Below are 56,025 nucleotides of genomic sequence, written 5' to 3' on the forward strand. Positions count from 1 at the left end.
AATCGATGATGGTTTCGTGCTGACTTGCCAGTGTCATCCGGTGAGCGAGCGGGTGGTGGTGAGTTTCGACGAGCGCTAGATCACAGCCGGCCGTCACTCGATTCGCGTAAACTAGGACCGCTCACCCGAGCGGTCCTTTCGTCTTTCCGGCATCCCGACACCGATGAACATGATTCACGTCACGAATGGCGATTGCGCGGCCCAATCGCTCACGGACGCGCTGCGGCGCGCGGAACGCGACGAGCGCGTCATCGTGCTGCGCGACGATCTCGCCGTCGGTCCGATCAGGGACATCGACGAATCGCCGCTCGTGCGCGCCACGTTCTGGCGTCAGGTCATGAACAGCGCCGTCGACTTCGAAGGCGAACTCGAAGAACAGCAAGCATTGTTCGGCCGCCTCGCGCGCGGCGACGATCAAATCGTCGTATGGCACGGCCAGAGCGCCAGCGATCAGCTCACCCTGCGACGCGTCGCCTATCACCTGCGCAATGCGCCGCAGCGTCTGAACGAAGCAAAGCTCACGCACGACGATCTGACGATTGCCGCCGACGAAAGCGATCCCGAACGCGTCGGCCGCGCCGACCGTGCGACGGCCGTCGGCATGTTTTCGCCGAAGCAACTGCTCGCGAAGCTGCCGACCGCCGCGCCGATTTCCGTGCTGCGTATCAGCCGGCTCGCGCTCGAATGGCAGGAAGCGAAATACGCGAACGCGGAAACGCGCCGCCTGCGCGACAACATGCTCGTTTCGGGAACGTGGATCGACATCGACGAAGCCTTGCTCGACCTCGCCGGTCCCGAATGGAAACCGGCGCGCGAGATCGCCGGCGCGGCGATGGCGCAGCGCTTCGATTTCATGCTTTCCGATGCGGTCGCATTCTGGCGCTGCCGCGAACTCGTCACATCGGGACGGCTTAAAATCCGCGGCACGCCGTCCGAAATCAGTCAGGCCGAACTGCGCCGCTGAATCCATAGCTAAAAGAACGCACTTTCGAACACATGGCCCGTACCAAAGCGCCCGATCACGAGACGCAACGCGAACAGATCCTCGAACTCGCCGCCGCGAAATTCGCCCAGACGAGCTATCCCAGCACCTCGATGGCCGATCTCGCCGCCGCGAGCGGCACGTCGAAGGCCCGCCTCTATCACTATTACGTGAGCAAGGAAGCGATCCTCTTCGACCTGCTCGACCGATACACCAAGCGGCTGATGCTGATCATCGCGGAAGTGGAAGGCGCCAGCCAGCGGCGCGGGTTAGGCGAGCGCGAGGCTTTCGCCGATCTCGTGCGCGCGTTTCTCGCAGAATACGAGACGTCGCACAGCCGGCACGTCGCGCTGCTGAACGACGTGAAGTATCTGGAAGAGGCGCAGCGCGAAATCGTCCTCGATCGTCAGCGCGACATCGTGGCGGCGTTCGCGCGCCAGCTCGCGCGCGCTTACCCGAAACGCGCGACCAAGGACAACCAGACCGCGCTCACCATGATGGTGTTCGGCATGATCAACTGGACGTTCACGTGGCTCAAGCCGGGCGGCAAGCTGGGATACGGCGAGTTCGCGGAACAGGTCGTCGATATGATCGAAAACGGCCTCAATGGCGACTAGACCGATGCTGCAGCACAACAAACCGACCGGTCGGTGAAACGTTGTGTTTCGGCATCATCTGTAAATACATGATTTTGCTGAAAATTCGCCATTTTCAGTAGATATTTAGAACGCTCTACCTACGGCTTTTTAAGGGTTTTCCCGTACTCGTTTCTCCGCAATCGGCTAAAATTCGTTTTGCTTTGCAGCACGCTGCATCACGAATGAAGGAGAAACGACCATGGAACTGACCATCAACCGCACTGCCGAGCCGATCGTCGCGCACGATCAGCCGCTCAAAGACGCGCGTATGCCGGTTCTCGTTCGCGAGCTGTCGTCGGCGGATCGCGAACGTCTCCTCACGCACTTTCTCGCACTCGACGAAGACGACCGGCTTCTGCGCTTCGGGCAGATCGTGCCGGATCACGTCATCGAGAACTATGTGCGCAACATCAACTTTTCGAACGACAAGGTGTTCGGCGTGTTCGGCGGCGCTCTGGAATTGATCGGCGTCGGCCATCTGGCCTATCTGCCCGCCGAGGGCGACAAGCGAACCGCCGAGTTCGGCGTGTCGGTGCTCGAAAGCGCGCGTGGCCGCGGCATCGGCTCGAAACTGTTCGAGCGCGCGGCCATGCGCAGCCGCAACACGCACGTTTCGGTGCTCTATATGCACTGTTTGTCGCGCAACTCGACGATGATGCACATCGCGAAAAAGTCGGGCATGAAGATCGAATACGCCTATGGCGAAGCGGATGCCTATCTCTCGCTCGCGCCTGCCGACCAGACCAGCATCGTGGCCGAAATGCTTCAGGAGCAGGCCGCCGTGTTCGACTACGCGATCAAGCGTCAGGCGCATCGCGCGTCGCAAGTTTTTCAGGCGTTCATTCCGGCAGCGGACGCCGCGTAATCTTCATCAGGAACAGCGCGGGGATTGCGCTGCGAGCGAGACCAACAAGGGCGGCATTGACCGCCCTTCGTCGTTTTAGCGCAGCGGCAAAACCGTCGTTTCCTTGATGCGCTCGAGCGAAAAGCTCGAGCGCACATCGATCACGGACGGATGGTGCAGCAATTCGTCCTGCACGAAGCGCGAGAAGTCATCCATATCGCGGACCTGAACGCGCAATAGAAAGTCCATCTCACCGGTCATCGCGTCGCAGGCGACGACTTCCGGCCATGAACGCACCGCTTCGCGAAACAGATCGCCGTGCGTCGGCGCTTTCGGCGTGCCCGCCGCGGCCTGCGTGCCGCCGCGCTTTTCCAGACGCACATTGATGTAGGCGAGCAGGCCGAGCCCGAGCTTCTTCGCGTCGAGCAAGGCGACATAACCGCGAATCACGCCGATCTCTTCCAGCCGCCGAATCCGCCGCAGACACGGACTCGGCGACAGATTGACGCGATCCGCGATTTCCTGATTCGAAAGCCGCCCATTCTCCTGAAGGATGGCGAGGATTCGCCGGTCGATCGTGTCCAGTTCGGGTTCAGCCATTTCGTAGCTCCCTGCCGATGGAAATTGGCAGCATCGTGCGCAATCTTATGAATCGCCGATTTGTTTCGCAAGTTTTTGCCAGCGTTGCCTGACTAAACTGTCTCCACATCGCGCCGCATCCAAATCTGGAGACATGCATGACTGCAACGACCTGGGAAAATCCCGTCGGCACCGACGGCTTCGAATTCATCGAATACACCGCGCCGGACCCCGTCGCGCTCGGCAAGCTGTTCGAGCAAATGGGCTTCACCGCGATCGCGAAACATCGTCATAAGGACGTGACGCTGTATCGCCAGGGCGAAATCAACTTCATCGTCAACGCCGAGCCGGATTCCTTCGCGCAACGCTTCGCGCGTCTGCACGGTCCGTCGATCTGCGCGATCGCCTTCCGCGTCGCCGATGCCGCCAAGGCGTACAAGCGCGCGCTCGATCTCGGCGCGTGGGGCTTCGACAACAAGACCGGCCCGATGGAACTGAACATTCCGGCGATCAAGGGCATCGGCGATTCGCTGATTTACTTCGTCGATCGCTGGCGCGGCAAGAACGGCGCGCAGCCGGGCAGCATCGGCGATATCAGCATCTACGACGTCGATTTCGAGCCGATTGCCGGCGCCGAGCAGAATCCGGTCGGCCACGGACTCACCTATATCGATCATCTGACGCACAACGTGCACCGCGGCCGCATGGTCGAGTGGGCGGAGTTCTACGAGCGGCTCTTCAACTTCCGCGAAGCGCGGTATTTCGATATCGAAGGCAAGGTCACGGCGGTCAAGTCGAAGGCGATGACGTCACCGTGCGGCAAGATCCGCATTCCGATCAACGAGGAAGGCTCCGAGAACGCGGGCCAGATTCAGGAATATCTGGACGCGTATCACGGTGAAGGCATTCAGCACATCGCGCTCGGCGCGGGCGATATCTACAGCACCGTCGACGGTCTGCGCGGCGCGAACATCGCGCTGCTCGACACCATCGACACGTATTACGAACTGGTGGATCGCCGCGTGCCGGGCCACTGCGAAACGGTCGCGGAGCTGAAAAAGCGCAAGATTCTGATCGACGGAACCAAGGACGAAATCCTGCTGCAGATTTTCACGGAGAATCAGATCGGGCCGATCTTCTTCGAGATCATTCAGCGCAAGGGCAATCAGGGCTTCGGCGAAGGCAACTTCAAGGCGCTGTTCGAATCGATCGAACTGGACCAGATGCGTCGCGGCGTTCTGAAGGACACCACGGCGAACTGACAAAAACGGCAGGCGTAAAAAAGGGACATGCATGGCATGTCCCTTTTGCATTTCAGCGGCCGATGCACCCCGCACCGACCGCGATGAGCGGGTCAGCCCGCCGTCTCGTCGTCGCTGCTTTCCGATTCGCGGCGCTTTTGAGCGCCCGCCTGAACCGACTGAACGCGCACCTGCGCGACCTGTGCAACCGACGACGCCCCGTACGGCGAGCCATTATTCGCACGCGCGCCGCCCACCGGCGCGCTGATGGCGAAAAAGGCCGCCGAAACCATCAAGAAATTCTGGATGTGGCGTTGTTTCATCGTTATCTCCTTCTAACTACACGTGTACGACCTGCTTCCGAAATTCAAACGTGCACAAAAAACCGGCACGGGATTTCCGGAAGCGACATTTTAGACAGAGATGAGCGGCAGGGTTCCGCGAATCGGTCGGATTTACACGCTGTAACACAACTCTCTCCGCGACGGTCAAATCGTCAAGGAATTGACGCAAAGCATCGGTAAGCGAGGAATTTTTAACGGGGTTTGTCCCACTGTCTCGAAAACCCTTAGAACGGCACACTGGAATCCCGGCTCGACCGTTCACAAGACGCGACGGCCCGAAACATGCTTTGGTGATCCCAAACCTCGGGTGGAGGAAGGCAAATAATGAACGCCCCGCTAGACGCAGAACAAAGAGCTTCGCTAGAAGCCGCGTTGAAGTCCGTCACGCTAGACGACAAATACACGCTCGAACGCGGCCGCGCGTACATGAGCGGCATCCAGGCCCTGGTGCGCCTGCCGATGCTGCAACAGGAGCGCGACAAGGCCGCCGGCCTCAACACCGCCGGATTCATCTCCGGCTATCGCGGTTCTCCCCTCGGTGGTCTCGACCAGTCGCTCTGGAAGGCGAAGAAGCATCTCGCCGGGCATCAGGTCGTGTTTCAGCCGGGCGTGAACGAAGACCTCGCCGCCACCGCCGTGTGGGGCTCGCAGCAAGTGAACCTGTACCCGAGCGCCAAATACGACGGCGTGTTCTCGATGTGGTACGGCAAAGGCCCGGGCGTCGACCGTTCGGGCGATGTCTTCAAGCACGGCAACTCCGCCGGATCGGCGAAGCACGGCGGCGTTCTAGTGCTCGCCGGCGACGATCACGCCGCGAAATCATCGACGCTCGCGCATCAGTCCGAGCACGTTTTCAAGGCGTGCGGCTTGCCGGTGCTGTTTCCGTCGAACGTGCAGGAATATCTCGATTTCGGCCTGCACGGCTGGGCGATGTCGCGCTATTCCGGCCTGTGGGTCGCGATGAAATGCGTGACGGATGTGGTCGAGTCGTCGGCTTCGGTGGATATCGATCCGCATCGCACGAAGATCGTGCTCCCGACCGATTTCGCGATGCCCGACGGCGGCCTGAACATCCGCTGGCCGGATCCGCCGCTCGTGCAGGAAGCGCGTCTGCTCGACTACAAGTGGTACGCCGCGCTCGCCTACGTGCGCGCGAACAAGCTGGACCGCGTGGAAATCGATTCGCCGCATGCGCGCTTCGGCATCATGACCGGCGGCAAAGCGTATCTCGACGTGCGTCAGGCGCTGACCGATCTCGGTCTCGACGACGCGACGTGCTCGCAAATCGGCATCCGCCTGTACAAGGTCGGCTGCGTCTGGCCGCTCGAAGCGCAAGGCGCGCACGAATTCGCGCGCGGGCTGGAAGAGATTCTGGTCGTCGAGGAAAAGCGGCAGATTCTCGAATACGCGATCAAGGAAGAACTGTACAACTGGCCGGATGCGCAACGTCCGCGCGTTTACGGCAAGTTCGACGAAAAAGACGGCGCCGGCGGCGAATGGTCCGTGCCGATGGGCAACTGGCTTCTGCCCGCGCACTACGAACTCTCGCCCGCGATCATCGCGAAGGCTATCGCCACGCGGCTCGAAAAGTTCGACCTGCCCGCTGACGTGCGCGCCCGCATCGCGACGCGCATCGCCGTGATCGAGGCGAAGGAGCGGTCGCTCGCGCGGCCGCGTGTCGAAGCGGAGCGCAAGCCGTGGTTCTGCTCGGGCTGTCCGCACAATACGTCGACGAACGTGCCGGAAGGATCGCGCGCGATGGCGGGCATCGGCTGTCACTACATGACGGTCTGGATGGACCGCAACACGAGCACGTTCAGCCAGATGGGCGGCGAAGGCGTGGCGTGGGTCGGCCAGTCGCCGTTCTCGAACGACAAGCACGTCTTCGCGAACCTCGGCGACGGCACGTATTTCCACTCGGGCCTGCTCGCGATCCGCGCGGCGATCGCGGCGAAGGTGAACATCACCTACAAGATTCTCTATAACGATGCCGTCGCGATGACCGGCGGACAGCCCGTCGATGGCGTGCTGACCGTGCCGCAGATCACGCATCAGCTCGCGGCGGAAGGCGCGGCGAAGATCGTCATCGTCACGGATCAGCCGGAAAAGTACACGCCGAGCGTCGGGCTTGCGCCGGGCATCGACGTGCATCATCGCGACGAACTGGACGATATCCAGCGTCAGTTGCGCGAGATTCCGGGCACGTCGATCCTGATCTACGACCAGACCTGCGCGACGGAAAAGCGTCGTCGTCGCAAGCGCGGCGCGTTTCCCGATCCGGCGAAGCGCGTGGTCATCAACGAAGCGGTGTGCGAAGGTTGCGGCGATTGCTCGGTGAAGTCCAACTGTTTGTCGGTGGAGCCGCTCGAAACCGAATACGGCACGAAGCGGCAGATCAACCAGTCGACGTGCAACAAGGACTACTCCTGCCTGAACGGCTTCTGCCCGAGCTTCGTGACGGTCGAAGGCGGTCAGTTGAAGAAGCCGAAGGCGACGAGCGTCGCGGCCGATGCCATGCCCGCCGTGCCCACGCCCGAGCTTCCGGAGATCGCGCGGCCGTATGGCGTGCTGGTCACGGGCGTCGGCGGAACGGGCGTCGTGACGATTGGCGCGCTGCTCGGCATGGCGGCGCATCTGGAGCAAAAAGGCGTCACCGTGCTCGATGTCACCGGGCTCGCGCAGAAGGGCGGCGCCGTGATGAGCCATGTGCAGATCGCCAACCGTCCGGCCGACATCCACGCGACGCGTATCGCGATGGGCGAAGCGGATCTCGTCATCGGTTGCGATGCGATCGTCACCGCGAGCAACGAATGCGGCTCGCGGATGCAGCCGGATCACACGAAGGTCGTCGTGAACAGCGCGCAGACGCCGACTGCCGAGTTCATCAAGAATCCGAACTGGAGTTTCCCGGGCGCGAGCGCGGAGGCGGATATTCGCGCGGCGGCGGGCGAGCACGTTTCGCTCGTCGATGCGAACCGCTTCGCCGTGGCGCTGATGGGCGATGCGATCTATACGAATCCGTTCGTGCTCGGCTTCGCGTGGCAGAAGGGTTGGGTGCCGCTGCGGCATGAATCGCTGGTGCGGGCGATCGAGCTGAATGCGGTGCAGGTCGAAAAGAATCTCGCGGCGTTCGAATGGGGCCGGCGCGCGGCGCACGATCCTTCCGCTTTGACGCGTCTCGCGCCCGGGACGCAGGATGCGGCGCCGAGCAAGGTCATCGCGCTTCACACGCCGAAGTCACTCGACGCGCTGATCGACAAGCGGCTCGACTATCTCGCGCGTTATCAGAACGCGGCTTATGCGGCGCGTTATGGGCGGCTGGTGGCGTCGGTTCGTGCGGCGGAGGCCGAGCTTGGAGGCGGCGACTATTCGCTGACCGAAGCCGTCGCGAAGAATCTGCACAAGTTGATGGCTTATAAGGACGAGTACGAAGTCGCGCGCCTGTATGCCGATCCGGTGTTCATCGAGAAGATTCGCGCGAGTTTCGAAGGCGACTGGAAGATCAAGATGCATCTCGCGCCGCCGTCTTTGTCGAAGAAGGATGCGCACGGACATCTGGTCAAGAAGCAGTACGGCCCGTGGATGATGTCGGCGATGCGCGTGCTCGCTCGATTGAAGTTTCTGCGCGGAACGGCGCTGGATCCGTTTGGACGCACGGAAGAGCGAAAGATGGAACGCGCGCTGATCGGCGAGTACGAGGCGCTGGTGAAGGAGTTGATCGGCGGGCTCACGGCGCAGAAGCTGCCGCTCGCTGTCGAACTCGCGACGCTTCCCGACTCGATGCGCGGATATGGCCACGTCAAGGAAAACAACGTGAAGGCGGCGAAGGTGAAGTGGGAAAAGTTGCTGGCGCGTTGGCGGAGTAATGAAGGCGGGGAAAAGCGGCACGTGGCTTGACCGTTCGCCGTTGAAGAAAAAAGAGCGATTCGCGGAAGCGGATCGCTCTTTTGCTTTGCGTCTAGCAGGATTTGGGGTAACGCTTCTACCGAGCGCTCGGCCTCAAGCGGATGACAAATTCCGCCGGCGCAACGCCTCCGACGTCCAATGGCATTGGATCCGAACGCTGGACTGCCCTCAACGCAGCTTCGTCCCAAGCATCATCGCCGCTTTTGCGAGTGATAGTTACCGAGAGCAGCATGCCACTGGGTGCGCAGCGTACGGCCACTTCCGTCTCCAAACCCTCAGTTGGCCCCTTCCAAGCGATGTTTGGAGCGACGCGTCGCTGCACCTTGAGCGGGTAACTTTGGGCCGACACATCGGACCACCTTTCCGCCGAAGCGTTGGTCCGATCGACCGTCATCGAACTCCGCGTCGCCTGATACGTCTGTTCTTTCGTTGAATCGTCGGCGAAAACGGAAGGCGGGCTGACGAGCACATATGCGGCAATCGTCGAAAGCGCGCCGATGCGAGCATATCGCTTAGATAAGCTAAACTTTTTTACGAAGTTCATCTTGTTGCGTTGTTGTGAGATGAGCCTGGGCGGCGACCCAGCGTCCTCAAGCGGAGCGACATTGTAGGGAAAGGGTTTGATCTTTGTCGGCAAACTTTGATTCTTCAGCGTTCGTTTGCCGCCGTCGATAAAAAACGGCGATCCAGTCACCCGGATCGCCGTTCCTCTTCCCAATGAACGCGACTACGCGTTACCTCGCTACCCGCGCGTTCGCGCTCGCCACCGCCGTCATGTTGATGATCCGCCGCACGGTCGCGGCCGGCGTCAGGATATGCACAGGCTTCGCCGCACCCAACAGGAACGGCCCGACCGTCACGCCCTCGCCGCTCACCATCTTGAGCAGGTTGTACGTGATGTTCGCCGCTTCCACGTTCGGCATGATCAGCAGATTCGCTTCGCCATGCAACGTCGTTCCCGGAAACGCGGCCTTGCGCACGGTTTCGGAAAGCGCAGCATCGCCGTGCATCTCACCGTCGATTTCGAGCTCCGGCGCACGCTCCGCGATCAGCTTGCGCGCTTCCGCCATCCGCTTGCTCGACGCGGTCTGCACGCTGCCGAAATTCGAATTCGACACCAGCGCGACCTTCGGCTGAATCCCGAAACGCTCGATCTCGCGCGCCGCCAGAATCGTCATGTCGGCGAGTTGTTCGGGCGTCGGCGTTTCGTTGACGTACGTGTCGCTGATGAAGAGATTGCGCCCTTGCAGCATCAGCAGATTCATCGCCGCGAAGTTCTCCGCGCCTTCCGCCTTGCCGAGCACTTGCTCGATGAACTTCAGGTGATCCTGATACGTGTCGATGAGACCGCAGATCATCCCGTCCGCATCGCCGGTGTGAACGAGGATCGCGCCGATCAGCGTGTTGAACTTGCGCAGCGCGGCCTTCGCGCTTTCGGGCGTCACGCCCTGGCGCGCGGCGATCGCGTGATACGCCTGCCAGCTCTTCTGATAACGCGGATCGTCTTCCGGATTCACGATCTCGAAATCGACGCCCGGCTTCAGCTTCGAGCCCATCTTCTGCAGACGCATTTCGACGACCGCCGGACGACCGATGATGATCGGCTTCGCGATCTTCTCCAGCAGCACGAACTGCGCGGCGCGCAGCACGCGCTCGTCCTCGCCTTCCGCGAACGCGATGCGCGCCGGGGCCGCCTTCGCCGCCGCGAACACCGGACGCATCACCATGCCCGTGCGATACACCGTCGCGCCGAGCGTCTCGCGATACGCGTCCATGTCCTTGATCGGACGCGTCGCGACGCCCGAATCCATCGCGGCTTGCGCCACCGCCGGCGCAATCTTGATGATGAGGCGCGGATCGAAAGGCTTCGGAATCAGATATTCGGGACCGAATTCCAGCGAATGGCCTTCGTAGGCCTTCGCGACTTCATCGCCCTGATCGGTTTCTTCGGCGAGTTCGGCGATCGCGCGCACGCACGCGAGCTTCATTTCCTCGGTGATGGTCGTCGCGCCCACATCGAGCGCGCCGCGGAAGATGAACGGGAAGCACAGCACGTTGTTGACCTGATTCGGATAATCCGAACGGCCCGTCGCCACGATGCAGTCCGGACGCACGCGCTTCGCCTCTTCCGGACGAATTTCCGGCTCGGGATTCGCCAGCGCGAGAATCAGCGGCTTGTCGGCCATCGTCTCGACCATTTCCGCCTTCAGCACGCCCGCGCTCGAGCAGCCGAGGAAGACGTCGCAGCCGTGCATCGCATCGGCGAGCGTGCGCGCGTCGGTCGTCGCCTGATAGCGTTCCTTCGATGCGTCCAGATTGCCGCGGCCTTCGTAGATCACGCCCTTCGAATCGATCACGAGCGTGTTCGACTTCTTCAAACCCAGGTGGACGAGCAGGTCCAGACACGCGATTGCCGCCGCGCCCGCGCCGGAGCACACGAGCTTCACTTCGTCCAGCTTCTTGCCGACCACTTTCAGGCCGTTCAGAATCGCCGCCGACGCGATGATCGCCGTACCGTGTTGATCGTCATGGAAAACGGGAATCTTCATGCGCTCGCGCAGCTTCTTCTCGATGTAGAAGCATTCCGGCGCCTTGATGTCTTCGAGGTTGATGCCGCCGAGCGTGGGCTCGAGCATCGCGATCGCATCGACGAGCTTGTCCGGATCGGTTTCCGCCAGCTCGATATCGAACACGTCGATGCCCGCGAACTTCTTGAAGAGACAGCCCTTGCCTTCCATCACCGGCTTGGCCGCGAGCGGGCCGATGTTGCCGAGACCGAGCACCGCCGTGCCGTTCGTCACGACGCCGACGAGATTCGCACGCGACGTGTACTTCTGCGCGTCGAGCGGTTCATCGTAGATCGCCATGCACGCCGCCGCGACGCCGGGCGAGTACGCGAGCGAAAGGTCGAGCTGATTGGAAAGCGGCTTGGTCGGAGTAACCGAAATCTTGCCGGGGCGGGGATTCTGGTGATACGCGAGGGCACTTTGCTTCAGTTGTTCGTCCATGATTTGACCTGAGACGTTTGGGAATTATTTGAACAGGGTTCACACGACCGTCGACCGTGCTGCAATGAATGCGGGAATGTGAATCGATGGACCAAGTTTCATGGGCTCGGCGCGCCGGATAGACGCGGCGTGCCGCTCGCCGGGATCGAACGAGCGGACGGAGCCTTTGGTTTTTTTTGGGATGTCCAGTGTACACCGCACGCCTGAAATGACGCGATGCAACGTTTCAGCGCAATGCCGTCCGATGAGGCCGCGCTCAGTCGAGCGCCGCCCCGCGTTTTTCCGGAATCAGAAAGAGCGTCGCGACGACGTCGAGCAGATAGATCGACGCGAGGAACGCCAGCGCCACCGCGAACGAATAGCGCGCCGTCAGCGCGCCGACCACGACCGGCCCGAGTCCGCCGACCGCCCGCCCGATGTTGAACAGCACGTTTTGAGCGGTCGCGCGGGCTTCGGTCGGATAGATTTCGGAGATCAGCGCGCCGTAGCCGCCGAGCATGCCGTTCACGAACACGCCCATCGCCGCGCCGCCGATCAGTAGCGCCGCCGGGCTCGTCAGATTCGAATAGACGAACACCATGACGACCGCGCCGATCTGATAGACGAGAAACGCCGGTTTGCGTCCGAAGCGGTCCGCCGCCAGACCGAACAACCCGATGCCGAACGCCATGCCGAGCACGGTGGCCGCGGTCCAGAGGCCGGATTTCGTCAGCGAGTAGCCGAATGTCTTCGACAGATAGCTCGGCAGCCAGATCATCAATCCGTAGTAGCCGAAGTTCTGCACCGAGCACAGAACGATGACGCCGAGGCTCGCGCGCGCGGTACGGGCGTCGTCGAAAAGACGGCTGAGCGGCAGCTTGCGGACGGCGGCGGCTTTGGCGGCCGCGCGGCGTTCGGTGAAGAGCGCGGGCTCGTCCACGTGTCGCCGCACGAAGAACGACGCGACCGCCGGCAGCAGCCCGACCGCGAACATGCCGCGCCAGCCGATCACGGGCAGGAGCATCGGCGTGATGAGCGCGGCGGCGAGCACGCCCAATTGCCAGCCGATCCCCACATACGACGACACGCGCGCCCGCAGCCGCGCGGGCCACGCCTCGGCGACGAGCGCCATGCCGATGCCGAACTCGCCGCCCAGCCCGATCCCCGCGATGGTGCGATAGATCAGCAAGTCGCCGTAGCCCTGCGCGAGCGCGCACAAGCCGGTGAAGACGGCGAATACGAGAATCGTCCAGGTCAGCATGCGCACGCGCCCGAAGTAGTCGGACAGCATGCCGAACACGACGCCGCCCGCGACCGCGCCGGCGAGCGTCCACGTGACGAGCGCCCCGGATTGCGCGGGCGTGAGATGCAGGTCGGCGGCGATCGCGGGCAGCATGAAGCCGAGGATCAGCAGATCGAAGCCGTCCATTGCGTAGCCGAGCACGGACGCGACGAGCGCCTGCATCGCGTGGCGGGAAAGCGGTTCGGACGAAGCGGAAGAGGAAGCGGGCGTCATCGGAGCGTTCGGCGAAAAGTGCCGCGAGTGTACGCGCGAGCGCGCGAATCGTTCAATCGATCGAAAAAAGCCTGCTCGCCCGCATCCTTCCGCTCGGGTAAAATGGCCGGCTACGCGCGCAGTGAATGCGAAAACGTCGTCCAAAACGGCCCGTTTTGCTTCGATTCATGCGCCAAAGGCCCTCGCGGCCGCCTCCCCGCTTTTGCAAGCGCCACACAAGTCCAAGGATTCGCCCATGACAGGCTTCGATCGCCAGACGATCTCCGACACCACCGCCAAGATGCTGCTCGAAGTGCAGGCGGTGCATTTCAACGCGGAAAAACCGTACATCTTCACGTCCGGCTGGGCGAGCCCGGTGTATATCGACTGCCGCAAGCTGATCTCGTATCCGCGCGTCCGTCGCGGCCTGATGGAAATGGCCGAAGCGACCATTCTGCGCGACGTCGGCTACGAGCAGATCGACGCCGTCGCGGGCGGCGAGACCGCGGGCATCCCGTTCGCCGCGTGGATCGCCGACCGCCTGATGGTGCCGATGCAATATGTCCGCAAGAAGCCGAAGGGTTTCGGCCGCAACGCGCAGATCGAAGGTCTGCTGACCGAAGGCCAGCGCGTGCTGCTGGTCGAAGACTTGACCACGGACAGCCGCAGCAAGATCAACTTCATCAACGCGCTGCGAACCGCGGGCGCGAAGGTGAGCGACTGCTTCGTGCTCTTCCACTACAACATCTTCAAGGAAAGCGTGTCGGTGCTGAAAGACATCGACGTGGATCTGCATGCGCTCGCCACCTGGTGGGACGTGCTGCGCGTGGCGAAAGAGCAAGGCTATTTCGAATCGAAGACGCTCGATGAAGTCGAGAAATTTCTCCACGCGCCGGCGGAATGGTCGGCTGCGCATGGCGGTGTGACCGCTGCCCCGCAATAAGTATTAACGTTCGCGAATCAATTGATGAAAAAAAGCCGTTGACTGAAATCAACGGCTTTTTTATTTGGCAAACGAAATCGCTTAAAGCGAATTCGGATTCGGTAGTGAATCGTCGAGCGAGCCGTCGCCGGAATAGGCCGAGAGATTCATTAATCCGTTGCTTTGCGCATACTGAAACAATTCGGAGTCGCGCTCGATGCCGAGTTTTCGCATTGCGGTGTTCTTTTGCGTGCTGATGGTTTTGATACTGCGACGCAATTGTCCCGCGATTTCCGTGATCGTCATGCCCGAAACGAAAAGGCGCACCACTTCGAGTTCGCGCTTGGACAGGATCACGCTGCGCTGCTGCCCGCTCGAACCGAGCCCCATGCTGTCGAGCGCCGCCTTCACGGACGGGCCCAGATACTCCTGCCCGCGCATGACGTGCTGGATCGCCCAGCCGATGTGGTTCATGTCGTCGGCCTTGTTGATGATCGACATCACGCCCACTTCGCGCAATCGTTTGAGCAAGGCCGGATTTTCGAGCATGGTCAGCACGACGAGTTTCACCCGCGGGAACTGCCGGCCGATATAACCGAGCAAGGGCATGCCGTCGCCGTACGAACCGCCGGGCATGGCGAGATCGGTGACGAGGACGTCGCACGGCTCCTTCTGCAGGAACTGGATGAGTTCGGTCGACTGGCGCGCCTGACCGATGACGTCCACCTCCGGAAACTTGTTGAGCGCCTGCGTCGCGCCAAACAGAATGACCGGATGGTCGTCTGCAATGATGACTTTTATTCGCTGGCTCATTTAACTTCTCCTGTATTGCGATCGTTTAGTTGCCGCGCGAATCTGCGTCGAATTACTCATTTCTACGTTCAATAGAGTCAGAAGTCACCGCCGTCAAGGCGCTGCGCGCTACGTCCAAACCGGTTGGCGCAAAGCGTGCCATCGGTAAGTCCCAAGGATTTAAGACTTTTTATGCTTTGTTGCAATGTTAAACTGCAAGCTGGTACGAAGCGCATCACTGAGACAAAAAACATCGTTGCAGCCAGCGAAACGCTGCTATAACGCGCGACGATACTGACAGGAGTTCAGCCCATGCGCCTCACCGGCCGACGCGTGAGTTCGACTGGCCATGTCGCATCAGCACTCTTCCTCGCTTTCGCGGCCGTTTTCGGGAAGCCGCACGAGGCCTCGGCCGACCCCGCGTTCACCGTATCCAGTACGGATCTCGCGCCGGGCAAGACCATCGGGCGCGATCTGCTCTTCGATCAATCCGAATGCAAAGGCGGCAACCGCTCGCCGCAGATTTCCTGGCACGGCGCACCCGCGAACACGCGCAGCTTCGCCGTGACGATCTTCGATCCCGACGCGCCCGGGCGCGGCTGGTGGCACTGGGCGGTCGCCGGCATCCCGACGGGCACGGATCGTCTGCCGAACAACGCGAGCGCATCGGGCGCGCTGCGCAAGCTGGGCGCCGTCGAGGCACGCAACGACTGGGACACGGACGGATACGCCGGCCCGTGCCCGCCGCCCGGCAAGCCGCATCGCTACATCGTGACCGTCTACGCGCTCGACAGCGCCGATCTGCGCCTGCGCCAGGGCACGCCCGCGCTCATGTTCGAGCACGAAATCCGCACGATGACGATCGCCAGCGCACAGCTCACGTTCACATACGGCCGTTAACCTGAAGTCAGCGGCCGTGCGCTCGCTCCGCTCGGTGAAAAATTGTCTTTGCTAGACTGGCCCGGCCCGTCCGCAAGACACGCGGCGCGACGCAGGGAACGACTCGGGAAAACCATGCCGAACATCATCATCGTTTATCACAGCGGCTACGGCCACACGAGGAAAGTCGCGGAAGCCGTGCTCGGCGGCGCAACCGACGCCGGCGCGAACGTGAAACTGATCGCCGTCGGTGATCTCGACGACGCCGCCTGGGCCGAACTGGACGCCGCCGACGCCATCGTTTTCGGCGCGCCGACCTACATGGGCGGGCCGTCCGCCGACTTCAAGAAGTTCGCCGACGCGAGTTCGAAGCCCTGGTTCGCGCAGAAATGGAAGGACAAGATCGCGGCCGGATTCACCAATTCGGCGCACATGAACGGCGACAAATTCCTGACCATCTCCTATTTCGTCACGCTGGCGATGCAGCACGGCATGGTCTGGATCGGCACGGGCATGATGCCGTCGAACACGAAGGCGGCGACGCGCAACGATTTGAACTTCGTCGGCGGCTTTACCGGTCTGCTGACGCAGTCGCCCGCGGACGCCTCGCCGGACGAAGCGCCGCCGCCCGGCGATCTCGAAACGGCGAAGGCTTTCGGCGCGCGCGTCGCCGAGGTGACGGCGCGCTGGATCGGCGGTCGGGCGTGCGTCGAAGACGGCGGACATCAACCCGCCTCGGAATCGCACTAGAATATTGGTTTTGCGGCGAGCGCCCGCACGAACCAGCGAGATCGAGATGACCACGAAAGTATTTGTCGACGGACAGGAAGGCACCACCGGCCTGAAAATTTTCGAATATCTGTCGCAGCGCCGTGACATCGAAGTGCTGCGTATCGAGGAAGCGAAGCGCAAGGACATCGAGGAGCGCCGCCGGCTCATCAACGCGTCGGACGTGACGTTCCTGTGCCTGCCGGATGTCGCGTCGCGCGAATCCGTTTCGCTCGTCGACAAAGACAACGCGCGCACCGTGATGATCGACGCGAGCACGGCTTTCCGCACGCAGGACGACTGGGCGTACGGCCTGCCCGAACTCACGCGCGCGCAGCGCGAGCGTCTGCGCACGTCGAAGCGCATCGCGGTGCCGGGCTGCCACGCGTCGGCGTTCGTGCTGTCGGTGCAGCCGCTCGTCGCGGGCGGTCTCGTTCCCGCCGATTTCGACGCGCACGCCTATTCCATCACCGGCTACAGCGGCGGCGGCAAGAAAATGATCGCGGAGTTCGAAGCGGGCGGCAACGAGCGGCTCATGAGTCCGCGTCCGTACGCGCTGAGCCTCACGCACAAGCATCTGCCGGAAATGTCGGTGCGCACGGGTCTCGCGCGCGCGCCGGTCTTTACGCCGATCGTCGGCCCGTTCCTGAAGGGCCTCGCGGTGACGACGTATTTCTCGCCGGACCAGCTTTCGCGCCCGGCGAAGCCGCAAGACGTGCGCGACATGCTCGCCGAGTACTACAACAACGAGCCGTTCGTGCGCGTGATGTCATTCGATGCCGAAAGCAACCTCGACGCCGGCTTCTTCGACGTGCAAGCCTGCAACGACACGAACCGCGTCGATATCTTCGTGTTCGGCAACGACGAGCGCTTCGTGACGGTCGCGCGTCTGGACAATCTCGGGAAGGGCGCATCGGGCGCGGCGATCCAGTGCATGAATCTGGCGATCGGCGCGGATGAGGAGACGGGTCTCGCCCGCTGATTACGTTTCGCAGAAATACTGAAGGCCGATTCGCTTCACTGCGAGTCGGCCTTTTTTTGCGTCTCTCGATGCAACGCAGCATCGAATGCTATGGACGAAAAAAAGCCCGCCAAGCTGGCGGGCTGAATCCATATCAGTGGAGACATGGAGGAGACAGGAGCAATGGTAACAAGTATATTGGTGCATCGCAACATTGCGTGTTGCGACGAACCGACACATCCGATCGATGCGAGTTACGGCTGCATCATCGACAGAATGAACTGGAGTTGATCCGCCGAAATCGGCTTGACGAGATGGACGTCGAAACCGGCGTCGAGCGTCATTTCCCGATGCTGCGGCTGTCCCCAACCCGTCAGCGCGACGAGCATCATCGCGTGGCCGTTCGGCGTTTCACGCAGCGCGCGCGCCGCAGCGAGGCCATCGACGAGCGGCATGCCGAGATCGAGAATCACGACTTCCGGATCGAACTGCGCGGCCACTTCGACGGCTTGCGCGCCGTTCGCCGCGAGCGCGACTTCGTGGCCCATGCCGGTCAGCAGGTTCGCAAGGCCGGATAGCGCGTCGTCGTCGTCATCGGCTATCAGGATGCGCTTGCTCACGATGGCCTCACCGGGAACCGTAGATTTCGAGTTTCAACTTGTTCGATCCCGCCTGCGCCGCCGCGATCTCCGTGCGCGCGCCGCGAGCGCCCAGATAAAAATGCTGGCGCGCGGGCGAATTCTGATCGTGCGTCGCGTCGGGCAGGCACGATGCGATGTCCGCCGCGACACCCTGCAACGCGTCGGCGCTGGAGCCGCCGTGCGGCGTCCACGTGCATCGATAGTTCGTCTGCGATGCCGCGCACTTCGCGTCGTCGCCGTAAGGCAGCGCGACGGCGCGTCCATCGATCGCGGAAAGCGATGAAAAATTCGGCGCGGCAGCGACGATGCGCTTGAGCGCGTCGCACGGGCTCGGGGTGTCGTCGGCGCGCGCGGAAGTCGTCGCCAGTACGCCGAAACAAAGCGGCAAAAGCGCGGCGCACGCGGCGCGTCGGCCAATCGGATGCATGAGGCGCCTCCTTTTTTGCTGTTCTTTTTGGTTCGCCGTGAACCGGGACGAGCGCGACTATGCGCCGGCCGGCCGCGCCTGTCTGTTCGACAGCGAATGAATCACATCAAGCGCCACGCAAATCATGCGCCCGTTCGTGCAGACGTTTGGCGCGTCAGTGGCGCACGAGCGCCATCATCGCGCCGAAGCCGACGAACACGCCGCCCGTCAAGCGATTGAACGCCCGCGCGACGTTCGCGCTTTTCAGCTTGTCGCCGATGCGCGCGCCGAGACCCGCGTACACGGCGTACCAGCTCACTTCGATCACGGCGAACGTCGACACGAGCACCGCGAATTGCGGCAGGACCGGCCGGCTCGCGTCGATGAACTGCGGCAGCAGCGCCGCCGCGAAGAGGATCGCTTTCGGATTGCTGCTCGCGACCAGAAAACCATTGCGAAAAAGCGTGAAGCGCCGGGCGGAATGCGCGGCGCCGGTGTTATCGCGGATATCGGCGGCGTTCGCCTTCGCGCGCCAACTCTTCACGCCGAGCCAGACGAGATACGCCGCGCCGATCAGACGCAGCGTGTCGAAGAGGCGCGGCCAGGCTTCGAGAAACACGCCCAACCCCGCCGCCGATACCGACAACATGAGGATGAGCGCCGAGAGACAGCCGGCCATGGTGGCCGTCGAGCGCTTGAGACCATGACGCGCGCCGTGCGTCATGACGAGCAGCATGTTGGGACCGGGAATCGCGGAAACGACGAAAACGGTGGCGACGAACAGCCACCAGAGATGCAGGCTCATTGCGGCGTGGCGGAGAAGAGTACGGGATTCGCATTATGCCGTCTGCCCGCGCCGGTTCAGGCAGAACGCCGCCTTCGCCACACCGCGCGCGTGGAATCAGCGCCCGGCGCGCCGCGCCGCCACCTGACCGAGCACGGCGAAGTCCTTGTCGCCGTCGCCGTGCGCGAGTGCATCGACGAGGTTGTCGCGCACGACGCTCGCCACGGGCAGCGGCACGTTCACGGCATCGCCCGCGGCGATCGCGAGACGCACGTCTTTCAGACCGAGCTTCGCCTTGAAGAGCGCGGGCTCGTAGCGGCGCTCCGCGATCATCTTTCCGTAGCCCTGATAAACCGGGCCGGGAAACAGCGAATTCGTGATGACGTCGAGCAGCGTCTGCGATTCGATGCCGTGGCCGCTCACGAGCGCCGCCGCTTCGCCGAAGCTTTCGATCGCCGAGGCCAGCATGAAATTCGCCGCGAGCTTGAGCACGTTCGCGTGCTGCGGTTCGCTGCCGACACGCCAGGTTTTCTGACCGATAGCATCGAGCACGGGCTGCACGCGGTCGATCGCCTCGCTCGCGCCCGCGGCGAGAATGTTGAGCTTGCCCGCCGCCGCGACATCCGGCCGCCCGAGCACCGGCGCGGCGACGTACGCGACTCCGTGCTGCGCGTGCAGTTCGGCCAGTTCGACGGCCAGCGCCGCCGAAATCGTCGCCATGTTGACGTGCACGAGGCCCTTCGGCGCGCGCTTGAGCAAACCGCCGTCGACGAGCACCGAGCGCAGTGCGTTGTCGTCGGCGAGCATGGAGAACGCGGCATCGCCGGCGAACGCCTGCTCGGGTGTATCGACCACCGATGCGCCCTGATCCGCGAGCGCCCGCGTCTTGTCGCGCGAGCGGTTCCAGACCCGCACCGTGTGTCCCGACTTGAGCGCGTTGCTCGCCATCGCGCCGCCCATTTCGCCCAGTCCGATGAATCCGATGTCCATGCTCGCGCGCTCCTTTGGATTGTTCGCCCGCCGCGCGCGGGAAGCCGCGCGGCCCGAGCGCCAGTAGAGCATATCGACGCAAAGCGCGCAGAGGCGCGCAATGCGATACTGGCCGAATGGTCAAGGCGCGCTTTCACTTCCATCGCGAACTGAACGATTTCCTCGCTCGATCCTTGCGTGGGCATGCGTTCGTGTGGGCGTGCGCGAAGTCTTCGTCGACGAAGCACATGATCGAAGCGCTCGGCGTTCCGCACACGGAAGTCGATCTGATCGTCAGGAACGGCCACCCGGTCGGCTTCGACGCGCAGATCGAGGCGGACGACTTCATCGAGGTCTATCCCGCGCATCGCGCGCCCGAAGGAATGACGAACGGCGCGCCGCCGCTCCGGCCGCCGCTGCGCGCTTCGGATCTGCGCTTCATCGCCGACGCGCACTTGGGCGGGCTCGCGCAACTGCTGCGGCTCGCGGGCTTCGACACCAACTACGACAACAACTTCCCCGACGATGAAATTGAGCAGCTCGCGCACGACGAATCGCGCATCGTGCTCACGCGCGATCGCGAGTTGCTCAAACGCCGCACCGTGTTGCGCGGCTGCTATGTGCGCGCGCTGCAACCCGACGAACAGTTCCGCGAAGTCTCCGAGCGGCTCGACCTCGCGGAGCACGTGCGGGCGTTTCGTCTCTGCCTGATGTGCAACGCGCCGTTGCGTCCGGCCGTGCCCGGTGAAATCGATGGCCGCGTGCCCGACGGCGTGCGCGAACGGCACACGCGTTTCGTCACCTGCGACGTGTGCCGCCGCGTGTTCTGGGAAGGCTCGCACTGGCGGCGCATGCGCGCGCGGATCGACGCGCTGGCGGAAGCGGGCCGTTAGCGCGGCCTTTCGTCCACGTACAATACGAGCCCTCTCGTTAAATCGTCGCCCCGGAGCATCACGTGAACAAATTTCAACTGGAACAAACCAAGGCTTTCAAGCTGGCCAACGACCTGAAGCAAGGCGGCCGCGCGCGCGCGGGCGCTGCGGATGCGCCAAAGACCGATCGCCGCGAGCAGCGCAAGCTCGATCAGGCGAAGGGCCTCGTGCCGTTCGCGTGCAAGCTCGACGAAAAGCTCGTCAAGCAACTGAAGGACCGCGCAGAAGCGCATGAAGGCGGGATGACGGAAGTGCTGGCGGAATTGCTGGTGAAGGCGGGTCTGGAGCGGTAAGGCTCCACGTTCCTCACACGCTTCCTTCCTTTTCGATCACCAGAATGCGCGCCTCGCCGACGGGTTCGGCGAAATGCTCATCGCCGGCTTGAGCGTGAAAAATGTCGCCCACGCGCAGCGTCAACACGCGCTCGCCTTCGGCGCCGCGCACATGCATCCGCACTTCGCCCTGCATCACCGCGAACACTTCCTCGCCGTCGTTGACGTGCCATTTGTACGGCTTGTCCGTCCAGTGCAAACGGCACGACGTGCCGTTCATCACGCAGATATCGAGCGCGCCCCAGGCGCGTTCAGCCGTGAATTTGCCACTTTCGATTACTTTCATTCGAATGCCGCCTAGCGTGTGAAATCGCGCGCTTCATCGACGTCCGCGTGACGCGTCGCCGGAATGCACGCCACCGCGATCAACGAAAGCGCGAGCCCGCCCATCACATAGAAAGTGGGCGCGAGTTGCGAATCCGTGACGCCAATGAGCCACGTCACGATCAACTGCCCGAAGCCGCCGAAGATCATGACCGCGATGTTGTATGCGATGGAAAGCCCCGTCGAGCGCACGTGCGCGGGAAACAACTCGGCGATGAGCGCGCCGAAAGGCCCATAGTAGCCCGAGAGCGCGATCGACAGCACCGCCTGCACGATCACGAGCCGCATCACGCTCGGCTGCGCCGCGAGCCACGCGAAGAGCGGATAGATCACGACGAACGTGATCGCGAGCGACCACAGCGCAAGCCCCTTGCGCCCGATGCGATCCGACCACGCGCCCGCGACCGGCGAAAGCACCGTCAACAGCAGATTGCCGACGATCAGCGCCGTGAACGACTGCCCGAACGGCAGCTTCAGTTGCTTGACGGCAAACGTCGGCAGATAGGCGATCAACACATACACGCTCACCGTCAGCGCGATCACCGAGCCGAGCCCGCACAGCACTTCGCGGCCATGCGTGCCGAACACTTCGCCGAGCGTGGCGCGGCGCGCGGTCCGCTTCGCGTGCAGGAACGCTTCGGTATCGGCCATGTTGCGGCGGATGTACAAACCGATCGGCCCGATCACGAGTCCGAAGATGAACGGCACGCGCCATCCCCACGAATCGAGCGCCTCGGGCGAAAGCCCGCGCGAAATCGCCGCGCCGACGAGCGCGCCGAGCAGCAGCGAAAGAGCCTGGCTCGCCATCTGGAAACTGCCGTAGAAGCCGCGCTTCGAGAACGGCGCCGCTTCGATCAGCAGCGCCGTCGAGCTGCCGAACTCGCCGCCCGCGGAAAATCCCTGCAACAGGCGCGCGAACACGATGACGAGCGGCGCGCCGATGCCGATGGCCGAATACGGCGGCGCTATCGCGAGTAGCAAGATGCCGAGCGTCATGAGTCCGATGACGAGCGTCAGCGCCGCTTTGCGCCCCGCGCGATCGGCATAGAGACCGAGGACGACGCCGCCGACCGGCCGCATCACGAACGCGACGCCGAAGGTGGCGGTGGTCAGGAGAATCGACGAGTAATCGCTTTCGCTCGGAAAGAACAAACGGGCGATGACGACCGTCATGAAGCCGAACACGGTGAAGTCGTACCACTCCAGCGCGTTGCCGATGACCGCAGCCGTCACGGCGCGCGCGTTCAATGGTATTCCTGGCATGCGATCCCCTGGGTCAATGGGTGTCGTGCTGAGGCGGCGGCCACTGGTCTGTTTGTCCGCGCTTTGTTCTAAAAATGCGTACGCGCGGCTCTTTTTGCCTTGGCGAGTGTAAAGACGGTTTTTCTCCCGATCAAGCTAATCGCGCACGAAGAAAAGCGCGCCGGGCCTCACGGCCGGGCGCGCTTTTCGTGTGATGTGCTTCGCGCTTATGCCTTCTTCACATACGCGCTGCACCAGCCTTTCGATGCGACCTGCTTGTTGCTGAACATCGGGCACGGCGCGTAGGCGTCCGTCGGTTTGCCCTGATAGAACTGGCAGTTGCCGCAGTCCTGCCCGGCGGCGTACTTCGCGTTCTTGGCCTTGTCGACCTTGCTCGCGTCTTCCTTGTAGCCGAGCGCTTGCGCGGTGGGATCGTTTTCGGCGACTTTCGGCGCATCGGCGGCGAAGGCTGCCCGGGAGCCGAGCGCGAACGTCGAGGCGACGCCCGCGCTGGTAATGAGAAACGCGCGACGTGATGTCTTCATGGTGACTCGCTCCATGTTGTATTGGGGGATGGCGCCGTTCTTGGCGACGGCGAAATCCGAGCATAACAACCTGGAAGCGGCTCGACGACGTCAAATCTTAGAGATAAGGGACGGCGGAAAGTCGCATGTCAGCTAGCGCGCCATGTCGGCCACGCGCTCGGCGATCGCAAGCGATGCCGTCAGTCCCGGCGACTCGATGCCGAACAGATTCACGAGCCCCGGCACGCCATGCGCCGACTTGCCCTGAATCACGAAATCGGCGGCGGCCTGACCCGGACCCGACAGCTTCGGCCGGATGCCCGCGTAGGCGGGCTGCAATGCGTCGTCGGGCAGACTGGGCCAGTACGCGCGAATCGCGGCGTAGAAGGAATCGGCGCGGCGCGGGTCGACGTCATAGTTGAGCGCCGGCACCCATTCGACGTCCGGGCCGAACTTCGCCTGCCCGCCGAGATCGATCGTCAGATGCACGCCGAGGCCCGCTTCGTTGGGCATCGGATAAATCAGCCGCTCGAACGGCGCGCGTCCGCTCACGCTGAAGTAATTGCCCTTGGCGAAATAGAGCGGCGGCACGTGACGGTCGTCGAGGCCGCGAATGCCGCGCGCGATCGCGTTCGCGTGCAGTCCGGCGCTATTGATCAGATACGACGCCCGGAAACGCGCCGGCGACTCGCCGCCCGTCTCGACGATGAAGCAGCCCTCGCGCGCATCGATCGACACGACCGGCGTATGAAACACGATGTTCGCGCCGTGATTCTCCGCGTGACCCTGTAGCGCGAGCATGAACTGATGACTGTCGACGATGCCCGTCAGCGGCGACCACACCGCCTCGACGCATTGCAGTTGCGGCTCCATCTCCGCCGCCTGCGCGCCGCTGATGCGCTCCAGCCCCTTGACGCGGTTCTCGACGCCCTTCTGTTGCAGCGCCGCCAGTTGCGGCACCTGATTGCGCGCGGTGGCGACGAGCAACTTGCCGCATTGCCGATGCGGCACGCCGTGCTCGCGACAGAACTCGTAGAGCATGTCGCGCCCGCGCACGCACAGTTCGGCTTTCAGTGATCCGCGCGGATAGTAGATGCCGGCGTGAATCACCTCGCTGTTGCGCGAACTCGTGCCGATGCCGATGCCCTCGCCCGATTCCAGCACGATGACTTCGCGTCCGCGCATCGCCAGGGCGCGAGCGATCGCCAGTCCGACGGCGCCCGCTCCGATCACTACGCACTCGATCCGATCCATGTCTTTTTCCGCCGCAGATTTGTCTCAACTATTTTACGTTCGGGACTATTGCGGGATACACAACAAACACACGTCGATTGCATCGTTTTCCGGTGCAATTCGGAAAAAGGCAAGAATCTGGCCGCCAGATGTCAAAAATGACAGGTTTTGGCGGCGTTTTTGGCAATTTCGCCATTGAGGACTTTTCAGAAACCGATGGCTTTCTTGCGCGATTGACGGTCGAGCTGGATGTCGCGCGCCTCGACGTGATGCCTTTGGTCGATGCGCGCGTTGCCGAACGCGTTGAGCATCGCGCGCCGCATGCCGCGCGGCGACGCCTGCGTGAGCGCGTCGAGCGGCGCGTCGCCGAGCGTTTCCGGGAAGCGCGCGCCCCACGTGTGGGCATTGCGGATTTCGGCGTAAATCGACTGCGCGATGCGTCGCGCGCCATCGCGATCCGGCGCTGCGATCTCGTAGACGTTCAGGCGGTTCAGGAGCGGCTCGGGAATCGCGCGCGCGTCGTTGGCCGTGGCGATCCACACGACATTGCCCGCGTTGATCGGCACTTCCGCGAATTCGTCGATGAAAGTCTGCGCCGTGTCGTGTTCGAGCAGCGCGTAGAGCGAGCCGAGCGGATCGTATTGCGCGTCGCCGGTGGCTTTGTCGATTTCATCGACGGTGATCACCGGGTTCGCGTAACTGCCGTTGACGAGCGCGTCGAAGACCTTGCCGGGCTTCGCGTTGCGCCATTGCGACGACGCGCCCGACAGGATCCAGCCCGCCGTGAGCGAGCTCATTGCCACGTAATGACACGACGTGCCGAGCAGCCGCGCGAGTTGCTTCGCGAAATGCGTCTTGCCGATGCCCGGCTCGCCGAGCAGCAGCATCGGCATGAGTTCGAGGCGGTCGTCGGTTTCGAGGCACAGCGCGATCTGCTTGCGGATATCGGCGAGCGGCTCTTCGAAATTCGGCAGATCGGCGGCGAGATCGTCGACGGACGGCATGCGGTTCGGCTTCACGCAAAAGCGCAGATTGCCCACCTTGAGCATTTTTTCGTAGGTGGCGCGCAAGGCGTCGCTCGCGCCTTCGGACAGGTCGTTGAGCGCGGTTTCCACGTCGTCGAGACTGTAGACCTTGCTGAACGATGCCACCGCCAGTTCCTGTTTGACCACGGCCGTCGTCATGTCACACCCCGTCATTTTTATGGTCGACGAGTTCAGTGTATCGACGCCAAAACCGCGTGCAAGCGAGCAGTCGCACACGTGTGCTGCTAATTGGGACGCCCGTTTCCACCGATAAAGCCGTGATCGGCGCGCGCTAGTATCATCGTCGGGATCGAATGCGGGGCGGGTTCGAAATCTGCTGTTTGCACAATCGTGTATTTCAGCGGGCGGCTGAACCCGACCCGCGTCGCCATGTCACAAGGAAGTCGCCAGGATCGCCGATCCGGCGGCCGCTCGTTCAAGCGCGCCGCCATCCGAACAGTCCGCGCGCAGGAGTCGCTTTCAATGCATAAATCGATACGCACCGCCTTTCTGAATACCGCGCTCGTGACGGGCGCATGTCTCGCCGCATTCGGCGCCCACGCACAATCCACGGCCACGCAGCCGGTGAGTTGGGAATTGCAGGTCGTGCGCGACGGGCAACAGATCGACTCGTTTTCCGGCACGACGAACGTCGGGCAGGCGCGCACGGATACGCATCACAACAAGGTGCAAAATCGCGTCGGCTGCGCGGATCAGCCCGCCGGCGATATCGATCTGCAACGCACGATCACCGTCTCGCCGACGCACGCGAGCGCCGACGACATCACGCTCGCCATCGACGCGCAGGAAACCTTGCAGGAAGACAGCTCCCGCGTGACGTCGTCCGGCTGCAAGCTGCCGCCGGTGCCGCGTCAGGTGAGCGGGTCGCATCCGGGCCTCTTGCTCAAGCCGGGCGAATGGGGGCAATGGCAGATCATCGACAGCAACCCGTCGCTCGCCTATCGGGTGCGCGCGAGCCTGGGTTCATCGACGGCGGCGCAATGACAATCGCGGTGACATAGACTCCGACAACGCATGCGAAACCCAGAACATCTTCCGCCAGGCCCGTCCGCTCATTCGGCCACGCCGGATTTCACGGCGGTGAGCTGGAATCTGCACAAGGGACGTTCGCCCCTCGGCTTGCGCGCGTGGACCGCGATGCAGCGGTGGGTTCAAACCACCAACGCCGACGTCTATTTCCTTCAGGAAGCGATGGCGCGGCGCATGCCGCAGCCGATGCTCGCAAGCGGCTTCGGCAAGCCGCTCAATGCGCCGCTCGACGATGTCTGGCATTGCCAGGCGACCGAAATCGCCACCACGCTCGAATTGCAGATCGCGCTCGGGCCGAATGTGTTCAAACCGTCGTGGCGGCATGGCAATGCCATTCTGTCGCCGCATCCGCTCGATCTTTCCGGGCGCTGGGACATCTCCGCGCATCGTTTCGAAAAACGCGGCTTGCTGGTCGCGCGCGCGACGTTCGCCGGCCAGTCCATCACGCTGCTGTGCGCGCATCTCGCGCTGACGCGTCAGGCGCGGCTGCGTCAGATGAACTGGATCGCGCACTGGATCGCGAAGGAAGCGCCGGAAGGTCCGCTCATGCTCGCCGGCGATTTCAACGACTGGCGCAACGACTCCGTGCCCCTTTTCGGTGAACTCGGCATGCACGAAGTCGCGACGATGCTCGGCGAATCGGGCCGCACGTTCCCGGCGTTTTCGCCCGCGCTCGCGCTCGACAAGATGTTCGTGCGCGGGCTGAAGCCCGTCGAATGGCTCGTGCCGACGCAGGACACGGCGTGGCTTTCGGACCACCTGCCGTACATGGCGCGGCTGCGTGTGGAATGACGGCGCTTACGCTCGCGGTCCGGCGAGCAGCGCTTCCAGATCGGTGATGATGACGGGCTTCGTCAGATGATGATCGAAGCCCGCGTCGATGGCGGTCTGCCGATCGGCGTCGCTGCCCCAGCCGGTCAATGCAAGCAGCAACGCGCTTCGCGTCACGTCGCGCTTTCTCATTTCGCGCGCGACGTCGAAGCCGTTCATGCCCGGCAAGCCGATATCGAGCACGACCACATCGGGTTTGAAATCGTCGATCGATGCGAGCGCGCGCGGGCCGTCATGCTCGGTGCGCACTTCATGGCCGAGCGCTTCGAGCAGCATCGACATGGCAAGCGCCGCATCGACGCTGTCGTCGACGAGCAGTATGCGGCGGCCTCGCGCCGCGCCGCCGCTTGCTTCGGCGGTGATGTCCATGCAAAACCCCGTGGTCGTCGTCGCGCGAAACGGATGTTCCGACCCTCGCACGACTTTATTGAGATGATTCGGGAAATGTAGCACAGCGCGTTCGCAGCCAAGAAAATGAACCCGCAATCACGGCGCGCGACGGCTCTGCTATCGTGAATGTTTCATCCGCCGCCGTTTTGCACCGCCGCCATGTTCGATCTTTTCGACGACATCCCCAAGCCCGATATCGTGTGGCATCCCGACTGGATCGATGCCGACGAAGCGTCCGATCTGATGGGCGCGCTGATCGCGGAAGTCGGCTGGCAACAGGACACGATGACGACGCCCGGCGGCCGCGTGCCGCTGCCGCGCCTGACCGCGTGGCAAGGCGAGGCGGACGCGGTCTATGTCTATTCGGGCATCCGCAACGTGCCGCAGCCGTGGACGCCCGCGGTCGCCAGTCTGCGCGAGCGCGCCGAAGCCGCGTGCGGCGCGCGCTTCAACAGCGTGCTGCTGAACCGGTATCGCGGCGGGCTCGACAGCATGGGCTGGCACGCCGACAAGGAACGCGAACTCGGCCCGGAGCCGGTGATCGCATCGGTGAGTCTGGGCGCGACGCGCAGCTTCGAATTCCGTCACGCGCGCACGCACGCCACGCACTCGCTCGCGCTCACGCACGGCAGCCTGCTCGTGATGCGCGGACGCACGCAGCAGGAATGGGTGCATCGCGTGCCGAAGGAGCCTTCCGCGCGCGGCGAACGCATCAATCTCACGTTTCGTTGGGTCGACGCGTCGAAGCGCAAGTGAACCCTGCTACGGACGTTTGGCGACGAAATCGATCTCGACGAGCGCATCGCGCGCAAGCCCCGTCACGCCGACGCACGTGCGCGCCGGCAGCGGCTTCGGCAGAAAGTACGAGCGATACACCGCGTTCATCGCGTCGTAATCGCGCTTGAATTCGGTGAGGAAGATCCGCACGCTGACCACGTTGTCGAGCGTCAGTCCGACGCCGTTCAGCACGAGCTTCAGGTTGTCCATGACGCGCCGCGTCTGCGCCGCGACGCCTTCGGGCAGCGGCGCGGCGTCGTCGTCCGGATCGGTCGGCATCTGGCCGGTGAGGAACACCCAGCCGTCCGCTTCCGCCGCGTGCGAAAAAGGGCCGACGGGCGTCGGCGCGGCGGGGACCATCGTGAATTTCGGCAACTGGCTCACTTCCTCTCCTCGTTTTGCTTTCGTATCGTCCGGAACCTGCACGTTAGCGCGCCAGAATTGCACGCGTGTTTCGGCCCGTGCGAAGATGGTGCGCCTTACGTTCACCTTCTCACACCCGATGCTTCCCTACCCGCTTCTCGCCGACGCCGTGCTGCGCATGCTGACCGCGATGCTGATCGGCTGCGTCATCGGCATCGATCGTGATCTGCACGGCAAGCCGACCGGCATGAAGACGCTCGCGCTCGTGTCGCTCGGCGCGTGCATCGCGACAATGTGCGCGCAAGGTTTCTCGATGTCCCTCTCCGACGACACGGGCGTTTCGCGCGCCGTGCAGGGCATCGTGACGGGCGTCGGCTTTCTGGGCGCGGGCGTGATCCTGCAGAATCCGCGCGAGAATCGCGTGCGCGGGCTGACCACGGCGGCGTCGATCTGGGTGACGGCGGCCGTCGGCATCGTCTGCGGGCTGGGCCTGTGGAGCGTCGCGTTCATCGCGATGATTCTGATGATCGGGCTGCTGACGATCGGACGTGTCGTCGAAAAACGGCTTCTGCGCCGCTGGATGGACAAGCCGGAAGACGAGCGCCAGAAGTACGCCGACGTCGAAGAAGTCTAGGCGAGCGCGTCCGCGACGGGCGCCTTCACGCGATTTCGGCCCGCGACCTTCGCCGCATAGAGCAGGCCGTCGGCGCGCGCCATCAGCGACGCGAGCGGCTCGCGCCGGTCCCACGCCGCGATGCCCGCACTGAAGGTGTAATGCAGCACGCCGCCGGGCACTGCGCACGGCGTCGTTTCGACCGTCTTGCGCAGACGCTCGACGAGCGCGGTCACATCTTCGATACGCTCCGCCGTGCAGAAAAGGCAAAACTCCTCGCCGCCGATGCGCCCGAACGCGTCGTCATCGCGGATGCGCGCGCGCACGATGGACGCGAAATGACGCAGCACTTCGTCGCCGGCCGCGTGACCGTAGCGGTCGTTGACGCTCTTGAAGTGATCGACATCCACAACCGCGACGTACTCGCGTTTCTGTCCGGCGCGCGCGAGACGTTCGGCGGCCGTCGCCAGAAACGCTTTTCTCGACAGCGCGCCGGTGAGATCGTCGAAGCGCGCGAGCCGTTCGAGCCGCTGCGCGAGCCGGTCGTGCGCCATCATCACGAGACCGATGCACAGCGACGGCAGCACGAGAATGCCGAGCGCGAGAAACGTGATCTGCATCGCGCCGGGTTGCAGCAGCGCGGCCTGCGCGGGCGGCTTCACGGCGTAGATCGCGCCGCGCACCGTATGCCCGAGCGCGCCGAGCGCGGCCGCGCCGACGACGAACAGATAGTTGTAGCGCGGCCGCTCTTTCGGGCGCTCCAGCAGCACGCGGCCGGCGATCGCAAGACAACAGGCGGCATGAAACGCCGACACGATCACCACGCGCACATGCACGGCAGGCACGACATACGTGAAGTAGACGATGCCCGCCATCACGCCGAGCCACATGACCCAGCCGGTCCAGCGCTGCGCGGGGCGCGTGCGCACATCAAAGAAATCGTTGCAGCCTTCGTAGATGAGCAGGATGGTCGCGGCGAGCAACTGGTTCGCCGCGACGACGCCGAGCCACGCGGGCGCGACGTTCTGCGCGGCGAAGAGCACGAGCGAAACGATCGCGAGCACGTTCGCGAGGAGCCAGCGGCGCACGCCCGCGATCGCATGCGAGAGCAGCGAAATCAGCACCAGTATCGAGAGGATGCTCGATAGCGCGGTGACGACGAGAATGCTGACGGGACTGAACATCGCTGAAAGTGGACGGGATATCGCGCGTGCTTGCGGAAGGCGGCGTCGCGGCGCAGGAAGCACGAGTATCCGACATCGCCCACGTGTTTACGGCATGGATCGGCGCAGCTTGAACGAACCGGCGTGCGGCACGCGGTCGCACGCCGGAAGCAAAAACGCGGCGCAGCCTTTCGGCCCGCCGCGTTCGATTGTGCGATTTGCCGCGACTTACCATCCGCGACGCTCGTGCCAGCGTTCCTCGCGGCGCATCTCATGATGCCAGCGGCGCTCGCGCCATTCGTGACGGCGCCATTCGCGCTCGCGCCACTGATCGCGTTGGTAGCCGTAACCATCGCCGTATCCGTAATAGCCGACCGGCACGGCAGGCTGCGCATACACCGGCACGCCGACGCCCACGGCGACATCGACATGCGCATTCGCCGACGCCGACATGGCCAGTGCCACGATCCCCGCCAGCCCGACAACCGTTCCAAGAAGTTTCTTTTTCATGTCGCTTTCTCCTTGCACCGAGTGCTCTGTGAGTCAGTGCAGTCTAGAAAGCGATGCCGGATACAGGTGCAACGGGTCTGCCAGAAAGGTAACGTCAGGTAACGGTCAGCCAAAGCGAATGTGGTTTAGCGCACGCGCTTGCCGGAACCGTCGATGACGACTTCGCCGTCTTCCTTCGTGAACGGTCCTTGCTGCGCCTCGGGCAGGATGTCGAGCACGCGCTCCGACGGACGGCACAGCCGCGCGCCCTTAGGCGTTTCGACGAAGGGCCGGTTGATGAGGATCGGATGAGCGAGCATCGCGTCGATGAGCTGATCGTCGGTGAGGCTCGCATCGTCGAGACCGAGTTCGGCGTACGGCGTGCCCTTTTCGCGCAACGCTTCGCGCACGGAAAGCCCCGCGCGCGCGATCAGCGCGACGAGCGTTTCGCGGCTCGGCGGATGCGTCAGATACTCGATCACGGCCGGCTCGATGCCCGCGTTGCGAATGAGTTCGAGCGTGTTGCGCGAGGTTCCGCATTTCGGGTTGTGATAGATGGTGACGGTCATATGTCGCGATGTCCCTGCGTTCGTGAGTGAGCGTGATGACACGCCTCGCATTTTAGAACCGAAGCCACGATGACGCGACCGACAGCCTCGCGCCACGCGCGCGCCCGTGTCTCGCATGCAAGATCAATTGTGCTGTTCATTCCGGTATCCACGGCCTATAACGAAGGTTGCAGCGCGGCATGCGTCTTCTGCGGACCCGCGGGTCCCTTTCGCCGGCAAGCGCACCGGCGCTCCGTCTGCATCGCATTGGCGGGATGCCATGCGTGAATCGCACACCAAAAAGTTCGGGAAACCGGCGAAGGCACACGCAGCCGCGCCGGGAACCGGCACCGATGTCCGTCCGGCCCGCGCGCCACGCATGGCATGAGCAGCGCACGTGGCACGTTCCGTGCGGACCAACGATCCGAATCAGCGAATAGCGTTACGCGGCTTCTACGCGAGCGCGCCTTCCGATCAAGGAGTCGACATGAAATCACGTATCGCCATGGCGGCGCTCGCCGCCTCGTTACTGGCCACGGCGGGCCTCGCCTCGGCCCAGCAGACTTACTATCGCACCGCGCAGGTGCCCGGACAGGCCACCGCCGATACCTGGACCGATCCCGGCGCGCCCCAGCAAAGCGCGATGCAACAGGAACAGTCGACCGACATGTCGTACGGCGGCGCCCCGATGACACGCGGCGCGGCAGGCTCGACCACGATGGGCACGATGGACAGCGCCGCATCGAAGCCCTGCACGCGCGGGCCGCAGTGCAACATCTTCTTCGGCAACTGAGCGGGCAACGAAGCCGGTTCAACTGCGTTAGCATGCGTGCATGACCCACGCGCGTCCGCTCGAAACGAACGGACGCGCTATCTCTTTGTCCACGGAACGGCCATCATGCACCGCGACGCATTTCTTGCGCTTTATCCGTTCGCGACGAACATCGCGCACTCGGAGCAGTACGCGCCGGAGCGCGTCGGCTATCTCGCCGGACGGAAATAAGCGCGTTCATGGCGACCTCGAAGAGCAAGAGCGCGCGCATTCGCATCGGCATCGGCGGATGGACGTTCGAGCCGTGGCGCGGCACGTTTTATCCCGATGGCCTCGCGCAAAAGCGCGAACTCGAACACGCGAGCCGCGCGCTCACGAGCATCGAAGTGAACGGCACGTTCTATGGCTCGCAAAAGCCCGCGACGTTCATCAAGTGGCGCGACGAAACACCGGACGACTTCGTGTTCTCGGTCAAGGCGCCGCGCTACGCGACGAATCGCCGTGTGCTCGCCGAAGCCGGCGATACGATCGAGCGTTTTTTCGGCAGCGGCGTGCTCGAACTGAACGGCAAGCTCGGTCCGATCAACTGGCAATTCGCGCCGACCAAGAAATTCGATCCCGAAGATTTCGAGCGCTTTCTGGAACTGCTGCCGGCGAAAGTCGAAGGACGCGCGATTCGTCACGCGGTCGAAGTCCGGCACGAGAGTTTCTGCGATCCGGCGTTCGTCGCGCTCGCGCGGAAGTATCGCGTCGCGGTGGTGATCGCGGGAGATTCGAAGTATCCGCAGATCGCGGATGTGACCGCGCCATTCGTTTATGCACGCATCATGGGCACGACGGACAAGCAGGCGAAAGGCTATGCGAAAGCGGCGCTCGATCAGTGGACCGAGCGCGCGAAAACGTGGGCCGCGGGCGGTTCGCCGGACGACTTGCAGAGCTTCGGCAAGGCGGCGCCGAAAGCGGCGTCCCGCGATGTGTTTCTCTACGTCATCAGCGGCTTCAAGGAGCGCAATCCTGCTGCTGCGATCGCGCTCATCGAGCGGTTGAAGAAATAGCCGCCGTTCAGCGCACGAGACAAGGCTTCTTGTTGTCGAACTTCCAGTTCGGGATCAGATACTGCATCGCGACGCCGTCATCGCGCGCGCCGAGGCCGTGCTGCTGATACAGCGCGTGCGCCTTCTCCACTTCGTCCATATCCAGTTCGACGCCGAGACCCGGCACTTCCGGCACCTTCACCTTGCCGCCGACGATCTGCAGCGGATCGCGCGTCAGACGCTGGCCGTCCTGCCAGATCCAGTGCGTGTCGATGGCCGTGATCTTGCCCGGCGCGGCGGCGGCGACGTGCGTGAACATCGCGAGCGACACATCGAAGTGATTGTTCGAGTGCGAGCCCCACGTGAGGCCCCAGTCGTTGCACATCTGCGCGACGCGCACCGAGCCCTGCATCGTCCAGAAGTGCGGATCGGCGAGCGGAATGTCGACCGATTGCAACTGGATTGCGTGACCCATCTGACGCCAGTCGGTCGCGATCATGTTGGTCGCCGTCGGCAGGCCGGTCGCGCGGCGGAATTCCGCCATCACTTCGCGGCCCGAATAACCGTTTTCCGCGCCGCACGGATCTTCCGCGTAGGCGAGCACGCCGTGCTTGTCGCGGCACAGGCGGATCGCTTCGGCGAGCGACCACGCGCCGTTCGGATCGAGCGTCACGCGCGCCTCGGGGAACCGCTCGGCGAGCGCGGTGGCCGCTTCCATTTCCGCGTCGCCGGCGAGCACGCCGCCTTTCAGCTTGAAGTCGTTGAAACCGTAGCGCGCCTGCGCCGCTTCCGCGAGACGCACGACCGCTTCCGGCGTCAGCGCGACTTCGCTGCGCACGCGCTCCCAGTCGTCCTTGCCGTCCGCGCCGGATGCGTACTGAAGGTCCGTCTTGTTGCGATCGCCGATGTAGAACAGATAGCCGAGCATCTCGACCTCGTCGCGCTGCTGGCCTTCGCCGAGCAGCGCCGCGACGGGCACGCCCAGATGCTGGCCGAGCAGATCGAGCAGCGCGGCTTCGAGCGCGGTGACGGCGTGGATCGTCGTGCGCAGGTCGAAGGTTTGCAGTCCGCGCCCGCCCGCGTCGCGATCGGCGAACGCCGTGCGCACCTGGTTCAGCACCGCCTGCATGTTGCCGATCGATTGCCCGACGACATACGCGCGCGCATCGTCGATCGTCTTGCGGATGTTCTCGCCGCCCGGCACTTCGCCGACGCCCGTGTTACCCGCGCTGTCCTTCAGGATCACGATGTTGCGCGTGAAGAACGGGCCGTGCGCGCCGGAGAGATTCATGAGCATGCTGTCGCGGCCGGCAACCGGCACGACGCGCAATTCGGTGACTTTGGGAGTGGAACTGGCTTTCGTGGACATGAGCGTGATCCTGTGAGTTGAGCGAATGATTCGGTGTCAGTGCGCGCCGCGATGAACCGCGTGCCCGTCCCGCGAGCGATCCGGGCCGCGTTTGCGCGTGAGGAAGGCTGCGGCCGCCGCGATCAGCGACGCGAAGCCGAGTGCGTACAAGCCGCCCGACACCGAACCCGTATGTTGTTGAAGATAGCCGAAAGTCGCGGGAGCGAAGAAACCGCCGAGATTGCCGACCGAGTTGATGAGCGCGATCACGCCGGCCGCGACGCGCGCATCGAGATAGCCCTGCGGAATCGGCCAGAACAGCGACGCCGCCGCCTTGAAGCCGATCGCCGAGAAGCAGATCGCGACGAACGAGAGCACCGCGTTGCCCGTCGTCGAAGCGAACAGGCCGCACGCCGCGATCACGAGCGCCACGGCAAGCCACGCCTGCTGGAAGCGCCAGCGCGCGGAGAGCAGCGCGAAGCAGTACATCGCGACCATCGCGATCATCCACGGCACGGCGTTGAACAGGCCGACCTGGAAATCGGTGAGACCGCCCATTTTGCGGATGATCGTCGGCAGCCAGAAGGTCGCGGCGTAGATCGTGAGCTGGATCGCGAAGTACAGGAAGCAGAACAGCACGATCTGCGGATCCTTCAGCAGTTTGATCGCCGAAACGTGCGCGCTGCCGCTCGCGGCTTCGCGTTCCGCCTGCTCCGTCGCGATCGCCTGTTGCAGCGCGCGTTGTTCGCCGGCGCTGAGCCAGTGCGCGTCGCCGATGCGCGATTTCAGCAGCATCCAGCTCGCGCCGCACAGCAGCACGGAGAAGCCGCCTTCGATCAGGAACATCCACTGCCAGCCGTGCAGGCCGAAACCGCTGATCGACAGCAGACTGCCGGTGATCGGCCCCGACAGCACCGATGCGAACGCCGAGCCGGCGAGGAAAATCGCGACCGCCTTGCCGCGCTCCTTCTGCGGCAGCCATTGCGTGAAGTAGTAGACGACGCCCGGAAAGAAGCCCGCTTCCGCGATGCCCAGCAGAAAGCGCAGCACGTAGAACGACGTGTCGTTCCAGACGAAGGCCATCGCCGCCGCGACGATGCCCCACGTTCCCATGATCCGCGTGAGCCACGCGCGCGCGCCGTACTTCTGCATCAGCACGTTCGACGGCACTTCGAAAAGCGCATAGCCGACGAAGAACAGGCCGCTGCCGAGACCGTACGCCGCCGCGCCGATGCCGAGATCGGCCTGCATGTGCGAATTCACGAAGCCGACGTTCACGCGATCGATGTAGTTCGCGATGAACATGATGAGGAACAAGGGCAGCACGTGGCGCTTGACCTTGGAACTGGCCGATTCGAGCAGGTCGGCGGCGGGCGTGGCGATGGCTGAATTCAAGAACGTCTCCTGATCGAATCGCGTGGTACGTTGTCTGATGACATTGTATGACGACGATCTTTCGATGCCAATTGCGCGTTTACCCTTTTGCTTCGAGGCCTTTAGATCGGGCATTCGGTTCGAAATTGCCGTCGCAGCGCGTGTCGCGTCCGGAAATGAGTTAAGAGGTCTGATGACTGAAACGACGAAGCCGGCTCGCGCCGGCTTCGTCGGTCCTGCCTTCACTCTCTCGGCAGTCAGGCTTTCAGCTTGATCCGCCTGAACGGCCCGGCAAGCAACCCGTACGCGACCATCGCCGCGATGCCGTGCGCGCCGACGAACCACAGCGCGCGATCGAACGAACCGGTGCTCGCGACCACATAACCGATCACGATCGGCGTGACGATGCCCGCCGTATTGCCGATGCCGTTGAACACGCCGCCCGACAGCCCCGTCATCTCGCGCGGCGCGACATCCGACAGCACGGCCCAGCCGATCGCGGCGAGTCCCTTGCCGAAGAACGCGAGCGACATGATGACGACGATCGCCGTGTTGGTCGAAGCGAGCGGCGCGGCCATGATCGCCGTCGCGAGCAACATGCCGATCATGAACGGCGTCTTGCGTGCGAGCGACACCGACACGCCGCGCCGGATCAGGAAATCGGACAGCAATCCGCCGAGAATGCCGCCGGAGAATCCGCAAATCGCGGGCAGCGCGGCGACCAGTCCGACGGTCATCACGTTCATGCCGCGTTCCTTGATCAGATAGATCGGGAACCAGGTGATGAAGAAATAGGTCAGCGCGGTGATGCAGTACTGGCCGATGTAGATTGCCCAGAGCATGCGGCTCGTGAAGAGCGTCGACAGCTCGCGGCGCGTGAAACGGCGGCGGGTCGTCGCGACGCTCGCGTCGAGGCTCACGAGCGCGCCGTTGCCCGCGACGTAGTCGTACTCCGCGCGGCTCATTCGCTTGTGCGACTTCGGATCGTCCATCACGGCGAACCACACGACCGCCACGACGATGCCGAGCCCGCCCATGAAGAAGAACACGTGATGCCATCCGAGCGCATGCGTGAGCCACGCCATCAACGGCGTGAAGAGCACGACCGCCAGATACTGCGCCGAGTTGAAGAGCGCGCTCGCGGTGCCGCGCTCGTTGGTCGGGAACCACGTGGCGACGACGCGCGCATTCGCCGGAAACGCAGGCGACTCGACGAGACCGAGCATGAAGCGCATCACGAAGAGCGCCGCCGTCGCCGATGCCGCCGTGCCGAACAGCGACACCGTGCCCTGACTCAGCGTAAAGATCGACCACAACGCGATGCTCGCGCCGTACACGCGTTTCGCGCCGTAGCGGTCGAGCAGCCAGCCGCCGGGAATCTGGCCGATCGCGTAAGCCCAGCCGAACGCGGAAAACACGATGCCGAGCGCGGACGCCGACAAGCCCAGGTCTTTCGACACGAACGTGCCCGCAATGGAAAGCGTCGCGCGATCCGCGTAGTTCAGCACGGTGACGAAGAAAATCAGGGCGAGGATGTAATAGCGGAAATGGCCGACCCGGGCCAGGCTGGCGCTCGTTGCGGACGTGGCGATATCGAGGTTTTTCATGTGTCTCCTCCCTGTTCTCGTCGGGATGGTTTTGGTTCGGGCGATGCCCCGTTCAGGGCGTGACGCTCGTTTCGGGACGCTCGCCCGCGAAGCTGGACGCGAGGCTTTCGAGGACGATTTCGCCCATCGCGGTGCGCGTCTGCACGGTCGCGCTCGCGCGATGCGGCTGCAGCACGACGTTCTTCAGCGCGTAGAGCCGGGCGGGCACGTTCGGTTCGTCGACGAACACGTCGAGGCCCGCGCCCGCGATGCGCTTCTCTTCGAGCGCCCGCACGAGATCCGCTTCGTTCACGAGCTTGCCGCGCGCGACGTTGATGAGAAAACCGTCGGGACCGAGCGCGTCGAGCACGGCGGCATCGACGATACCTTCCGCGTCGTCCGCCGATGCCGCGAGAATCAGCGCGTCGCTGTCACGCGCGAGTTCGCGCAACTCGGCGAAGAAGCGATAACGCACATCGGCGAATTCGCGCAGATCCGTGTACGCGATCGGGCAGCCGAACGCCGCCGCGCGCTGCGCGATCGCGCGCCCGACGCGGCCCATCCCGACGATGCCCACTTTCATGCCGCTGAACTTGCGCGCGAGCGGCAAAGCGCTCTTGCCCCATTCGCCGTCGCGAACGTAGCTGTCGCCGATGCACAGCCCACGGCACGCCGAAATCAGGAGGCCGATGGCGAGGTCGGCGACGTCGTCGGTGAGCACGCCGGGCGTCGTCGAAACGTGAATGCCGCGTGCGCGGGCGTAAGCGAGATCGACCGCATCGGTGCCGATGCCGTTGATCGCCACGATGCGCAGCGCCGGCAGCTCGTCCATCAATGCGTTGCCGATGCCGGTGGCGCCGCCCGTCACCACGCCGCCGATGCACGGCGCGACTTCGCGCAGAAAGCCGGCCTTGTCGGCGTGCTCGTAATAACGATGCACGGTGTAGCGCGCGCTCAGCGCCTTGTCGAGCGATGGAAGCACGGGATTGATCAGTAGCACGTCGAACATTCGGATTCCCTGGAAGGTCGGCTTATCTCGGAAATCAGTATATTCACGCGATCGATTGAGGTCTAAGCTACATTCCGCATCGATCAATACCTAAATTGACATGATCATCGAGCTGAATCATCTGCGCTGTTTCGTGGCCGTGGCGGAGGAATTGCACTTCGGGCGCGCCGCCGCGCGGCTCTTCATCACGCAGCCGCCGCTCTCGCGGCAGATTCAGTTGCTCGAACAGGCGCTCGATGTCGTGCTCTTCGAGCGCAACAGCCGCAGCGTGAAACTCACCGCTGCGGGCCGCGCGTATTACGAGGACGCCGTGCGCATCCTGCGGCTTTCGACGCAGGCGGCGGATTCGGCGCGGCGCGTCGCGCGCGGCGACGCCGGCCAGGTCACGATGGGCTTCACCGCCGTTTCGGGCTATCACCTCGTGCCGGGCTTCATCACGGCGGTGCGCGAAGAATTGCCCGGCATCCGCGTCGTGCTCAAGGAGATGGTTTCGTTGCTGCAGGTGAAGGCGCTGGAATCGCGCGAGATCGATCTCGGCGTCATGCGGGCGCAGTTCTTCATGCATGGCATCGAGTTTCAGCGCATCGCGCGCGAGCCGTTGCAGCTCGCGATTCCGGCGCAGCATCCGCTGGCGACGCGCCGCACGATCGCCGCGCGGGATCTCGACGCCCTGCCCTTCGTCATGTACTCGCACGACGGCGGGAAGTACTTTCACGATCTCATCGCCGGGCTGTTCGCGGCGAGCGGCGTGCAGGCGGATTACGTGCAATTCATCGACCAGACGCACACGATCGTCGCGCTGGTGCGCGCGGGCATCGGCGTGGCGATCGTGCCGGCGTCGGCGCGGGAATTGTGTTTCGAGGAAGTCGTGTTCCGGCCGCTATGGACGCAGGACGCGCACGCGGACATCGATCTCGCGTGGAGCGAGGAGCAGACGAATCCCGCCGCGGAGAACGTGCGGCGCTTCGCGATCGAGCATTTCGCTCGAATCGAGAAGCGCGCGCTGACGAAGCGATGAGCTTACTTGGCTTTCTGCCCGATCTCGTGATTCGCCATGATTTCGAGCGCGCGGACCATGCCCGAGTGATCCCACGCCTTGCCGCCGTGCGCCGCGCATGCGTTGAAAAGCTGCATGCACGTCGACGTGTTCGGCAGCGCGACGCCAAGCGCCTGCGCGGTGGCGAGCGCCAGATTCAAATCCTTCTGATGCAGTTCGATGCGAAAGCCCGGATTGAAGGTGCGCTTCGTCATGCGCTCGCCGTGCACTTCGAGAATGCGCGACGACGCGAAGCCGCCCATCAGCGCGGTGCGGACCTTTTCGGCATCGACGCCGGCCTTCGACGCGAGCAGCAGCGCCTCGCCGACCGCCTCGATGGTCGCCGCGACGATCACCTGATTCGCGACCTTGCACACCTGCCCCGCGCCGACTTCGCCGATCAGCGAGATGTTCTTGCCCATCATGTCGAAGAGCGGCTTGACCTTGTCGAAGGTTGCCTGCGCGCCGCCGACCATGATCGTGAGCGACGCGGCCTTCGCGCCGACTTCGCCGCCGGACACGGGCGCGTCGAGATAATCGGCGCCCTTCTCGCGCACTTTCGCCGCGAACTCGCGCGTGGCGATCGGCGAAATCGAACTCATGTCGACGACGATCTGACCGCTCTTCAGCTTGCTGGCGACGCCGTTCTCGCCGAACAGCACGCGCTCGACGTCCGGCGTGTCCGGCACCATGATGAAAATCACGTCCGCCTTCTCGGCGACGGCGGCGGGCGAATCGCAAGCCGTGGCGCCCGCGCCGGAAAGGTCGGCCGGCACGCCGCTACGCGTGAACGCCGCAAGCGGGACGCCGTTCTTGAGAAGATTGGCCGCCATGGGATTGCCCATGATGCCCAGCCCGATGAAGCCTGCTTTTTGCATGTATCGCTCCTAGATGTCGATTGTCGGTGTCGGCCCGGTCGAGGATAGCGCGTGTCGCGCTCACGCCGGGATGAAGTGTTTTTTCACGCCTTGCGCGGCGTTTCTGAGCAGGCCGAGATCCGCGCACACGGCGACGAGCGTGCTGCCCATCGCGAGATAGCGCTCCGCGTCTTCCTGCACGGGCGCGAGAATGCCGCTCGGCTTGCCCGCCGCGTGCGCGCGCTCGAACACATGTTTGATGGCCGCCTGCACGTCCGGATGATTGGCGTTGCCGAGATGACCGTACGCCGCCGCGAGATCCGACGGACCGACGAACAGCGCATCGACGCCTTCGACCGCGATGATTTCGTCGATCGCTTCGACCGCCGCGCGGCTCTCGATCTGCACCGCGACGCTGATGTTGTCGTTCGCCACTTCGAAATAGTTCGGAACCGTGCCGTAACGGTTGCCGCGATGCCCGACCGACACGCCGCGAATGCCCAGCGGAGGATAGCGCGTCGCGGCGACGGCGCGCTCGGCCTGGGCGGCGTTATCGACGAACGGGATCAGGAAATTCACGAAGCCCGAGTCGAGCAGTTTCTTGATCGCGATGGGATCGTTCGCCTGCGGGCGCACGACGGGCGCGCTCGGGCTGTCCTTCAGCGCCATCAACTGCGGGATGAGCGTGAGCGCGTCATTGGGCGCGTGCTCGGCGTCGAGCAGCATCCAGTCGAAGCCGACCACGCCGACGAGTTCGGTGACGATCGGACTTGCAAGCGACATCCAGCAGCCGATCAGCTTCTTGCGTTCGCGCAGCGACGTTCGGAATGAATTGGGCAGCGGTTGATACGGTGACGAAGTCGGCATGATGCCTCCCTGTGACGACGGCGATCTGATTGGAAAGCGGCACGTCCGAGACCGTTATGTCATCAGACGTCTTAACACAGAGTAGCGTTAGTCTAGGGCTTCACGACAGGCACGTAAACCCTGATTTCGTTGATTTGCAACCGTTTTCGCCCGATTTGATCGCCTCAAACTTATACGATGTCTTATTACTTGTAAAAGAGTCGTGAATTGACGCGACAGCGCCGTGGCGGGAAGATGCGTTGTCGGACATCCGCAAAAGCCGTTTCGCCGTGCCTGTCCGAGTCTTAATCCTAGGCGAAGCGAAGACGTCCGACAACGAAACTGCACCTCTTTTCAGACCAAATACCATGGCAAGTCTCACCGAAAAAGTCATCGCAAGCCTGTTCGAAGATATCGAACGCGGCGTTCTCCGTCCCGGCGACAAGATTCCGACCGAAGTCGCATTGATGAAACAGCTATCGGTGAGCCGCTCGGTCGTGCGCGAAGCGGTGTCGCGCCTGCAGGCGGCGAACGTCGTCGAAACGCGTCATGGCGTCGGCACGTTCATCCGCGCGCCCGAAGATCGCGAGGCGGTGCGTCTGCCGGATGCGGATCTGTCGAGCTTGCTCGACATCATGGCGATCATCGAATTTCGGATCGATCTGGAAGGCGCGGCCGCCGCACTGGCAGCGGGCCGTCGCACGGACGCGCATCTCAAGCTGATCGCCGGCGCGCTCGAACGCTTCGAGGAACAACTGGCGAACGGCAGCATGGATGTGCTTCAGCACGACGTCGAGTTTCATTTGCAGATCGCGCGGGCGAGCGGCAACCGCTACTTCTATGACGTGCTGAGTCAGATGGGACGTGGCGTCAGTCCGCGCACGAGACTCGGCAAGGCGGAGATTGCGGAACTGGATCAGATCGAGCGCTTGCGCAACGTGCTCAGCGAGCACAAGGCGGTCTATCAGGCGATTCTGCGTCAGGATCCCGACGATGCGCGCGCCGCGATGCGCATGCATCTGAGCAATAGCCGGGAGCGGTTGAGACAGGTGCATGGCGCGACGGCTTGAGCGCTGAGGTTTTGAGCGCTGCGGCCACGTTGCTTAAGTAAACAAAAGAGTTCGTATGTATACGTAGTAGTAGTTAACAAGCTCGTCGCAAATCGGTGGATAACCGCGGATGCGCGTTTTACATCAGATGTTTACCGAAACAACAAGTCCGGTATGGCGCATCCGGTTTCGGATTGGACGTGGGACAACTTTGGCGCTAAATCGGTGATCGCCGAGTTGTTCAGAAATCGCCAACAGTTAACGCAGGCAGGTGCCAACAAGGTTGTCCACAGGCGCGCGCTTCGAAGTCGCGTCGAAGCGTTTCGACACTTCGACAGCGACTCGCTTCCGCGCACTCAGCGACTATGAAGCTTTAGACGTGACCTTCTGTACCGCACCGCCCTGCTTCCTCAGCAATAGTGGTCAAGATGTCTTGTTCATCGAGCACGTGCGCTTGCAGGCTCCGACGTTGCAAAAGGCTTCGTTGCCGTCTTTTCCTGAGCGTCCTGATAGTTGCCGCCCCACGAGACGAAGGTCAGCTGAGCTGCCATGGCAGACGCGGTCAGTGAGAAGGCATCTCTGCATTAAACTCCTTTTCGAGCGCCTGCGATGCCAACTGGACTTCTCGAGCCGCACTTGCAACGCGCTCGACGGCAGCAGCTTCGTCACTCTTTCGCTCAGACTTACTCACTTCTTCTCACCTACCGTCAATGCGAGACGTCCCGAGTCGCACTCACGCGCATCTTGTCCTCTGCATCCAACGGCAGCGAAACTGACTCTGGTGCGTGCGCCTCGGGAATCGGCTGAGCCTCGGCAAACTCCCAGTCCAGCCCAGCGCGGACAACCGGTGCCCACTTTCGCCAGCTGAAGAAGCTGCTTGGATGGCGAACAAACAAGAGCTTCACTGGCCTCCCGCTCCTCGTGTGGACCAACGCCGAGCGCGCACAAAATCGCCCGACTTTCGTCGGATGTCGTTCACCGCTGCAGTGCAGATTTTCTTCACGGGAGGCCAGCCGAAGCGCGTTGAGTGACTCTACTCCAAAGACCAAGCACTGCTCCACGCCCATCACGTCGAACAAGTCCAGCGCTGCGCTCCATCCCGCTTGATACTGCTTCTCCGTCGGTCGACGCTCTACCGACTCCATGACATCAAGCACTAGGTTGTGGTAAGCGACGGATGACCAGAGCGATTGCTTCTGAACATCGCTTGGGTTGCGCCGCTGGAATATTGCGCGTTCGATATTGCGCACGTAGCGCGAGTCCCTGTCGAACTTCAATGCATGGTTCTTATGGGTAACACGCAGACCGGACGTTAATGCATAGCGATTGTCGAACGCTTCGCCTGCGGCCCATCGATACACGCTCTCGCCGAGAATCATCGTTTTGACAGCGGACCGTGAGAATTCTCTGCCGACCCAGGGCCACCACTTAATTTGCTGACGGGCTTCGAAAAGGTGGTCAAACGACAAATCAAGGTGGTCCATGCGCAATAATTATTCCTTTTGTTTGAGTACAAGGCATTCGATGGCGAGCACGCCCGATTCCATTTTCGCCCGTGCCGAGATGTTCGCAGTGTGTACGAAGATTTTCGGTGGCCGGAACCCTCCACATCCGGTTTCAGCGATGTTCGGAAACCAGTTCCAGCAAAATCTTCTGAGCGATGCTGCAACCTTCGCTGCAAGGTCCATGCTATTGCTTACCCCAAAATTTTGTGATGAGATAGCGCCTGTGCACCCCGGGGCCAGTCAGTCGCGCAACCGCTTATGCGGAGACGGCAAATCCGGCGCAGGTCGCTCGAAGCGACCATGACCTCCTACCGTAGTCGCCTACATCAGGCACTCGGCAACGCGCGACGCCGCCTCTGAATCGCCTGATGTGAGCGCTACGTTACGGAGTAGAGTCATGGCCCTCGCTTACGGCGCGCCGATGCGTTCCACATCCGCCGCAGAAAAACTTCTTTCCTTTCTTGCAGTTCGAGGCCATTCGCTGCCTCTGCAAGAGGCCCAGCGTATTGTCGCTGACCTGCACGAGGCCGCTCAACGAGACTCGACACAAGCTGCCAGACTGCTTGCATCTCGCCTGGCGGAGAGGTCCATCCACATACGGCACACGCACGCAGTTCACGTGCTATCCCACGTACTCGGACATCCGAACTGGATGCGCGTTAGGTGTGACGAGAACATCGTCACACCCGTTCAGTACGAGGTGCGACTATGGCAGGGCGACGTCGAAACGCACGATACGTTTCGGTCGTTGGGCCACGCGGTGCATCACCTCTTCAAAGTTGCCTTCGCCGCTCTCCCCGCGCACGAACCTGGCCTGATTGAGCTGCATAAGAAGAAGAGCCTTATAAGACTCGAAATCTGGCATGCAACTGTCAAAGCCGTGACCATCTACTTGGAAAAGTTTCGAACCGATACACCGGAGCCGGAGCGAGAGCTATATGACGACAACGAGTTGCGGGGGGCGCTAAGACGCATCATTCGCGGCTTCGACCGTGCGCGACCGGCGATGCTAATGGATGGCGGAAGTCTTTCGGAAACGCTGCACCCTTTCTACACTGCGTTCTGGGACGTGAAGGGAAGCAAAGACTCCGATTGGAATGGCGAGCCCGGAGCTGGGTCCGTAAGCGAGAACTACCTTTTCCAGAGATTTATCGATGTCGGCGTTAAGACGACGTTCAGCTACGAAGACGGCGTCGCTCGCTTCGAAGGGAAAACCGACACCTTGGAAATCAAGCAGGTCTGGGAAGACCATTTTTTCTCTGGTCAAGACTTGCACGAACGCGAAGCACCCAACGAGAAGGATTTCGAACTACTGATGAGACGTTTTGTGCGTTGGATTCGAAGTCAACCATGTTCCGTTGAGGAGCTGTACGACGTGATGTACTTCGGCAGAGAATGGACAATCGACACTAATAAGAATGCTATCAAGAACCTGCTTGAGGTTCAAGACCTATCGCTGAATGAACTGGCGGCAAAGATGGGCGTAGCGTTCAGAACCGTCGAATCCATGGGCCGAGGTCACAGCGTAACCGCATCTTTCTTTCTGAACCTGGCCAGCGTCCTTCGCGTTGCGCCCAAAGACATCACACGTACCGACGGGTACAAGCACCCGGTCACAAGCGCTGACAGCCTAGTGTATCTGGTAGACGATGTGCATGAGCTACGTGAAGTAATTAGTCAGGGACTCGACGAGGCAGCCGTATCGCACGCGCGCCGAATCATGCAGGAGGTAAGAACTCTGATTCATGGCCAACGCGAAATCGCATGTAGTCTCGACGGGAAGGCAAACGAGGCCGAGAAAAACGCGGTTTTAAAAGAACAAACAAATCGAATCTTGGACCAGGCTACGACTTCGGGACTTTGTCTGTTTGGCCGTCACGAGACGGATTTCGTGCAGACGAGGGCAGGAAGTGAAACAGACGTCGATGTGATTCACGTCCTCGCCCTGTTCATTGAGCCGCGGGCAAACAAAAAACCATGACCAGTTCGTCGAACAGCATGACTGTGCTGCCGGTCGATGTTAGCAAGATGATTCTATTGCAAATCGCTTGCGTCTCGTAAGCAGGAGGCGTGGACAGGTCGTGGATGAAGTCCACCTCTCGATGCGCGTTGCTGACAGGCTTGGGATGCGTTGCGGCGGCAACCGCAACGCACTGCGTCTGTCGTCAGTTTCCGTTTGGCGGTGACAGTGACGGGGCCTTGCCAGTGGAAGTGGGCGCATCGCGATTGATTGTCGTAGTCGCGACAGCCTGCTTCACAAAGTCGTCTTGGTGATTGCTCAAATAGTTCGAGTAGACAGCATTGGCTGTAGCTGCGACACCCGCGACGCCCATCGCCCATCCAACTGTCAATACCGAGCAGACGCGGCGAAGCCACGACGTCTCCGTCACCGCGAGCCGCTTGGCCGCAGTAAATTTCACGACGCCGGCCGTGGTGCCGAGTCCAAGTGCCGAGCCGACGCCGACCGCGCGTAGGGGCGTGAACAAAATCAACGCAAATGCGCCGAAAATCAATGAAGACCCAACGAACGGGAGCAACATGCACAGAAAGAAGTATTTCCGCGCTTTCTTGGCGAGTTCCTTCTGCTCGTTCGCGCGCTGGGCGGCCTCTTCAAGCTGGATACGCGACTGCCGCTCTTGCTCCAACTGCAGGCGAAGCGCTTCCTCGTTGCGCTTTCGTTCCGCCATCTCCGCCTTGTGCTTGGTCGAGATTTCCTGACTTGCGACTCGTTCGGCCTCGCTCGAGAGAGACACCGAGTCTAACTGCTGCACCAGCGCGTCCTTGCGCGTGCGCTCCTCGGACAACTCGTGCTCGAGCTTCTTCGACTTCTCGACTGTATCGCGGTGAATCGACAAAAGCTCGTCCCGGACGATGGCGGTCTGCTCCGCGTCGCTGGGGCTCTCGCGAAAACGTGTTCGAACCGCGTCGTTCAGCAGCAGGGTATGGATTTCGTCCGCCGTGAAGTCGCCGACCGCTTCGATGCGCGACAGCCGGTTGATGATGGCAAGGCTCACGTCCTCGGTTTCGCTGTCGAACTCGCGGAACAACAATGGCAGCTTGAGACTGCCGAACAACGCCTTCTCGAACTGCGCCGAGCGCGGCATCCAAAACTGCGCAAACTGAATGAAGGTGCTCGGGTCCACGCACACCGGAACCCACCCCGAATTGCCCTTGCCCTTGTATGCATCAAAGCCGACCAAGCGACGGTCGAGCGTGACGAACCACTCCTTGGCGTCAAGCGGCGACGACAATTGCAGGTCGCGCTGGCGCTGGATGCAATGCCAGACGTAGATGTCGTGAAAAACTGCTTCGTACGATTTGCGCCGCGCCTCGGGAATGCCCGCGCTCAATCGCCTGCAATTGGCTCACTGGTGTTTTCCTGTTGTTTCTCGACCGTCGTATGCAGATGTAAAGCATTTGGATGAGTGACTGCGCCTTGCTCATATTGCTTGCTGCGCACAGCGGTCGAGGACAAGCATCCGCGGAGGGTAAGGGCTCTCCATCATTATTCGACGCAAGCCGACGAACCGGCACGAGTCGTGGGCAGAAAGGAGTGTTTGAGGGACTAGAACGCGAGCATCATTTGCCGGACAGAGCCCCGGTGCAGCGCACTTGCCCCCTTCAGAACAACGAAACTGCCTCGGTTGCTCACCAGCGTGTAAAGGCCAACATAATGCAGCCGGCCGCACTCGGACGGCTGACGTGCCCACGAGGTTTCGATGCGGTAGTCCTCTTTGCGGAGTTCAACAATCCGTGCCCGAGGGTCAACGATGTCGAGGAACCGCACCGCCTCCAATGTGGTCACCCCGCCGCGGACCTTCATCGCCTCGAGCAGGCGGGCGCGCTGATGCGCAGCGGTATTTTCAGGCCAGTTGGCGATGATTCTGCTGAACGACAAAAGGTCCAGCCGTACGGGTTGGTTGAGCATTCGAAGCAAAGGTAGTGAAGACGAGGCCTATTGTTGGCGACGCACTTCAAAACCTAGCTACCGAAATACTAAGAAAATGGGCGCGGATTTCATCCGGCCAAAATTAGGTCCCTTTTGTGGCCAATTTCGACCGCCTCTTACTGCTCAGGGAAGTCGGGCTCTAACCCGATGTCACGACGGAGCATATCCAGGTAGTCGACGGCAACGATTTTGTCGGTCTCATCCGGAAAGCGGTTTGCGAGTGCCAACATCGCCTCGAATAGTTCGCCGGTCGTTTGCGGCTGTGCGACCGAAGGAAGCACCTTCGGAGAGATACTCGCTCGAGCAACTAGAAGGTGCGCAACCTGCTCGCTCTCGGCAGTTTGACGCCGCTTGTCCTCGACGTAACGTTCGATGGCGGCTCGCTCATCGTCGTTCAAAATTCTCCGGACAGCACGGGATTCGGTGTCCTCCCATACGCGAGCAGCGACCGTAGCAATGAAGCTGGTGGGATAGTCTTCGCACATCTCATATAGCGCGCGTGCAAGATGCAAAACGAAGGTGCGCCGCTCTTCGAACGCCGGGCGCCCGGCAGTGCGAGTCTTGACCGCAGATGCCGCCTCGCGAAGATGTCTGAATTGACCGGAGAAACTCTTCTGCAAACCCGACGGCACCCAAGAGGACGTTTCAGCCTGCAAGGCGGACTCAAATGCATCCGCGCGCTTCATCACACCTTGGACTGCTGCGGCAGTAGGCAAGATTTCAAAGGGCTCGTCGTCCACGCAAGCAACGAACGCCAGCGCCACTTGAGTAATCGCGCTGACCTTCAAGACCGTCCCCTTTTCGAAGACTGACCGCTTGAAGAAACTCCGCACGCTGGGCTCTGTCAGGAAGTTCTTGTACCAATCAGACTCTGCGCGTGCGGCCACATCCAAATCCAAGAAATGTCGCGCCTCGCCTAAGGTCGAGGACAGGTACGTTTGCTTTTCTGAGACCGTCATGTATTTATATTGCAACCCGTCAAGCGCGTGGCGTTGAGCTTATTGTATATGTAAGCACATCGCGTTTATCGCGGGTGGCACGCACAGGCAACACGGACCGGAGCGCCATGTGGAGACCCTGTGCCACGTCATGACCTCAACGTTGTACGCTTGCCTGCATCATCCCGACATGCACCCCCAACACGTCACCATGTGGCGTCCGCTTGCGAGGGATGTCGTCAAATGTCGGCACGCGATGTTCGGTGGCGGGCCGAATCGGCAGCGGCGCCGCTACAGACTTCATTACGCCTCGCTGTTTGCTGCGCGCCGCCGTTCGCTTTGTGGGCGCCGCGCGCTTCTTAGCCAGTTTGTGTTGGCTTGCAACGTTCGACGGTGCCGAAGTACGAGCTTCACGCGGTTCCCAAACTTCCACGTAATGCTGCCCGGCGAACGCCGTCCCAACTGTCGTCAAAAGTGCGCTGAAGATTAGGGTTCTTAGCAAACGCTTCCTCCTGAGTTTGCGCGCATCCGAATCGAATCTGCGCGCCGTATTCTGCCACGCGCTCATGTCCGTTCTGAAACGCGCCCGATTGCGAGGTCGGGTTGCCGGCACGGCTTCTCCCGTGTCCGCAAGTGTCGTCGCGCATTGAGACGCGCTGCGTCTCAATGCGCGACTTTCATGGAACGCGACACCGTCGTCCGGTCAATGCGCGCAGGCCATATAAGTCAGCTCTCTATCTAGGTTCATGGATGACTCTCATGAAATCAACGACGTCGTGTCGCACGCCGGTTTCGCGGATGGATTGCCGGCAAGGATGCTGGAGCTGTTGGAGGTCCTGGTCACAGATGTCGCGAGCGACGTTGAGGTGGTAGCACGGGACCTTGGGCTCAAGGATGAGATGCGAGAGCGGCTTCGGCGGGCGTTCGACCGGGTTGGTTGTGCGAAGGGCGTCCTGCAGGCAATGCGGGAGGCTGGCGTCAGGCAGTCCGGCCGGAGGCCGGCGGATGTGTCGGCAGAGCCAGGCCGTTGTGGCCGCGAAGTTGTCGCCGCCGCCGATGACCACATGGGAGACGATGCGCTAGACGCAATGGAACGCGTTCGGGGTGCGGTGGAATTGCTCGCAAAGGAGTGGCCACAGGACTACCCAGAGGGGGCGGTCGAGTGGCGATTCTCGATGGGATGGAGCGGCCGGCGGGCTAGGAGTTCGGCTTTCTGACCTCAAACGCCCCGATAATCACCCCCCGCTTGTAGTGTCCCTCGAGGGCGCAGGGGGCGATTTTTTCTGGAATCAAGGGGGGTTAAAAGGGGGATTTTTCTTCAACGTGCACCGCGCCGAATGAAAGTGTCCCCAGCCTTGCCCCGTAACGGTTTGCGGGAAATTTCACCCCCCTCGAGGGACACTTCTAGCAGAGGGGTAAGGGACGCTTTCATTCTTTGCGGGCAAGCACGCAGACTGCTAGGTGCTCGGTAACCTCCAACGTCACCGACTTCGCCAGATTCCGCGATTTCTCGACCTATTAGTTTCGGTTAACCGTTCTCACGCGGGCGTTTCGGGGTGAGTTTCTGCGACCGATAACCGAAACTGATAGCGCACATTAACCAAAACTAATAGTGCTCCCCACAAATTGCCACATGCCGCTGCAAACCTTATTCAACCGTCACCGATTTCGCGAGGTTCCGCGGCTTATCGACATCCGTCCCACGCGCACACGCCGTGTGATACGCCAACAACTGCAGCGGCACCACATGCAGAATCGGCGACAGCGCCCCATAGTGCTCCGGCATGCGGATCACATGAATGCCGTCCTCGCTGACGATGCGCGTATCCGCATCCGCGAACACGTAAAGCTCGCCGCCGCGCGCGCGCACTTCCTGCATGTTCGACTTCAGCTTTTCGAGCAGCGTGTCGTTCGGTGCGACCGTCACCACCGGCATCGCTTCGGTCACGAGCGCGAGCGGCCCGTGCTTCAACTCGCCCGCCGGATACGCTTCCGCGTGAATGTACGAAATTTCCTTGAGCTTCAACGCGCCTTCGAGCGCGATCGGATAGTGCAGCCCGCGACCGAGGAACAGCGCATTCTCCTTGCGCGCGAACTCCTCCGACCACGCGATGATCTGCGGCTCCAGCGCGAGCACGCTGTTCAACGCGGCCGGCAAGTGCCGCAGTTGCGTGAAATACGCGGTTTCCTGCTTCGCGTTCACATGACCGCGCATCTTCGCGAGCGTCACCGCGAGCACGAACAAGCCGACGAGCTGCGTCGTGAACGCCTTCGTCGATGCCACGCCGATCTCCGTGCCGGCGTGCGTCAGGAAGGCAAACTCGGTCTGCCGCACCATCGCGCTCGTCGCGACGTTGCACACGGCGAGCGTGTGCTTGTGGCCGAGCGACTGCGCGTGCTTGAGCGCGGCGAGCGTGTCGGCGGTTTCGCCCGATTGCGAGATCGTGACGACCAGCGCCTTCGGATTCGGCACCGACTCGCGATAGCGATATTCGCTCGCGATCTCGACTTGCGTCGGAATCTTCGCGATCGATTCGAGCCAGTACTTCGCCGTCACGCCCGAGTAATAGCTCGTGCCGCACGCGAGAATCAGCACGCTGTCGACCTGCGAGAACGCGTCGCGCGCGCCTTCGCCGAAGAGGCTCGGATCGAACTGATCGGCTTGCGGGATCGTGTCGGTGATCGCACGCGGCTGCTCGAAGATTTCCTTCTGCATGAAGTGTCGATACGGCCCGAGTTCCACCGCGCCGCCGTACGCCGTCACCACGCGCACTTCGCGCTCGGCGGGCAGGCCTTCACGATCGACGATCTTCACGCCGTCCAGCGCGATCTCCACGACATCGCCTTCTTCCAGGAACGCGAAGCGGTCCGTGCTGCCGGCGAGCGCGAGCGCATCCGACGCGAGGAAGTTCTCGCCCTCGCCCACACCGACGACGAGCGGCGAACCCTGGCGCGCGCCCACGACCGTGTGCGGCTGATTCCTGTGCACCACGGCGATCGCGTACGCGCCGTGCAGTTGCTTCACCGCCTCGCGCACCGTCTGAAACAGGTCGCCGCGATACATGCTGTGAATCAGATGCGCGATGACTTCGGTATCCGTCTGCGACACGAACTCGTAGCCCTTGCCCTTCAGCATCTCGCGCAGCGACTCGTAATTCTCGATGATGCCGTTATGCACGAGCGCGACGGTATCGCAAGAGAAGATCGGGTGCGCGTTGTCGGTGACGGGTGCGCCGTGCGTCGCCCAGCGCGTGTGAGCGATGCCCGTCATGCCGCCGAGATTCGAGTCGCGCACTTGTGCGTCGAGATCGGACACGCGCGCGACGCTGCGCGCGCGGCGCGGCTCGCCGTTGCTCAGCACGGCCACGCCGCACGAGTCGTAGCCGCGATACTCGAGGCGGCGCAGACCTTCCACCAGCACCGGGACAATGTTACGTTGCGCTACCGCGCCGACAATTCCGCACATGGACGTTCACCTTTGAAACCTGCATTCGAAAGCGCGGTACCGAGGCGCCGCGCGCGTTGGGCTGAATCTCTCGACAGCCTTACGACTTCTTTTTCACCGGGCGCTTGTAGCCCGTCTTGCCGACCTGCGTCTTCTCGTTGAGCACCAGCTCGCCTTCGCCGACATCCTTCCAGACGGTCGTGCCCGCCGCGATCGTCACGCCGCGGCCCACGCGCACCGGCGCGACCAGTTGCGTGTCCGAGCCGACGAACACGTCGTCGCCGATGACCGTGCGATGCTTGTTCGCGCCGTCGTAGTTGCACGTGATCGTGCCCGCGCCGATATTCACGCGCGCGCCGATATCCGAATCGCCGATATAGCTGAGATGGTTCGCCTTCGAGCCGTGGCCGAACACCGCGTTCTTCACTTCGACGAAGTTGCCGACGTGCGCTTCGTCGCCGAGCTGCGCGCCCGGACGCAGCCGCGCATACGGCCCGAGCACGACGTTCGCGCCGGTCGTGCCGCCTTCGATATGCGTGTACGCATCGACACGCGTGCCCGCGCCGATCGCGGCATCGCGGATCACGCAGTTCGGACCGATCGTCACGTTGTCGGCGAGCGTCACGCGCCCTTCGAAGACGCAATTCACGTCGATCGATACATCCGCGCCGCATTCGAGCACGCCGCGCACGTCGATGCGCGCCGGGTCCATCAGCGTCACGCCCGCGTCGAGCAGCGCGTTCGCCACGTTGCGCTGATGGACGCGCTCCAGTTCCGCGAGCTGGATCTTGCTGTTCACGCCGAGCGTTTCCCACTCGGCGTCCGGCTGCGCGGTCACGACTTCGACGCCCGCCTCGATCGCGCGCTCGACCACGTCCGTCAGATAGAACTCGCCTTGCGCGTTGTTGTTCTTCAGCGACGCGAGCCACGTTTCGAGCGTGCGCGTCGGCGTAATCACGATGCCCGTGTTGATTTCGTCGATTTCGAGCTCGTCGGGCGACGCGTCTTTCTGCTCGACGATTTTCCGCACTTTGCCTTGATGATCGCGCACGATGCGGCCGTAACCCGTCGGATTCCCGACATTTACGGTAAGTACGCCGTAACGCTCGGAGCCCGCGGCATCGATCAGACGCTTGAGCGTGCTCGCGCGCGTGAGCGGCACGTCGCCGTACAGCACGAGCGTCGGCACCGAGGGATCGAGCAGCGGCAGCGCCTGCTGCACGGCGTGTCCCGTGCCGAGTTGCCTGTCTTGCAGGGCAAATTGAACGTCCGGCGCGCCGACGGCTTCGCGGACTTTATCCGCGCCGTGCCCGACGACGACGACGAGACGCGTCGGCGACAGCGTGCGGGCCGTGTCGATGACGTGGGCGAGCAAGGGCTTGCCCGCCAATGAATGGAGTACTTTCGGCAGAGCGGAGCGCATGCGCTTGCCCATGCCGGCAGCCAGAATCACGATGTTCATCGCAGGAAGCCTTGCTGGGTATGACGAGCCGCCAATATATCACCCGGCTCTTTGGCGCAATGCGGCGAATCCCACGCTGCGCCTTATTGGACAAAGGTTACAGGTCGTCGAACTGCACAATTGAAACCGCGCCGGACGTTCCTGACGGTTCGCTTGCACACGGTTCCTCGTCGAAGGCGATATCGCCCTGAGGATCGGCTTCGCCCGTCGCGCGCAGTCCCGCGAACGGAAACAGCTTGCTGTCCATGAGATGCGAAGGCACCACGTTCGACAGCGCGTTGAACATGTTGTCCACGCGCCCAGGGAAACGCTTGTCCCATTCGCGGACCAGCGCTTTCATTTCCGCGCGCTTCAGATTCGGCTGGCTGCCGCACAGATTGCACGGAATGATCGGAAATTCGCGCAGTTCCGCGTACTTTTCGAGATCCACTTCCTTCACGTAGGCGAGCGGACGGATCACGACGTTCTTGCCGTCGTCCGATTGCAGCTTGGGCGGCATGCCTTTCAGCTTGCCGCCGTAGAACATGTTGAGCAGCAGCGTCTGGAGGATGTCGTCGCGATGATGACCGAGCGCGATCTTGGTCGCGCCGAGCTCGCCCGCCACGCGATACAGAATGCCGCGACGCAGGCGCGAGCAGAGCGAACACGTCGTCTTGCCTTCCGGCACGAGGCGCTTGACGATGCTGTACGTGTCCTGATTTTCGATGTGAAACGGAATATCGAGCTTGCTCAGGTAATCCGGCAGCACATGCTCCGGAAAGCCCGGCTGCTTCTGATCGAGATTGACGGCGACGATCTCGAAGTTGATCGGCGCGCGCTCGCGCAGGCGCATCAGCACGTCGAGCATCGCGTAACTGTCCTTGCCTCCGGACAGGCACACCATCACCTTGTCGCCTTCCTCGATCATGTTGAAATCGCCGACGGCCTCGCCGACCTGCCGCGCGATGCGCTTGAAGAGCTTGTTGTTCTCGTACGCTTCCTTCTGCTGGCGCTTGGTCAGCGCCTCGCGCGTGGGTTTTTGCGGCTCGGCGGCCTCGATCGTGTCACGCGCGTTCATGCTCGTTCCTCTTTGATGCGAAAGACTTCGACGCCCACCGCGTCGCAGTCGGGATAGACGTCGGGCTTTTCCGTCGATACGGCCACCGCGCGCACGTTCGGATGCGCGAGCAAGGCGGCGGCGACGTCGTCGCACAGCGTTTCCTGCAGGTGGATGTGGCCCTGCTTCACGCGCGCGGCGATGGTCGAGCGCATGAAGTCGTAGTCGACGACTTCGGACAATTTGTCCGCGACGGGCGTCGACAGCGCGAGCGGCACGTACAGTTCGACGTTGATCACGACGCGTTGCTCGCCGCGCTTCTCGAAATCATGCACGCCGATGTTGATGCGCACTTCGTAGTTGCGCAGAAAAAGCCGCCGGCAATCGGTCAGCCGGGGATGCGAAAGTGCGGCAAGCATGAGGTTTCCAATATCCAATAAGCGCGTTTCAGGGCGCGCGAGAGCCGATCATGTACATCACGTCGCGCGGGCTCGGCACGAGATGCTGGCCGCCATCGACCACGAGCGTCGTGCCGGTCACGCCGTGCGCGTTCGCGAGATAGCACGCGGCCTGCGCCACGTCTTCCACCGTCGATGCGCGATTGAGCGGCGTCACGCGATGGGCGGCTTCGAACGACGCGGGCGTCTGCCCGGTGGAAATGAGCGTCAGCCCCGGCGCGAGGCCGACGACGCGCAACTTCGGCCCGAGCGCCTGCGCGAGCGCGACGGTGGCGTTGTCGAGCGCCGCCTTCGTCAGCGTGTACGACAGGTAATCCGGATTCATGTTGTACAGCTTCTGGTCCAGC

55 protein-coding genes and 1 pseudogene (1 of these 56 only partly in view) are annotated in these 56,025 nt (G+C 62.6%); 21 read left to right on the top strand and 35 right to left on the bottom strand.

Annotated features, from left to right (window positions below):
• The first annotated feature begins 163 nt into the window (after positions 1–163).
• The 3 genes from NOV72_RS06080 (at position 164) to NOV72_RS06090 (ending at position 2,485) form a co-directional block, all read left to right on the top strand.
• On the top strand, positions 164–964 hold the full coding sequence (locus NOV72_RS06080; RefSeq protein ID WP_106853723.1) for a DUF1835 domain-containing protein: 801 nt from the start codon (positions 164–166) through the stop codon (positions 962–964).
• A gap of 32 nt (positions 965–996) precedes the next feature.
• A complete protein-coding gene (locus tag NOV72_RS06085; protein WP_106853724.1) occupies positions 997–1,599 on the top strand; it encodes a TetR/AcrR family transcriptional regulator in 603 nt (200 codons plus the stop codon).
• 289 nt (positions 1,600–1,888) lie between these two features.
• Entirely contained in the window at positions 1,889–2,485 is a 597-nt protein-coding gene (locus NOV72_RS06090) for a GNAT family N-acetyltransferase (protein WP_245932938.1), read from the top strand.
• A gap of 75 nt (positions 2,486–2,560) precedes the next feature.
• Here NOV72_RS06090 and NOV72_RS06095 read toward each other — a convergent pair whose 3' ends face one another.
• Complete coding sequence (locus NOV72_RS06095) at positions 2,561–3,064, bottom strand: Lrp/AsnC family transcriptional regulator (RefSeq protein WP_106853726.1); 504 nt, start codon at positions 3,062–3,064, stop codon at positions 2,561–2,563.
• A 137-nt stretch (positions 3,065–3,201) separates the two neighbouring features.
• Here NOV72_RS06095 and hppD point away from each other — a divergent pair, with 137 nt between their 5' ends.
• Positions 3,202–4,305 carry a 4-hydroxyphenylpyruvate dioxygenase gene (hppD, locus tag NOV72_RS06100; RefSeq protein ID WP_106853727.1) on the top strand — a complete coding sequence of 368 codons (1,104 nt, stop codon included), beginning with the start codon at positions 3,202–3,204 and terminating at the stop codon, positions 4,303–4,305.
• A 92-nt stretch (positions 4,306–4,397) separates the two neighbouring features.
• On the opposite strand, the gene NOV72_RS06105 is transcribed toward hppD, so the two are convergent.
• Entirely contained in the window at positions 4,398–4,607 is a 210-nt protein-coding gene (locus NOV72_RS06105) for a hypothetical protein (RefSeq protein ID WP_106853728.1), read from the bottom strand.
• A 345-nt stretch (positions 4,608–4,952) separates the two neighbouring features.
• Here NOV72_RS06105 and NOV72_RS06110 point away from each other — a divergent pair, with 345 nt between their 5' ends.
• Positions 4,953–8,525, top strand: coding sequence for an indolepyruvate ferredoxin oxidoreductase family protein (locus tag NOV72_RS06110; protein WP_106853729.1), 3,573 nt, complete (start codon positions 4,953–4,955; stop codon positions 8,523–8,525).
• A gap of 85 nt (positions 8,526–8,610) precedes the next feature.
• Here NOV72_RS06110 and NOV72_RS32625 read toward each other — a convergent pair.
• From NOV72_RS32625 to NOV72_RS06125, 3 genes and pseudogenes are all read right to left on the bottom strand, one after another.
• Positions 8,611–8,868: pseudogene (locus tag NOV72_RS32625) on the bottom strand (energy transducer TonB); the annotation flags it as partial.
• A 400-nt stretch (positions 8,869–9,268) separates the two neighbouring features.
• A complete protein-coding gene (locus NOV72_RS06120; RefSeq protein WP_106853730.1) occupies positions 9,269–11,542 on the bottom strand; it encodes an NADP-dependent malic enzyme in 2,274 nt (757 codons plus the stop codon).
• A gap of 256 nt (positions 11,543–11,798) precedes the next feature.
• Entirely contained in the window at positions 11,799–13,037 is a 1,239-nt protein-coding gene (locus NOV72_RS06125; RefSeq protein ID WP_106853731.1) for an MFS transporter, read from the bottom strand.
• 235 nt (positions 13,038–13,272) lie between these two features.
• Between NOV72_RS06125 and NOV72_RS06130 the strand changes: the two genes are divergently transcribed.
• Positions 13,273–13,959 (top strand): orotate phosphoribosyltransferase, encoded by a 687-nt coding sequence (locus NOV72_RS06130; RefSeq protein ID WP_106853732.1) that lies wholly within the window; start codon positions 13,273–13,275, stop codon positions 13,957–13,959.
• Between the two features lie 81 nt (positions 13,960–14,040).
• Here NOV72_RS06130 and NOV72_RS06135 read toward each other — a convergent pair whose 3' ends face one another.
• A complete protein-coding gene (locus NOV72_RS06135) occupies positions 14,041–14,751 on the bottom strand; it encodes a response regulator (protein WP_106853733.1) in 711 nt (236 codons plus the stop codon).
• A gap of 291 nt (positions 14,752–15,042) precedes the next feature.
• On the opposite strand from NOV72_RS06135, the gene NOV72_RS06140 reads away from it, so the two are divergent.
• The 3 genes from NOV72_RS06140 to argC all read left to right on the top strand — a co-directional run bounded on the left by NOV72_RS06140 (position 15,043) and on the right by argC (position 17,359).
• Positions 15,043–15,630 (top strand): YbhB/YbcL family Raf kinase inhibitor-like protein, encoded by a 588-nt coding sequence (locus NOV72_RS06140; protein ID WP_106853734.1) that lies wholly within the window; start codon positions 15,043–15,045, stop codon positions 15,628–15,630.
• Positions 15,631–15,744: 114 nt separating this feature from the next.
• Complete coding sequence (locus NOV72_RS06145; RefSeq protein WP_106853735.1) at positions 15,745–16,359, top strand: flavodoxin family protein; 615 nt, start codon at positions 15,745–15,747, stop codon at positions 16,357–16,359.
• Between the two features lie 46 nt (positions 16,360–16,405).
• Complete coding sequence (gene argC / locus NOV72_RS06150; protein ID WP_106853736.1) at positions 16,406–17,359, top strand: N-acetyl-gamma-glutamyl-phosphate reductase; 954 nt, start codon at positions 16,406–16,408, stop codon at positions 17,357–17,359.
• A gap of 233 nt (positions 17,360–17,592) precedes the next feature.
• On the opposite strand, the gene NOV72_RS06155 is transcribed toward argC, so the two are convergent.
• The 4 genes from NOV72_RS06155 to NOV72_RS06170 form a co-directional block, all read right to left on the bottom strand.
• Positions 17,593–17,958 carry a response regulator gene (locus tag NOV72_RS06155; protein WP_106853737.1) on the bottom strand — a complete coding sequence of 122 codons (366 nt, stop codon included), beginning with the start codon at positions 17,956–17,958 and terminating at the stop codon, positions 17,593–17,595.
• A gap of 7 nt (positions 17,959–17,965) precedes the next feature.
• Complete coding sequence (locus NOV72_RS06160) at positions 17,966–18,406, bottom strand: hypothetical protein (protein ID WP_106853738.1); 441 nt, start codon at positions 18,404–18,406, stop codon at positions 17,966–17,968.
• A gap of 154 nt (positions 18,407–18,560) precedes the next feature.
• On the bottom strand, positions 18,561–19,190 hold the full coding sequence (locus tag NOV72_RS06165) for a LysE family translocator (protein WP_106853739.1): 630 nt from the start codon (positions 19,188–19,190) through the stop codon (positions 18,561–18,563).
• Between the two features lie 96 nt (positions 19,191–19,286).
• Positions 19,287–20,231 (bottom strand): NAD(P)-dependent oxidoreductase, encoded by a 945-nt coding sequence (locus NOV72_RS06170; protein WP_281261799.1) that lies wholly within the window; start codon positions 20,229–20,231, stop codon positions 19,287–19,289.
• Between the two features lie 44 nt (positions 20,232–20,275).
• Between NOV72_RS06170 and NOV72_RS06175 the strand changes: the two genes are divergently transcribed.
• Positions 20,276–21,031, top strand: coding sequence for a Mut7-C RNAse domain-containing protein (locus tag NOV72_RS06175; protein WP_106853740.1), 756 nt, complete (start codon positions 20,276–20,278; stop codon positions 21,029–21,031).
• Positions 21,032–21,093: 62 nt separating this feature from the next.
• A complete protein-coding gene (locus tag NOV72_RS06180; protein WP_106853741.1) occupies positions 21,094–21,363 on the top strand; it encodes a hypothetical protein in 270 nt (89 codons plus the stop codon).
• A 13-nt stretch (positions 21,364–21,376) separates the two neighbouring features.
• Here the strand turns inward: NOV72_RS06180 and NOV72_RS06185 are convergent, their stop codons facing one another.
• From NOV72_RS06185 to NOV72_RS06205, 5 genes are all read right to left on the bottom strand, one after another.
• Positions 21,377–21,688, bottom strand: a complete 312-nt coding sequence (locus NOV72_RS06185; RefSeq protein WP_106853742.1) for a cupin domain-containing protein — start codon at positions 21,686–21,688, stop codon at positions 21,377–21,379.
• Positions 21,689–21,699: 11 nt separating this feature from the next.
• On the bottom strand, positions 21,700–22,989 hold the full coding sequence (locus NOV72_RS06190) for an MFS transporter (RefSeq protein WP_106853743.1): 1,290 nt from the start codon (positions 22,987–22,989) through the stop codon (positions 21,700–21,702).
• Positions 22,990–23,195: 206 nt separating this feature from the next.
• Positions 23,196–23,513 (bottom strand): high-potential iron-sulfur protein, encoded by a 318-nt coding sequence (locus NOV72_RS06195; protein ID WP_106854033.1) that lies wholly within the window; start codon positions 23,511–23,513, stop codon positions 23,196–23,198.
• 132 nt (positions 23,514–23,645) lie between these two features.
• A complete protein-coding gene (locus tag NOV72_RS06200) occupies positions 23,646–24,746 on the bottom strand; it encodes an NAD(P)/FAD-dependent oxidoreductase (protein WP_106853744.1) in 1,101 nt (366 codons plus the stop codon).
• Between the two features lie 185 nt (positions 24,747–24,931).
• Entirely contained in the window at positions 24,932–25,909 is a 978-nt protein-coding gene (locus NOV72_RS06205; protein WP_106853745.1) for an AAA family ATPase, read from the bottom strand.
• A 324-nt stretch (positions 25,910–26,233) separates the two neighbouring features.
• Here NOV72_RS06205 and NOV72_RS06210 point away from each other — a divergent pair, with 324 nt between their 5' ends.
• Positions 26,234–26,755: a hypothetical protein gene (locus tag NOV72_RS06210; protein WP_106853746.1), complete on the top strand. Its 522-nt coding sequence runs from the start codon at positions 26,234–26,236 to the stop codon at positions 26,753–26,755.
• A 30-nt stretch (positions 26,756–26,785) separates the two neighbouring features.
• A complete protein-coding gene (locus NOV72_RS06215) occupies positions 26,786–27,592 on the top strand; it encodes an endonuclease/exonuclease/phosphatase family protein (RefSeq protein ID WP_106853747.1) in 807 nt (268 codons plus the stop codon).
• 6 nt (positions 27,593–27,598) lie between these two features.
• On the opposite strand, the gene NOV72_RS06220 is transcribed toward NOV72_RS06215, so the two are convergent.
• Complete coding sequence (locus NOV72_RS06220; RefSeq protein WP_106853748.1) at positions 27,599–28,000, bottom strand: response regulator; 402 nt, start codon at positions 27,998–28,000, stop codon at positions 27,599–27,601.
• Between the two features lie 180 nt (positions 28,001–28,180).
• Between NOV72_RS06220 and NOV72_RS06225 the strand changes: the two genes are divergently transcribed.
• Positions 28,181–28,777 carry an alpha-ketoglutarate-dependent dioxygenase AlkB family protein gene (locus tag NOV72_RS06225; RefSeq protein ID WP_106854034.1) on the top strand — a complete coding sequence of 199 codons (597 nt, stop codon included), beginning with the start codon at positions 28,181–28,183 and terminating at the stop codon, positions 28,775–28,777.
• Between the two features lie 6 nt (positions 28,778–28,783).
• Here NOV72_RS06225 and NOV72_RS06230 read toward each other — a convergent pair whose 3' ends face one another.
• Positions 28,784–29,182, bottom strand: a complete 399-nt coding sequence (locus NOV72_RS06230) for a RidA family protein (RefSeq protein ID WP_106854035.1) — start codon at positions 29,180–29,182, stop codon at positions 28,784–28,786.
• Positions 29,183–29,300: 118 nt separating this feature from the next.
• Between NOV72_RS06230 and NOV72_RS06235 the strand changes: the two genes are divergently transcribed.
• A complete protein-coding gene (locus NOV72_RS06235; protein ID WP_106853749.1) occupies positions 29,301–29,795 on the top strand; it encodes an MgtC/SapB family protein in 495 nt (164 codons plus the stop codon).
• Here the strand turns inward: NOV72_RS06235 and NOV72_RS06240 are convergent.
• The 3 genes from NOV72_RS06240 to arsC form a co-directional block, all read right to left on the bottom strand.
• A complete protein-coding gene (locus NOV72_RS06240) occupies positions 29,792–30,958 on the bottom strand; it encodes a GGDEF domain-containing protein (RefSeq protein WP_106853750.1) in 1,167 nt (388 codons plus the stop codon). The two genes, NOV72_RS06235 and NOV72_RS06240, sit on opposite strands and share 4 nt — an antisense overlap.
• Positions 30,959–31,165: 207 nt before the next feature.
• Entirely contained in the window at positions 31,166–31,447 is a 282-nt protein-coding gene (locus NOV72_RS06245; protein ID WP_106854036.1) for a hypothetical protein, read from the bottom strand.
• 125 nt (positions 31,448–31,572) lie between these two features.
• Positions 31,573–31,995, bottom strand: a complete 423-nt coding sequence (arsC, locus tag NOV72_RS06250; protein ID WP_106853751.1) for an arsenate reductase (glutaredoxin) — start codon at positions 31,993–31,995, stop codon at positions 31,573–31,575.
• A gap of 466 nt (positions 31,996–32,461) precedes the next feature.
• On the opposite strand from arsC, the gene NOV72_RS06255 reads away from it, so the two are divergent.
• Together NOV72_RS06255 and NOV72_RS06260 are read left to right on the top strand one after the other, a co-directional pair.
• Positions 32,462–32,767 (top strand): hypothetical protein, encoded by a 306-nt coding sequence (locus NOV72_RS06255; RefSeq protein WP_146149945.1) that lies wholly within the window; start codon positions 32,462–32,464, stop codon positions 32,765–32,767.
• Between the two features lie 218 nt (positions 32,768–32,985).
• Complete coding sequence (locus NOV72_RS06260) at positions 32,986–33,801, top strand: DUF72 domain-containing protein (protein ID WP_106853753.1); 816 nt, start codon at positions 32,986–32,988, stop codon at positions 33,799–33,801.
• A 7-nt stretch (positions 33,802–33,808) separates the two neighbouring features.
• Here NOV72_RS06260 and gudD read toward each other — a convergent pair whose 3' ends face one another.
• The 4 genes from gudD to NOV72_RS06280 all read right to left on the bottom strand — a co-directional run bounded on the left by gudD (position 33,809) and on the right by NOV72_RS06280 (position 39,097).
• Positions 33,809–35,149, bottom strand: a complete 1,341-nt coding sequence (gudD, locus tag NOV72_RS06265) for a glucarate dehydratase (protein WP_106853754.1) — start codon at positions 35,147–35,149, stop codon at positions 33,809–33,811.
• Positions 35,150–35,185: 36 nt separating this feature from the next.
• Entirely contained in the window at positions 35,186–36,523 is a 1,338-nt protein-coding gene (locus tag NOV72_RS06270; protein ID WP_106854037.1) for an MFS transporter, read from the bottom strand.
• Between the two features lie 236 nt (positions 36,524–36,759).
• A complete protein-coding gene (locus tag NOV72_RS06275) occupies positions 36,760–38,109 on the bottom strand; it encodes an MFS transporter (RefSeq protein ID WP_106853755.1) in 1,350 nt (449 codons plus the stop codon).
• Positions 38,110–38,161: 52 nt separating this feature from the next.
• Positions 38,162–39,097 carry a 2-hydroxyacid dehydrogenase gene (locus NOV72_RS06280; protein ID WP_106853756.1) on the bottom strand — a complete coding sequence of 312 codons (936 nt, stop codon included), beginning with the start codon at positions 39,095–39,097 and terminating at the stop codon, positions 38,162–38,164.
• A 100-nt stretch (positions 39,098–39,197) separates the two neighbouring features.
• Here NOV72_RS06280 and NOV72_RS06285 point away from each other — a divergent pair, with 100 nt between their 5' ends.
• Positions 39,198–40,115, top strand: coding sequence for a LysR family transcriptional regulator (locus NOV72_RS06285; RefSeq protein ID WP_106853757.1), 918 nt, complete (start codon positions 39,198–39,200; stop codon positions 40,113–40,115).
• A gap of 2 nt (positions 40,116–40,117) precedes the next feature.
• Here the strand turns inward: NOV72_RS06285 and NOV72_RS06290 are convergent, their stop codons facing one another.
• Positions 40,118–41,011 (bottom strand): 2-hydroxy-3-oxopropionate reductase, encoded by an 894-nt coding sequence (locus tag NOV72_RS06290; protein ID WP_106853758.1) that lies wholly within the window; start codon positions 41,009–41,011, stop codon positions 40,118–40,120.
• Positions 41,012–41,071: 60 nt separating this feature from the next.
• On the bottom strand, positions 41,072–41,857 hold the full coding sequence (garL, locus tag NOV72_RS06295; RefSeq protein WP_106853759.1) for a 2-dehydro-3-deoxyglucarate aldolase: 786 nt from the start codon (positions 41,855–41,857) through the stop codon (positions 41,072–41,074).
• A 347-nt stretch (positions 41,858–42,204) separates the two neighbouring features.
• On the opposite strand from garL, the gene NOV72_RS06300 reads away from it, so the two are divergent.
• Positions 42,205–42,906, top strand: a complete 702-nt coding sequence (locus NOV72_RS06300) for a FadR/GntR family transcriptional regulator (RefSeq protein ID WP_106853760.1) — start codon at positions 42,205–42,207, stop codon at positions 42,904–42,906.
• A 686-nt stretch (positions 42,907–43,592) separates the two neighbouring features.
• On the opposite strand, the gene NOV72_RS06305 is transcribed toward NOV72_RS06300, so the two are convergent.
• Positions 43,593–44,369, bottom strand: coding sequence for a hypothetical protein (locus tag NOV72_RS06305; RefSeq protein WP_181290870.1), 777 nt, complete (start codon positions 44,367–44,369; stop codon positions 43,593–43,595).
• Between the two features lie 418 nt (positions 44,370–44,787).
• On the opposite strand from NOV72_RS06305, the gene NOV72_RS06315 reads away from it, so the two are divergent.
• Complete coding sequence (locus tag NOV72_RS06315) at positions 44,788–46,371, top strand: helix-turn-helix domain-containing protein (RefSeq protein WP_106853762.1); 1,584 nt, start codon at positions 44,788–44,790, stop codon at positions 46,369–46,371.
• Between the two features lie 184 nt (positions 46,372–46,555).
• Here the strand turns inward: NOV72_RS06315 and NOV72_RS06320 are convergent, their stop codons facing one another.
• From NOV72_RS06320 to NOV72_RS06330, 3 genes are all read right to left on the bottom strand, one after another.
• A complete protein-coding gene (locus tag NOV72_RS06320) occupies positions 46,556–47,740 on the bottom strand; it encodes a hypothetical protein (RefSeq protein ID WP_106853763.1) in 1,185 nt (394 codons plus the stop codon).
• A 215-nt stretch (positions 47,741–47,955) separates the two neighbouring features.
• On the bottom strand, positions 47,956–48,318 hold the full coding sequence (locus NOV72_RS06325; protein WP_106853764.1) for a helix-turn-helix domain-containing protein: 363 nt from the start codon (positions 48,316–48,318) through the stop codon (positions 47,956–47,958).
• Positions 48,319–48,455: 137 nt separating this feature from the next.
• Entirely contained in the window at positions 48,456–49,298 is an 843-nt protein-coding gene (locus NOV72_RS06330) for a hypothetical protein (protein WP_245932922.1), read from the bottom strand.
• Positions 49,299–50,023: 725 nt separating this feature from the next.
• On the opposite strand from NOV72_RS06330, the gene NOV72_RS06340 reads away from it, so the two are divergent.
• Positions 50,024–50,494 (top strand): hypothetical protein, encoded by a 471-nt coding sequence (locus tag NOV72_RS06340; protein ID WP_106853765.1) that lies wholly within the window; start codon positions 50,024–50,026, stop codon positions 50,492–50,494.
• 431 nt (positions 50,495–50,925) lie between these two features.
• Here NOV72_RS06340 and glmS read toward each other — a convergent pair whose 3' ends face one another.
• The 5 genes from glmS to NOV72_RS06365 all read right to left on the bottom strand — a co-directional run.
• Positions 50,926–52,743: a glutamine--fructose-6-phosphate transaminase (isomerizing) gene (glmS, locus tag NOV72_RS06345; RefSeq protein ID WP_106853766.1), complete on the bottom strand. Its 1,818-nt coding sequence runs from the start codon at positions 52,741–52,743 to the stop codon at positions 50,926–50,928.
• A gap of 79 nt (positions 52,744–52,822) precedes the next feature.
• Positions 52,823–54,184: a bifunctional UDP-N-acetylglucosamine diphosphorylase/glucosamine-1-phosphate N-acetyltransferase GlmU gene (gene glmU / locus NOV72_RS06350; protein ID WP_106853767.1), complete on the bottom strand. Its 1,362-nt coding sequence runs from the start codon at positions 54,182–54,184 to the stop codon at positions 52,823–52,825.
• A gap of 97 nt (positions 54,185–54,281) precedes the next feature.
• Complete coding sequence (gene ttcA / locus NOV72_RS06355; RefSeq protein ID WP_106853768.1) at positions 54,282–55,241, bottom strand: tRNA 2-thiocytidine(32) synthetase TtcA; 960 nt, start codon at positions 55,239–55,241, stop codon at positions 54,282–54,284.
• Positions 55,238–55,639 carry a dihydroneopterin aldolase gene (locus NOV72_RS06360; RefSeq protein ID WP_035511079.1) on the bottom strand — a complete coding sequence of 134 codons (402 nt, stop codon included), beginning with the start codon at positions 55,637–55,639 and terminating at the stop codon, positions 55,238–55,240. The genes ttcA and NOV72_RS06360 overlap by 4 nt, the downstream gene beginning before the upstream one ends.
• Before the next feature lie 28 nt (positions 55,640–55,667).
• A protein-coding gene (locus NOV72_RS06365) for an SDR family oxidoreductase (protein WP_106853769.1) crosses the window boundary here: on the bottom strand, positions 55,668–56,025 show its final stretch. 485 nt of this gene lie beyond the right edge of the window; only the last 358 of its 843 coding nucleotides appear in the window; its start codon lies beyond the right edge, outside the window — the gene reads right to left on this strand; the stop codon is at positions 55,668–55,670.

This window comes from Caballeronia novacaledonica, assembly GCF_900258035.1.
GTDB lineage: Bacteria > Pseudomonadota > Gammaproteobacteria > Burkholderiales > Burkholderiaceae > Caballeronia > Caballeronia novacaledonica.

Bases quoted from the DNA above. Each gene is read 5' to 3' on its own strand.
- NOV72_RS06080 (WP_106853723.1), top strand. From the start codon at position 164: ATGAACATGATTCACGTCACGAATGGCGATTGCGCGGCCCAATCGCTC.
- NOV72_RS06085 (WP_106853724.1), top strand. From the start codon at position 997: ATGGCCCGTACCAAAGCGCCCGATCACGAGACGCAACGCGAACAGATC.
- NOV72_RS06090 (WP_245932938.1), top strand. From the start codon at position 1,889: ATGCCGGTTCTCGTTCGCGAGCTGTCGTCGGCGGATCGCGAACGTCTC.
- NOV72_RS06095 (WP_106853726.1), bottom strand. From the start codon at position 3,064: ATGGCTGAACCCGAACTGGACACGATCGACCGGCGAATCCTCGCCATC.
- hppD (WP_106853727.1), top strand. From the start codon at position 3,202: ATGACTGCAACGACCTGGGAAAATCCCGTCGGCACCGACGGCTTCGAA.
- NOV72_RS06105 (WP_106853728.1), bottom strand. From the start codon at position 4,607: ATGAAACAACGCCACATCCAGAATTTCTTGATGGTTTCGGCGGCCTTT.
- NOV72_RS06110 (WP_106853729.1), top strand. From the start codon at position 4,953: ATGAACGCCCCGCTAGACGCAGAACAAAGAGCTTCGCTAGAAGCCGCG.
- NOV72_RS06120 (WP_106853730.1), bottom strand. From the start codon at position 11,542: ATGGACGAACAACTGAAGCAAAGTGCCCTCGCGTATCACCAGAATCCC.
- NOV72_RS06125 (WP_106853731.1), bottom strand. From the start codon at position 13,037: ATGACGCCCGCTTCCTCTTCCGCTTCGTCCGAACCGCTTTCCCGCCAC.
- NOV72_RS06130 (WP_106853732.1), top strand. From the start codon at position 13,273: ATGACAGGCTTCGATCGCCAGACGATCTCCGACACCACCGCCAAGATG.
- NOV72_RS06135 (WP_106853733.1), bottom strand. From the start codon at position 14,751: ATGAGCCAGCGAATAAAAGTCATCATTGCAGACGACCATCCGGTCATT.
- NOV72_RS06140 (WP_106853734.1), top strand. From the start codon at position 15,043: ATGCGCCTCACCGGCCGACGCGTGAGTTCGACTGGCCATGTCGCATCA.
- NOV72_RS06145 (WP_106853735.1), top strand. From the start codon at position 15,745: ATGCCGAACATCATCATCGTTTATCACAGCGGCTACGGCCACACGAGG.
- argC (WP_106853736.1), top strand. From the start codon at position 16,406: ATGACCACGAAAGTATTTGTCGACGGACAGGAAGGCACCACCGGCCTG.
- NOV72_RS06160 (WP_106853738.1), bottom strand. From the start codon at position 18,406: ATGCATCCGATTGGCCGACGCGCCGCGTGCGCCGCGCTTTTGCCGCTT.
- NOV72_RS06165 (WP_106853739.1), bottom strand. From the start codon at position 19,190: ATGAGCCTGCATCTCTGGTGGCTGTTCGTCGCCACCGTTTTCGTCGTT.
- NOV72_RS06170 (WP_281261799.1), bottom strand. From the start codon at position 20,231: ATGCTCTACTGGCGCTCGGGCCGCGCGGCTTCCCGCGCGCGGCGGGCG.
- NOV72_RS06175 (WP_106853740.1), top strand. From the start codon at position 20,276: ATGGTCAAGGCGCGCTTTCACTTCCATCGCGAACTGAACGATTTCCTC.
- NOV72_RS06185 (WP_106853742.1), bottom strand. From the start codon at position 21,688: ATGAAAGTAATCGAAAGTGGCAAATTCACGGCTGAACGCGCCTGGGGC.
- NOV72_RS06190 (WP_106853743.1), bottom strand. From the start codon at position 22,989: ATGCCAGGAATACCATTGAACGCGCGCGCCGTGACGGCTGCGGTCATC.
- NOV72_RS06195 (WP_106854033.1), bottom strand. From the start codon at position 23,513: ATGAAGACATCACGTCGCGCGTTTCTCATTACCAGCGCGGGCGTCGCC.
- NOV72_RS06200 (WP_106853744.1), bottom strand. From the start codon at position 24,746: ATGGATCGGATCGAGTGCGTAGTGATCGGAGCGGGCGCCGTCGGACTG.
- NOV72_RS06205 (WP_106853745.1), bottom strand. From the start codon at position 25,909: ATGACGACGGCCGTGGTCAAACAGGAACTGGCGGTGGCATCGTTCAGC.
- NOV72_RS06210 (WP_106853746.1), top strand. From the start codon at position 26,234: ATGCATAAATCGATACGCACCGCCTTTCTGAATACCGCGCTCGTGACG.
- NOV72_RS06215 (WP_106853747.1), top strand. From the start codon at position 26,786: ATGCGAAACCCAGAACATCTTCCGCCAGGCCCGTCCGCTCATTCGGCC.
- NOV72_RS06220 (WP_106853748.1), bottom strand. From the start codon at position 28,000: ATGGACATCACCGCCGAAGCAAGCGGCGGCGCGGCGCGAGGCCGCCGC.
- NOV72_RS06225 (WP_106854034.1), top strand. From the start codon at position 28,181: ATGTTCGATCTTTTCGACGACATCCCCAAGCCCGATATCGTGTGGCAT.
- NOV72_RS06235 (WP_106853749.1), top strand. From the start codon at position 29,301: ATGCTTCCCTACCCGCTTCTCGCCGACGCCGTGCTGCGCATGCTGACC.
- NOV72_RS06240 (WP_106853750.1), bottom strand. From the start codon at position 30,958: ATGTTCAGTCCCGTCAGCATTCTCGTCGTCACCGCGCTATCGAGCATC.
- NOV72_RS06245 (WP_106854036.1), bottom strand. From the start codon at position 31,447: ATGAAAAAGAAACTTCTTGGAACGGTTGTCGGGCTGGCGGGGATCGTG.
- arsC (WP_106853751.1), bottom strand. From the start codon at position 31,995: ATGACCGTCACCATCTATCACAACCCGAAATGCGGAACCTCGCGCAAC.
- NOV72_RS06255 (WP_146149945.1), top strand. From the start codon at position 32,462: ATGAAATCACGTATCGCCATGGCGGCGCTCGCCGCCTCGTTACTGGCC.
- NOV72_RS06260 (WP_106853753.1), top strand. From the start codon at position 32,986: ATGGCGACCTCGAAGAGCAAGAGCGCGCGCATTCGCATCGGCATCGGC.
- gudD (WP_106853754.1), bottom strand. From the start codon at position 35,149: ATGTCCACGAAAGCCAGTTCCACTCCCAAAGTCACCGAATTGCGCGTC.
- NOV72_RS06275 (WP_106853755.1), bottom strand. From the start codon at position 38,109: ATGAAAAACCTCGATATCGCCACGTCCGCAACGAGCGCCAGCCTGGCC.
- NOV72_RS06280 (WP_106853756.1), bottom strand. From the start codon at position 39,097: ATGTTCGACGTGCTACTGATCAATCCCGTGCTTCCATCGCTCGACAAG.
- NOV72_RS06285 (WP_106853757.1), top strand. From the start codon at position 39,198: ATGATCATCGAGCTGAATCATCTGCGCTGTTTCGTGGCCGTGGCGGAG.
- NOV72_RS06290 (WP_106853758.1), bottom strand. From the start codon at position 41,011: ATGCAAAAAGCAGGCTTCATCGGGCTGGGCATCATGGGCAATCCCATG.
- garL (WP_106853759.1), bottom strand. From the start codon at position 41,857: ATGCCGACTTCGTCACCGTATCAACCGCTGCCCAATTCATTCCGAACG.
- NOV72_RS06300 (WP_106853760.1), top strand. From the start codon at position 42,205: ATGGCAAGTCTCACCGAAAAAGTCATCGCAAGCCTGTTCGAAGATATC.
- NOV72_RS06305 (WP_181290870.1), bottom strand. From the start codon at position 44,369: ATGGACCACCTTGATTTGTCGTTTGACCACCTTTTCGAAGCCCGTCAG.
- NOV72_RS06315 (WP_106853762.1), top strand. From the start codon at position 44,788: ATGGCCCTCGCTTACGGCGCGCCGATGCGTTCCACATCCGCCGCAGAA.
- NOV72_RS06325 (WP_106853764.1), bottom strand. From the start codon at position 48,318: ATGCTCAACCAACCCGTACGGCTGGACCTTTTGTCGTTCAGCAGAATC.
- NOV72_RS06330 (WP_245932922.1), bottom strand. From the start codon at position 49,298: ATGACGGTCTCAGAAAAGCAAACGTACCTGTCCTCGACCTTAGGCGAG.
- NOV72_RS06340 (WP_106853765.1), top strand. From the start codon at position 50,024: ATGGATGACTCTCATGAAATCAACGACGTCGTGTCGCACGCCGGTTTC.
- glmS (WP_106853766.1), bottom strand. From the start codon at position 52,743: ATGTGCGGAATTGTCGGCGCGGTAGCGCAACGTAACATTGTCCCGGTG.
- glmU (WP_106853767.1), bottom strand. From the start codon at position 54,184: ATGAACATCGTGATTCTGGCTGCCGGCATGGGCAAGCGCATGCGCTCC.
- ttcA (WP_106853768.1), bottom strand. From the start codon at position 55,241: ATGAACGCGCGTGACACGATCGAGGCCGCCGAGCCGCAAAAACCCACG.
- NOV72_RS06360 (WP_035511079.1), bottom strand. From the start codon at position 55,639: ATGCTTGCCGCACTTTCGCATCCCCGGCTGACCGATTGCCGGCGGCTT.